The 46,108-nt window shown below is 63.5% G+C and carries 38 protein-coding genes (1 of these 38 running past the window's edge); 22 read left to right on the top strand and 16 right to left on the bottom strand.

From position 1 onward, the window contains the following. Positions 1-10 precede the first annotated feature (10 nt). The gene (ahcY, locus tag ACQRA4_RS03835) at positions 11-1,432 is read right to left on the bottom strand and encodes an adenosylhomocysteinase (protein WP_427821761.1); all 1,422 of its coding nucleotides are present in this window, start codon (positions 1,430-1,432) and stop codon (positions 11-13) included. Positions 1,433-1,478: 46 nt separating this feature from the next. After that, positions 1,479-2,402: an ArsR/SmtB family transcription factor gene (locus ACQRA4_RS03830; RefSeq protein WP_427821760.1), complete on the bottom strand. Its 924-nt coding sequence runs from the start codon at positions 2,400-2,402 to the stop codon at positions 1,479-1,481. 509 nt (positions 2,403-2,911) lie between these two features. Between ACQRA4_RS03830 and ACQRA4_RS03825 the strand changes: the two genes are divergently transcribed. Both ACQRA4_RS03825 and ACQRA4_RS03820 read left to right on the top strand, forming a co-directional pair. Continuing rightward, entirely contained in the window at positions 2,912-3,517 is a 606-nt protein-coding gene (locus ACQRA4_RS03825) for a DUF721 domain-containing protein (protein WP_427821759.1), read from the top strand. A 406-nt stretch (positions 3,518-3,923) separates the two neighbouring features. After that, on the top strand, positions 3,924-4,295 hold the full coding sequence (locus tag ACQRA4_RS03820) for a hypothetical protein (protein ID WP_427821758.1): 372 nt from the start codon (positions 3,924-3,926) through the stop codon (positions 4,293-4,295). Positions 4,296-4,438: 143 nt separating this feature from the next. Here ACQRA4_RS03820 and ACQRA4_RS03815 read toward each other — a convergent pair whose 3' ends face one another. Next, entirely contained in the window at positions 4,439-5,311 is an 873-nt protein-coding gene (locus ACQRA4_RS03815; RefSeq protein WP_427821757.1) for a hypothetical protein, read from the bottom strand. Positions 5,312-5,532: 221 nt separating this feature from the next. Between ACQRA4_RS03815 and ACQRA4_RS03810 the strand changes: the two genes are divergently transcribed. The 9 genes from ACQRA4_RS03810 (at position 5,533) to ACQRA4_RS03770 (ending at position 17,245) form a co-directional block, all read left to right on the top strand. Beyond that, complete coding sequence (locus tag ACQRA4_RS03810) at positions 5,533-9,081, top strand: FAD-binding and (Fe-S)-binding domain-containing protein (protein ID WP_427821756.1); 3,549 nt, start codon at positions 5,533-5,535, stop codon at positions 9,079-9,081. A 5-nt stretch (positions 9,082-9,086) separates the two neighbouring features. Next, positions 9,087-11,126, top strand: coding sequence for a hypothetical protein (locus tag ACQRA4_RS03805; protein WP_427821755.1), 2,040 nt, complete (start codon positions 9,087-9,089; stop codon positions 11,124-11,126). A gap of 74 nt (positions 11,127-11,200) precedes the next feature. Further along, positions 11,201-11,875: a site-2 protease family protein gene (locus ACQRA4_RS03800; protein WP_427821754.1), complete on the top strand. Its 675-nt coding sequence runs from the start codon at positions 11,201-11,203 to the stop codon at positions 11,873-11,875. A 16-nt stretch (positions 11,876-11,891) separates the two neighbouring features. Further along, on the top strand, positions 11,892-12,878 hold the full coding sequence (gene trpS / locus ACQRA4_RS03795) for a tryptophan--tRNA ligase (protein ID WP_427821753.1): 987 nt from the start codon (positions 11,892-11,894) through the stop codon (positions 12,876-12,878). A gap of 4 nt (positions 12,879-12,882) precedes the next feature. Continuing rightward, positions 12,883-13,320 carry a Holliday junction resolvase RuvX gene (gene ruvX, locus ACQRA4_RS03790; protein ID WP_427821752.1) on the top strand — a complete coding sequence of 146 codons (438 nt, stop codon included), beginning with the start codon at positions 12,883-12,885 and terminating at the stop codon, positions 13,318-13,320. Then, on the top strand, positions 13,317-14,369 hold the full coding sequence (mltG, locus tag ACQRA4_RS03785) for an endolytic transglycosylase MltG (protein ID WP_427821751.1): 1,053 nt from the start codon (positions 13,317-13,319) through the stop codon (positions 14,367-14,369). The genes ruvX and mltG overlap by 4 nt, the downstream gene beginning before the upstream one ends. A gap of 46 nt (positions 14,370-14,415) precedes the next feature. Continuing rightward, complete coding sequence (locus tag ACQRA4_RS03780) at positions 14,416-14,652, top strand: hypothetical protein (protein WP_427821750.1); 237 nt, start codon at positions 14,416-14,418, stop codon at positions 14,650-14,652. Between the two features lie 53 nt (positions 14,653-14,705). Then, positions 14,706-16,241 (top strand): cobyrinate a,c-diamide synthase, encoded by a 1,536-nt coding sequence (locus ACQRA4_RS03775; protein ID WP_427821749.1) that lies wholly within the window; start codon positions 14,706-14,708, stop codon positions 16,239-16,241. Positions 16,242-16,594: 353 nt separating this feature from the next. Next, the gene (locus ACQRA4_RS03770) at positions 16,595-17,245 is read left to right on the top strand and encodes a precorrin-8X methylmutase (RefSeq protein ID WP_427821748.1); all 651 of its coding nucleotides are present in this window, start codon (positions 16,595-16,597) and stop codon (positions 17,243-17,245) included. Here the strand turns inward: ACQRA4_RS03770 and ACQRA4_RS03765 are convergent. After that, a complete protein-coding gene (locus ACQRA4_RS03765) occupies positions 17,208-18,083 on the bottom strand; it encodes a hypothetical protein (protein WP_427821747.1) in 876 nt (291 codons plus the stop codon). The two genes, ACQRA4_RS03770 and ACQRA4_RS03765, sit on opposite strands and share 38 nt — an antisense overlap. A 125-nt stretch (positions 18,084-18,208) precedes the next feature. Here ACQRA4_RS03765 and ACQRA4_RS03760 point away from each other — a divergent pair, with 125 nt between their 5' ends. From ACQRA4_RS03760 to ACQRA4_RS03745, 4 genes are read left to right on the top strand one after another with little or no spacing between them, the layout of a single operon-like run. Continuing rightward, positions 18,209-19,228, top strand: a complete 1,020-nt coding sequence (locus ACQRA4_RS03760) for an NAD-dependent epimerase (protein WP_427821746.1) — start codon at positions 18,209-18,211, stop codon at positions 19,226-19,228. After that, a complete protein-coding gene (locus ACQRA4_RS03755; protein ID WP_427821745.1) occupies positions 19,225-21,405 on the top strand; it encodes a peptidase U32 family protein in 2,181 nt (726 codons plus the stop codon). Before ACQRA4_RS03760 ends, ACQRA4_RS03755 begins: the two co-directional genes overlap by 4 nt. Before the next feature lie 52 nt (positions 21,406-21,457). Further along, on the top strand, positions 21,458-22,282 hold the full coding sequence (locus ACQRA4_RS03750) for a tRNA1(Val) (adenine(37)-N6)-methyltransferase (protein ID WP_427821744.1): 825 nt from the start codon (positions 21,458-21,460) through the stop codon (positions 22,280-22,282). An 8-nt stretch (positions 22,283-22,290) separates the two neighbouring features. Then, complete coding sequence (locus tag ACQRA4_RS03745; RefSeq protein ID WP_427821743.1) at positions 22,291-25,581, top strand: UvrD-helicase domain-containing protein; 3,291 nt, start codon at positions 22,291-22,293, stop codon at positions 25,579-25,581. Positions 25,582-25,691: 110 nt separating this feature from the next. Here ACQRA4_RS03745 and ACQRA4_RS03740 read toward each other — a convergent pair whose 3' ends face one another. The 3 genes from ACQRA4_RS03740 to ACQRA4_RS03730 all read right to left on the bottom strand — a co-directional run bounded on the left by ACQRA4_RS03740 (position 25,692) and on the right by ACQRA4_RS03730 (position 29,862). Next, positions 25,692-25,943 (bottom strand): hypothetical protein, encoded by a 252-nt coding sequence (locus ACQRA4_RS03740; protein ID WP_427821742.1) that lies wholly within the window; start codon positions 25,941-25,943, stop codon positions 25,692-25,694. A 137-nt stretch (positions 25,944-26,080) separates the two neighbouring features. Then, positions 26,081-27,514: a sigma-54-dependent transcriptional regulator gene (locus ACQRA4_RS03735; RefSeq protein WP_427821741.1), complete on the bottom strand. Its 1,434-nt coding sequence runs from the start codon at positions 27,512-27,514 to the stop codon at positions 26,081-26,083. Further along, positions 27,514-29,862: an ATP-binding protein gene (locus ACQRA4_RS03730; RefSeq protein WP_427821740.1), complete on the bottom strand. Its 2,349-nt coding sequence runs from the start codon at positions 29,860-29,862 to the stop codon at positions 27,514-27,516. The genes ACQRA4_RS03735 and ACQRA4_RS03730 overlap by 1 nt, the downstream gene beginning before the upstream one ends. A gap of 233 nt (positions 29,863-30,095) precedes the next feature. Between ACQRA4_RS03730 and ACQRA4_RS03725 the strand changes: the two genes are divergently transcribed. From ACQRA4_RS03725 to ACQRA4_RS03710, 4 genes are all read left to right on the top strand, one after another. Beyond that, positions 30,096-30,563, top strand: coding sequence for a NapC/NirT family cytochrome c (locus tag ACQRA4_RS03725; RefSeq protein WP_427821739.1), 468 nt, complete (start codon positions 30,096-30,098; stop codon positions 30,561-30,563). Beyond that, the gene (locus tag ACQRA4_RS03720; RefSeq protein WP_427821738.1) at positions 30,556-32,121 is read left to right on the top strand and encodes an ammonia-forming cytochrome c nitrite reductase subunit c552; all 1,566 of its coding nucleotides are present in this window, start codon (positions 30,556-30,558) and stop codon (positions 32,119-32,121) included. The genes ACQRA4_RS03725 and ACQRA4_RS03720 overlap by 8 nt, the downstream gene beginning before the upstream one ends. Before the next feature lie 391 nt (positions 32,122-32,512). After that, complete coding sequence (locus ACQRA4_RS03715) at positions 32,513-33,010, top strand: C40 family peptidase (RefSeq protein ID WP_427821737.1); 498 nt, start codon at positions 32,513-32,515, stop codon at positions 33,008-33,010. Between the two features lie 413 nt (positions 33,011-33,423). Continuing rightward, on the top strand, positions 33,424-34,014 hold the full coding sequence (locus tag ACQRA4_RS03710; RefSeq protein WP_427821736.1) for a MerR family transcriptional regulator: 591 nt from the start codon (positions 33,424-33,426) through the stop codon (positions 34,012-34,014). A gap of 227 nt (positions 34,015-34,241) precedes the next feature. On the opposite strand, the gene ACQRA4_RS03705 is transcribed toward ACQRA4_RS03710, so the two are convergent. Then, positions 34,242-35,051 carry a DsbA family protein gene (locus tag ACQRA4_RS03705; protein ID WP_427821735.1) on the bottom strand — a complete coding sequence of 270 codons (810 nt, stop codon included), beginning with the start codon at positions 35,049-35,051 and terminating at the stop codon, positions 34,242-34,244. Positions 35,052-35,092: 41 nt separating this feature from the next. Further along, positions 35,093-35,494, bottom strand: coding sequence for a response regulator (locus tag ACQRA4_RS03700; protein ID WP_427821734.1), 402 nt, complete (start codon positions 35,492-35,494; stop codon positions 35,093-35,095). 867 nt (positions 35,495-36,361) lie between these two features. Between ACQRA4_RS03700 and ACQRA4_RS03695 the strand changes: the two genes are divergently transcribed. Continuing rightward, positions 36,362-37,150, top strand: coding sequence for a ParA family protein (locus ACQRA4_RS03695; protein WP_427821733.1), 789 nt, complete (start codon positions 36,362-36,364; stop codon positions 37,148-37,150). Positions 37,151-37,160: 10 nt separating this feature from the next. On the opposite strand, the gene ACQRA4_RS03690 is transcribed toward ACQRA4_RS03695, so the two are convergent. Then, a complete protein-coding gene (locus ACQRA4_RS03690) occupies positions 37,161-37,562 on the bottom strand; it encodes a hypothetical protein (protein WP_427821732.1) in 402 nt (133 codons plus the stop codon). Between the two features lie 37 nt (positions 37,563-37,599). Between ACQRA4_RS03690 and ACQRA4_RS03685 the strand changes: the two genes are divergently transcribed. Continuing rightward, positions 37,600-38,064 carry a hypothetical protein gene (locus tag ACQRA4_RS03685; protein WP_427821731.1) on the top strand — a complete coding sequence of 155 codons (465 nt, stop codon included), beginning with the start codon at positions 37,600-37,602 and terminating at the stop codon, positions 38,062-38,064. A gap of 72 nt (positions 38,065-38,136) precedes the next feature. Continuing rightward, positions 38,137-39,066 carry a ParB/RepB/Spo0J family partition protein gene (locus ACQRA4_RS03680; RefSeq protein ID WP_427821730.1) on the top strand — a complete coding sequence of 310 codons (930 nt, stop codon included), beginning with the start codon at positions 38,137-38,139 and terminating at the stop codon, positions 39,064-39,066. 254 nt (positions 39,067-39,320) lie between these two features. Here the strand turns inward: ACQRA4_RS03680 and ACQRA4_RS03675 are convergent, their stop codons facing one another. The 6 genes from ACQRA4_RS03675 to hisS all read right to left on the bottom strand — a co-directional run. Then, the gene (locus ACQRA4_RS03675) at positions 39,321-40,739 is read right to left on the bottom strand and encodes a transcription antitermination factor NusB (protein WP_427821729.1); all 1,419 of its coding nucleotides are present in this window, start codon (positions 40,737-40,739) and stop codon (positions 39,321-39,323) included. After that, positions 40,736-41,569 carry a DUF116 domain-containing protein gene (locus ACQRA4_RS03670; protein ID WP_427821728.1) on the bottom strand — a complete coding sequence of 278 codons (834 nt, stop codon included), beginning with the start codon at positions 41,567-41,569 and terminating at the stop codon, positions 40,736-40,738. Before ACQRA4_RS03670 ends, ACQRA4_RS03675 begins: the two co-directional genes overlap by 4 nt. 153 nt (positions 41,570-41,722) lie before the next feature. After that, positions 41,723-42,715 carry a methionyl-tRNA formyltransferase gene (fmt, locus tag ACQRA4_RS03665; RefSeq protein WP_427821727.1) on the bottom strand — a complete coding sequence of 331 codons (993 nt, stop codon included), beginning with the start codon at positions 42,713-42,715 and terminating at the stop codon, positions 41,723-41,725. After that, complete coding sequence (def, locus tag ACQRA4_RS03660; protein ID WP_427821726.1) at positions 42,688-43,206, bottom strand: peptide deformylase; 519 nt, start codon at positions 43,204-43,206, stop codon at positions 42,688-42,690. Before def ends, fmt begins: the two co-directional genes overlap by 28 nt. Positions 43,207-43,220: 14 nt before the next feature. Beyond that, positions 43,221-45,077: an aspartate--tRNA ligase gene (gene aspS / locus ACQRA4_RS03655; RefSeq protein WP_427821725.1), complete on the bottom strand. Its 1,857-nt coding sequence runs from the start codon at positions 45,075-45,077 to the stop codon at positions 43,221-43,223. After that, on the bottom strand, positions 45,070-46,108 hold the 3' portion of the coding sequence (hisS, locus tag ACQRA4_RS03650) for a histidine--tRNA ligase (protein WP_427821724.1). It continues 218 nt past the right edge of the window; 1,039 of the gene's 1,257 nt are visible here — the last part of the coding sequence; its start codon lies beyond the right edge, outside the window; its stop codon occupies positions 45,070-45,072. Before hisS ends, aspS begins: the two co-directional genes overlap by 8 nt.

Raw genomic sequence — 46,108 nt, 5'->3', positions numbered from 1 at the left:
CAGAGAAAAATCAATACCGGTACATTTCGGGCTTGTACGGCCCGTCCACATTCACGCCAATATAGTCGGCCTGTTCCCGCGTGAGCCTGGTCAGTCTGGCGCCCAGGCGGCCCAGGTGCAGGCGGGCCACTTCTTCATCCAGCTCCTTGGGCAGGGTATAGACCCTGTTTTCCAGCTTTTCGGAGGCCAGCTTGATCTGGGCCAGGGTCTGGTTGGTAAAGCTGTTGGACATGACAAAGCTGGCATGGCCCGTGGCGCAGCCCAGGTTGACCAGGCGGCCTTCGGCCAGCACCAGAATGCTGCGGCCGGATTTGAGGGTCCATTTGTCCACCTGGGGCTTGATGTTCAGCTTGCTGACGCCGGGCGTGCTCTCCAGGTAGTTCATGTCGATTTCATTATCGAAGTGGCCGATATTGCAGACAATGGCCTCATCCTTCATGCCTTCCATATGCGCGCCGGTGATCACATGGTAATTGCCGGTGCACGTCACATAGATGTCGCCCAGGGGCAGCGCGTCCTCCACGGTGGTCACTTCATAGCCTTCCATCGCGGCCTGAAGCGCGCAGATGGGGTCAATCTCAGTCACCAGCACGCGCGCGCCGAAGCCCCGCATGGACTGGGCGCAGCCCTTGCCCACATCGCCGTAACCGCAGACCACAACCACCTTGCCCGCCACCATGATATCCGTGGCGCGCTTGATGCCGTCGGCCAGCGACTCGCGGCAGCCGTAAAGATTGTCAAACTTGGATTTGGTTACCGAATCGTTGACGTTGATGGCCGGGAAAAGCAGCTTGCCTTCCTTCTCCAGCTGATAGAGGCGGTGCACTCCGGTGGTGGTTTCTTCAGAAACGCCCTTCATGCCGGCCGCCACCCTGCGCCAGTGCCGCGGGTCTTCCTTGAGGCGCAGGGCCAGACGATCCAGCACACACTGAAATTCCTTGTTATCGGTCTTTTGCGCCAGGATGGAGGGATCGTTTTCAGCCTCCGCCCCCTTGTGGATGAGCAGGGTGGCGTCGCCGCCATCGTCCACGATAAGATCGGGGCCGGAGCCGTCGGGCCAGGTCAGGGCCATTTCCGTGCACCACCAGTAGTCTTCAAGGGTTTCGCCCTTCCAGGCGAAAACCCTGGCCAGACCCTGCTCGGCCACGGCCGCCGCCGCGTGATCCTGGGTGGAAAAAATGTTGCACGAGGCCCAGCGGATGTCCGCGCCCAGGGCGTGCAGGGTTTTGATCAGCATGGCCGTCTGGATGGTCATGTGCAGAGAGCCCATGATTTTGAGCCCCTTGAGGGGTTTTCGCGGGCCGTACTTTCTGATGCATTCCATAAGGCCGGGCATTTCCCGTTCGGAAAGCTGCATTTCCTTCCCGCCGAAATCGGCCAGGTTCATGTCCGCCACTTTATGTGGCAGGCTCAAATCCAGTGCTTTGGTCATCTTGATTTTCTCCTTGGGAGTTTTGGCAAATGGTCAATGCGGGGCGTCAGCGGGCGGCGGCCTCCATCAGCAGCAGCTCAAGCCCACGGCCCACGGGCCGCCGCGCGCCGCGCGCAAGGGCAAAGCCGGCCCGCTCCAGAGCGGCGGCCAGTTCGCTTTCTTCAAAGCCCAGCCAGCGGTCGCCGTAACGGCTGCGCATGGTTTCGTCGTTGTGGCGCAGAAAATCCGCCACGAACAAACGCCCGCCGGGGGCCATGATCCGGCGGATTTCGCGCAGACCTTCCTCCGGCGCGGACAAATGGTGCAGCACAAGGTTGATGCAGGCGAAGTCCGCCTCATGATCACGCAAGGGCAAATGGCTGAGCTCGCCGATGCGCAGGGAAACCCGGCCGCCGCCCAGATCTTCCTGACTGAAGCGGCGGCGGCAGAGCTCCAGCATGCGGGCCGAACCGTCCACGCCAATAACCCCGCGCGCCAGCGGCAACAGGCGGCCAAGCACAGCGCCCGTGCCGCAGCCCAGGTCCACAGCCGTGCCGCAGCCGTCAGGCACGGCGGCGCAAACCGCCTCCGGCAGGTCAAACGCGCCAAGCACCTCGCGGTTGAGCTCGTCCCAATCTTCGGCGATGGCGTTGAAAAACTGGCGGGTTTTGCGGGCGCGCTCTTCCAGAATCTGCGCGGCCATGCCCAGATCAGCGCGCATGAGCGCGTCGGCGGGCGCAAAGGGCATGACCGCCCGCAGAAAATCGCGCTCCTTCCCGGCACGCGGCGCGGCGTAAAACACCCACAGCCCGTCGCGGCGCGAGGTCAGCAGCCCGGCCTCGGTAAGAATTTTCAGATGTCGGGAAACCCGCGACTGGCCCATGCCCAAGATGCGCACCAGCTCGTTGACCGACAGCTCATAATGCAGCAAAATATGCACAAGCCGCAGCCGGGTTTCATCAGAAAGAGCCTTGAAATACAACAATGCCATGAAGTTTTCCACATATAAATCAACTTAATTTGATGTTAATATCAGCCTATCCAGATATAGTCAAGCAGGCTGATGCGGCCTACCGAAGCGGGCATGTTCAAAACCTTGCTTTTCACGGGCAGCAAGGCAATGACAGGTAAAAGGAAGTGGGGCCGTCTTCATCCGCCCCCGTCTGTCCCCAAGTGTCTTATTGCAAAAATTCCACGAAGAATTTTTGCAGGATCGTTGGCGAAAAAACGTGGTTTTCGCAAATGAACCCGGCCACGCCGCCGCAAAACTTTACGGGTTTTGCAGTGTCCACTTTTGCAAGTAGACACTAGCTATCCCTTGCCGGGCCCCGTTTCGACCCTGCCCCGCTCTTGTCCCGCCGGGGACGCACGCGCCGGCGGACGCCCGACGGAAAAGCCGGGAGAAGACAGGGGAGGCTCTGAAAACGCGTATTCCGGCAAGGGGCGCGCGGCGGCGCAAAACCGGCACAACCGCATTGAAAGGCTTTGGGTCACACCGGCATGAAACAGCAAGCCCCGCCCCATGCCGCCCCCATGCGCAAGCTGACGCGACGGGCGCGTCAACAGCGCAAAGACGGCGGCCCCGCGCTGGCCGGCGATCTGCTCGCCGCGCTGCTGGCCGCCCTGGGCGGCGGGCCGGAACGCGCCCGCCTGAGCCTGCTCTGGCGGAACTGGGAAAAGGTCATGGGGCCGGAGCTGGCCCCTCTGGCTCTGCCCCTGGGACATCACAAGGAGATGCTGCTGCTCGGCGCCGAAGACGCCATGCTTATGCAGGAATTGCACCTGATGAGCGGGGAAATTCTGGAACGCGTCAACGCGTTCATGGAAAAACCCTTTTTCAGCAGCATAAAGGTTACGCTGGTGCTGGGCAAAAACATCCTGAACGCGGGCGCGCCCCCCTCCCCCGCGGGAACGCCCGACCGGAAGACGCGGCCCGACATCCGGCCCCCCGCCCGGCCCGCGCGCCCCAGCGGCTCTTTTTTGGCGGGCATGGACCCGGCCTCGCCCGTGGCCCGCTGCTATGCGCGTTTTGCCGGCAGGCGGGGCGGCACGCCCAAAAAAATGCCGGCAGAAACGCAACAGGCTGAAAAAGCGCGCCGGCACTGACTTTTCTGACAATTAAAGCACGACTTCAAAGGCAATGCTTTAAAACCGCAATGCGAAAGAACGGGAGCGCGCCCACGAAGCGGGGATCGTTTTTCGGCGCAACAGGGCCAGCGACGCGGGCGCGACCCTGTCTGGCCTTTTTGGCGCGACATGCGGCCATAACGCGGAACCCGGGCTGTTTCACGAATTTTTCAGGCGAACCGCAAGACTATTTCTAGACAGGGACCAATATTTTAACAATATATTTCAATGCATTGAAAAACACTCCCGCCCGCCGCATGCGATTTTGCTGTTTGGTTGCTGCGATTATTGACAAGGCTTCGCCTGCAATGCTAGCTTGCTTCCAGCGATACCCGCCAGTGTCCCGGTCTCCGTCCGGCAAGAGCACGCGGAGGAAGGAGTGAACGTGCAGAAGAATATGGAAGACATCTGTCTGAAACATGACAACGGCAGCGATTTTCAGTTTCGCGGCCGCCTTTTTTCAGAGTGCTCCTGGTATGACGAGGAGCGCGGCATGCTCACCCGCCAGAAGCTCTATGTGACGGACAACAACGAGCAGGTGTATTACATTGTGCGTTCCAGCGGTCAGGAACGCAGCCGCCATGCCTACCGGCTGTCGGTGCGCGGCGACAACTGCGTCATTGACAACGGCGTAACCGAAATGGCCCTTCAGTTCGACATGCTTATGCTGGCCGTGCGCGGCCTCTGCGGCCTGGAAGCCGGGGCCACCCCCACCCTGTCCATGGTGGAGGAAATGCTCAAGGCCGCCAACGCCTAGGGCCGCATTTTTTCGCGATGTCGCAGCTCCCCGCCGCTTCCCGGTCGGGGAGCTTTTTGTTGCAAGACAAAGCCCCTCCGGCGAAAGGCGGAGGGGCTTTGCGCTGTCGCCGGCATGCGGCGCGCGGCGGGGCGTGTTCGCGTTCAACCGCCGTTTTTTTCTTCCGGCTTCAGATAGGGGCTGAAAAGATTGGTGCCCCAGGTCAGCGCCAGAACGAAAAGGGCGGCGAACAGCCCGATGACCGGGCTCCAGAGCGGCGGGGCCGACAATGAAAGCCGCATGAGCAACGTGCCGATGACAAAGCCCGAATTGCGGAACACCGCGTGATAGCAGGGCATGTAGCGCTGGGCAATGAGCACCATGGCGATATCCGCGAAAATCAGCACTGTGTAGATGGTTTCAAAAAAGTGCTGCTCCCTGCCGGAGTGCAGATGAAGCGCCAGATCATACACGCCGAAGCTGAAAAAGATCACGAACAGGCCCAGGGCCAGCAGCTTTTTGCTCATGACATAGCGCATGCGCATGTCCGGGCTTGGGATGAAGCGCTGCCGCCGCGCGATGCGCCGGTACAGGCCCAGACAGAGAAAGACGCACAAGGCTCCGGCCCCGGACACGCCTATTTCCACCACGGCCTGAATATTGTCGAAGCCGATATGCACCGGCTCCCGCAGGGCCGCCAGCTCCTTGAAGGCGTTGCGCAGCAGAATCAGGGTGAGAATCTCGAACTGCTTGCCCATGGATTGGGACAGGGATGAGGGAATCACAAAAATCAGGCTCATGACCTCCATGCCCAGAATCAGCGTGAACGCCATGTGAATGGCGTAAAAATGGCTGTCCGGGGGTTGCGGCAGCCAGAGCGGATACAGGCCCATGCGTTTCAGCTCCACCCCCGCCAGGACAAGCAGATAAAACCACAGCAAAAACAGGGCGAGACGCCGCTGCGTGGACGGGCGTTCCCAGCAGTGATGCAGCCAGTCGAGCACATCGGTGAGCGGCTGGAGTTTGTAAATCAGCATAAAACCTCTTGTTGCGCGCCATGCGGGCGCTGTTCAGGCTGGTTGCGGGCAGGCACGAAGATAGCCGGACGGGCGCAAATGTCAAAGGCAAACGCGTGAGCTTGCGGCGGCCGCCTTCCGGCCGCGCTTGCCATCCGCGCCCGGACAACGTAGAAAAGAAGCTTTCTCCATGAGCCCGCGTGCCTTGCGCCAGCCATTCACTGTCATTGAGGTAGATGATCATGCCCCATAAGGGTCCGCATATTTCCATTTCGCCCGACTATGTGGTGAACCGCATCCTGAAGATCAATATCGACGATTTTGCGGAATGGCCCGAATCCGTGCGCAATCTGGCCATTGCCATCGCCGAGGAACTTTTTCTGGTGGCCTACAATCCCTTTATCGACGCCGACACCGTGCGCGGCAGCGTGCGCGAGGGCTTTGAGCGGGAATCCGTGGCTCTGGCCCACTATTACGCCACGGCCATCGGCGAGGGCATCACCATGTTCTGGTCCGCCCATGAGGCGGAGGCTGAGTTCAGGGGCAGGCTCATCGACGCCCTGCGCCGCATCCTGCCCGACGAGTGCATTCTCACCGAACCTTCGGCCCTGGTGGAAACGGCCACCGACGCCACCGACCTGCGCATGGAGCTGCCTCTGCTGGTGGTGGAGCCGGATACCACCGAGCAGGTGGCCGCGCTGGTCAGACTGGCCAATGACATGAAATTTGCGCTGATACCGCGCGGCGGCGGTTCCGGCATGACCGGCGGGGCCGTGCCCGCGCGCAAGCGCACGCTCATCGTCAGCCTCACCCGCCTGACCCGCATCGGCCCCATTGACCCGAAAGAAATGACCGTCACCTGCCAGGCCGGGGCCATCACCCAGGAGGTGATCAACGCGGTGGACGCGGCGGGCGCTTTTTTTACCGTGGACCCGGCCTCCAAACAGGCGTCGTCCATTGGCGGCAACGTCTCGGAAAACGCGGGCGGGCCCAGCGCCTTCGAGTACGGCACCACCCTGGACAACCTGCTCTGGTGGCGCATGGTCACGCCCACCGGCGAAATTATCACCGTGGAGCGCGAAAACCACCCCCGGCACAAAATTCTGCCTGATGAAACCGCCGTCTTTGTGGTCAAGGATGTCAGCGGCGGCGTGCGCAATGTGGTGCACCTGCGCGGCGACGAAATTCGCCTGCCCGGTCTGGGCAAGGACGTGACCAACAAGGCCCTGGGCGGCCTGCCCGGCATGCAGAAGGAAGGCGTGGACGGCATCATCACCGAGGCCGGCTTCATCATTCACAAAAAGCCGCAGCACAAGCGGGTCATGGTGCTGGAATTTTTCGGCCGCTCCATGCACCCCGCGGCCGTGGTGGTGCGCGAGCTGGTGGCCCTGCGCAACCGCATCCGGCAGGAGGGCGACTACGCCCATCTTTCGGCCCTGGAAGAGTTCAACGCCAAGTACGTCCAGGCCATTGAATACAAACGCAAGTCCGAAAAATACGAGGGTCTGCCCATTTCCGTCATCATCCTTCAGGCCGACGGCGACGACCCCTATCTGCTGGACAAGTGCGTGGGCGACATTGTGAGCCTGGTGGAACGGCAGGACAATGTGGACATCATTGTGGCCGCGGACGACAAGGAGGCCGAACGCTTCTGGGAGGACCGCCACCGCCTGTCGGCCATCGCCAGGCGCACGTCGGGCTTCAAGCTCAATGAGGATGTGGTCATTCCCATGGAGCGCATCCCGGATTTCGCGCTCTTTCTGGAACAGCTCAATCTGGAATGCACGGCGGCGGCCTATCGCTTCGCCCTGCAGGAGGTGGGCCGCCTGCCCGGCTTCCCCCTGGAGGACAAGGACTTCAACCGCGAGTTCTCCCAGGCTTCCAGGGCCGCGTCCGGCGACGTGCCGGCCACGGACGTTTCGGACAGCGAAATGGGCGCGCGCGCCGAGAGCTTTCTCGGGCAACTGGCGGAAAAATATCCTCATCTGACCAAAAAAATCGGCAAAATACGCGACTACATGGAGGCCAGCCGCATTGTGGTGGCCAGCCATATGCACGCTGGCGACGGCAACTGCCATGTGAACATCCCGGTGAACTCCAATGACGCCCACATGCTGGAGGAAGCCGAGGAAACCGCCGCCAGGGTCATGGCCGAATGCCAGGAAATGGGCGGCGAAGTGTCGGGCGAGCACGGCATCGGCATCACAAAGATCGCCTTTTTCGGCAAAGACAAAATGGATGCCCTGCGCGCCTTCAAAGAACGCGTGGACCCCCGCGACGTCATGAACCCCGCCAAGCTGGTGCACCGCGAGCTGCCGGTGCGGCCCTTCACCTTTTCCTTCAACCGCCTGATCGGCGACATTCGTGAAAGCGGCCTGCCGGACAAGGAAAAGCTCATCAGCCTGCTCACGGCCATTCAGGTCTGCACCCGCTGCGGCAAATGCAAGCAGGTCTGCGCCATGTGCTATCCCGAACGCTCCATGCAATACCACCCGCGCAATAAAAACATGGTGCTGGGCATGCTGCTGGAAGCGGTTTACTATTCCCAGGTCAACAAGGGCCGCATCGACGAGCGTCTGCTCAAATGGCTGCGTGATGTGGTGGAGCACTGCACGGCCTGCGGTCGCTGCATGGCCAACTGCCCGGTAAAGATTCCCTCCGGCGAGGTGGCCCTGACCCTGCGCGCCCTGCTGGAGCACGAGGGCGCGGGCGGCCACCCCGTCAAGGAACGCGCTCTGGAGTGGCTGGCGCGCGACATCCCCCACCGCGCGCCCAAGGCCGCCAAGATGGCCTCGCTGGGCCAGAAGATGCAGAACAAGTTTCTGGGCTTTGTGCCGGAAATCTGGAAAAGGCGCATGCAAAGCCCGCTCTTTTCCGGGCGCGGGCCCAAGATGGGCTACACCAATCTGTATGAAGCCCTCAGACTGCACCGTGGTTCGGTTTTCGCCCCGGCCGAGCCCACGCCGGGCATGCCCTGCGTGGTGTACTTTCCGGGTTGCGGCGGCGCGCTTTTTTACGACCGCATCGGCATTTCCTCCATCATGCTGCTGCTCAGGGCCGGTTTTGTCGTGGCCGTGCCGCCCAGACACCTTTGCTGCGGCTACCCCTTGCTGGCCGCGGGCATGGATACGGCCTTTGAGGACAATCTGGCCCAGAACCGCCAGTACCTGGCCTCCATGCTGCGCAATCTGGCCAAACAGGGTTTTGATTGCCAATATCTGGTTTCGGCCTGCGGCTCCTGCCGGGACGGGCTGGAACGCCTGCATCTGGAAGAGCAGTTCCCCGCCCTGCAGCGCAGGGACGTGAGCCAGCTGACCCTGCCGCTGCTGGACAAGACGGCCATTTTGCCCACGGAAGGCCGGGGCCGGGAGTTGCTCTACCACGGGGCCTGCCACTGCGAATGGGCCGATGTGCATAAAATCAAGGGCCAGCAACAGCTTGTCAGGGCCCTGGGCGATTTCAGCGGTCTCAGGGTCAGCCTCAGCCCCGGCTGCTGCGGCGAGTCGGGCATGGGGGCCATGACCTCGCCGCAAATTTACAACCTGCTGCGCTCGCGCAAGCGGGCGCGGCTGGGCAAAGCCTTTGAAAAGGGCTACGGCGGCCCGGTGGTGGTGGGCTGCCCCTCCTGCAAGATCGGCATCGCCCGCAGCCTGATCGCCATGCGCGACAAACGGCCTGTGCTGCATGTGGCCGAGTGGCTGGCCGGCCTGCTGGATGGTGAGGATCGGCGGCAGTCTTTCCGCAAAAAGGTCAATGAAACGCGCGGAGATATCCGCGTCATCGAGGTTTAGCAGGGGTGGGCCGGCCCATCCCGCCGGCGTCCGGGGCCGGACGCCGCTTCAACCCGCTCCGCTGGCTGCTGCTTGCGCCGCTGCTTCCCTTTGTTTATGCCTTCGGCTTTCTCTTTCCGCGCGGGGATGATTTTGACGAAGTCACCCGCGCCATGTTTCTCTTTGATCTGCCCGGCGGCCTGTATGAAATCGGCCGCGAATGGCTGACCTGGAGCGGCCGCTACACCTATCACTTTCTGGCCGTGTTTCTGGGCAAGGCCGGAGAACTGCGCCCGGCATACGGCCTGGTCTGCGCGGCGGTGGCGGCCCTGTATGGTCTGGCGGTCTACGGCCTGGCCCGCGAGTCCGGCGGCGGCCTCATGGCCCGCCGCGACGCGGCCTTGTGCGCCTGCCTTGCCGTTCTTGCCCTGTTCTGCTGCCATCAGAACCTGCAAACATTCTACATGCTCACCGACGCCCTGACCATGGGCCTGCAACCGGCCCTGGCCTTCTGTTTTCTCTGGGCGCTCTGCCGGCTCTGGCGCGTGCGGGCCATTGCGCGGCCCGCCGCCGCAAGACGCGCGCGGCGCGCGGCCATTGCCGCCGGCGTGCTGGCCGTGGGCGTGTACGAGCATTCCGCCGCGGCGGTGGTTCTCTGCGCGGGCGCGGCCTGCCTCCTGGCCTGGCGCGCGGATCGCGAGCCAGAGAACGGCAAGCTAAGCCCCGGCACGGGGCGACGCCTGCCGGATTTTCTGAAGGTGGGGGCATGGTGTCTGGGCGCGCTGCTTTTTTCTTTTCTGGCTCCGGGCAATTTTTACCGCAAGGCGGTGCGCCACGTCAGCCCGGATGTACAATGGCGGCAGCTTTGCGCGGCCTGGGATGAATGGCTGCGCAGCGCCTTCTGGTTTTTTGACGGCCTTTGGCCGTGGGCCGTGCTGACGCTGGTCTTTCTTCTGTGGCGCGCCCGGCCGTCCCGCCCGCCGGACGAGCCTGAAAACACCGCTTGCGACCGCAAAAAGGCGCTGTGGCTGGCCATTACGGCCATAGCGGCCTATCTGCTGCTTTCCGGCGGGCTCACCATACTGCACGCGCTCAGCGACGTGACCATCAGCTCCTCAAACAAGCTCCCCGCCGGCCTGAGCCTGTACGCCGCCTGCGCTTTCGGCTTCGCCCTCCACGCCCTGCCCGAGGCGTCGGGCACGGCGCGGCGTCTGATCCGCCGTCTGCCCGTCTGGCTGCCGCTTCTGGCGCTGGCAACGGCATTTTGTCTGGGCGGCAACCTGGGCCAGACCCTCGTCAATGCCGTCAACGGCAATATGGCGATTCTGGCCGAAACCCTGAGCCAGCGTTACGGCTATCTCACGGCGCTGGGCGCGGCCGCGGACGGCGAAACCGATGCCCCGCCCAGGTTCGGCCTGCTGGGCGAAATCCACCGCCCCGACGCCCGCAAACGCCGAGTTGACCCCGCGTTGCCGCAAGCTGTAGTGCAAGAACTGCCGCCGGCCCCCGTCTTTCCCATTCATATGGGCGAAGCGCTGCCCGGCGAAGCAGAAGTCTGGCCCAATCTCTGGGCGGCCTGGATGTACGGCGTGGGGAGCGTGCGCAGCGCCCGGCCAGAGCCGGCGGCGGCTGTCCGCAATGTGCGGGACGCCGCCATGCGCACAGCGCTGACCGTCCCCCCGGCCCTGCGGAAGAGCGGCGTCAGCGCGGCCTGGCGCGTCCGGGCCCGGAGCGGGCCCAACATCACCTTTGACGACGCCTGGCTTGTGCTGCGCGCGGACGCCCCCCTGCCCGAAAACATTGAAATTTTGCGGCTCAATCCGCCGGACTGGCGGCGTCTTGCGCCTCTGCCCGTCCAGGAGTGGCTGCTGACGCGCCTTCTGAAAAGGGAGCATCTGCAAGACGAGCCTGGCGCGCGTCTGGCGGGCGAGGCGCTGTTCTTTCAGAGCGCGCCCTGGCGGGTGGCCGATTTTTACGCCTTTCCTCTGGGCCCGGCCGCAAAGAGCTGGCCTGGCCTGTTCCTGAGCCTGGATCGCGCAACATTTTTTCGCCTGCCGGACGCCTGAGCATGCGCGCCTCATAGCTTGCGCAAATGCGCCGCCATATCGACATTCCGGCCCGAACATGATACCCGCCAGACATGTTTGATCTTGATTTTTCCCAGGCTCTCCACGCGCTGTCCATCGCCCTGGCGCCCGCCCTGCTGGGCATCATCCTGCACGAAGTGGCTCACGGCTGGGCCGCCGAACGACAGGGCGACCCCACTGCCCGCGCCATGGGCCGTCTGACCATAAACCCTCTGCCGCACATCGACCCTGTGGGCCTGCTGGTCTTCGGCCTGACCAGCCTGTCCGGCGCGTTCGTCTTCGGCTGGGCCAGGCCGGTGCCCGTAAACCCGCGCTATTTCCGCAACCCCGCCAGAGGCATGATGCTGGTGGCCCTGGCCGGCCCGCTGACCAACTTTCTGCTGGCCGTCGTCTTTGGCGTGGCCCTGGGCCTCACTCTGAAAATTTTTCCCTTTGAGCTCTGGCGGCAGCATACGCTCTACATCTTTGCCCTGTCCTCGCTTCAGGCCGGCGTGGTGATCAATTTCGGCCTGGGCTGGCTCAATTTGATGCCTATTCCGCCGCTGGACGGCAGCAGGGTTGTGGCCTATTTTCTGCCGGGCAACACGGCCTGGCGCTATCTGAGCATGGAGCGCTACGGCTTCATCATTCTTTTGGCGCTGCTGTTCACCGGGGCTCTGGGCTATGTGCTGGGGCCGCTGGTCAGCGGAAGCGCCAGGGGCCTGCTGTTGCTTCTGGGCATATTGTAAGACAACAAGGGTAGTTATGAGCAAAGAACCGCGCACTGTCTCCGGCATGCGGCCCACCGGGCCGCTGCATCTCGGTCATTATTTCGGGGTGCTCAAAAACTGGGTGGATCTGCAGAACAGTGAAGAGGCCTACTTCTTCGTGGCCGACTGGCACGCCCTGACCAGCGATTACGCTGACCCCTCGCGTATCCGCCACAATATCGCCGAAATGGTCAAAGACTGGGTGGGCGCGGGTTTGGCCCCTGAGAAATGCGTCATTTTTCGCCAGTCCGCGGTCAAGGAGCACAGCGAACTTTCGCTGCTGCTCTCCATGGTTACGCCGGTCTCCTGGCTGGAGCGCAACCCCACCTACAAGGAACAGCAACAGCAGATCAGCAACAAGGATCTGGGCAACGCGGGTTTTCTCTGTTACCCGGTGCTGATGGCCGCCGACATTCTCATGTACCGGCCGCACGGCGTGCCCGTGGGCGAAGACCAGTTGCCGCACATGGAACTGACCCGCGAAATCGCGCGGCGCTTCAACTATTTTTACGGCGACCTTTTCCCCGAACCGCGGGCCATGCTCACCCCGGCGGCCAAATGTCCGGGCCTGGACGGCCGCAAGATGTCCAAAAGCTACAGCAATGGCATCTTCCTTTCCGACGACCTGGCCAGCATTCAGGAAAAGGTGCGCGGCATGTTCACCGACAAGGCCCGGCTGCGCAAATCAGACCCCGGCAATCCCGACATCTGCAACCTCTTCCCCTACCATGTGCTGCTGAGCAGCCCGGAGGAACAGGCCGAAATCCGTCAGGGCTGCGCCTCGGCCCAACTGGGCTGCGTGGACTGCAAAAAGATTTTTCTCAAGAATCTTGAAGCCTTTCTGACCCCTCTGCAGGAGCGGCGCGCCGCTCTGGACGCCCGCCCGGGCGCGGTGGAGGAGATTCTTGCGGCCGGCAACGAGAAGGCGCGCGCCTTTGCCGCGGGCACCATGGCTCTGGTGCGGGAAAAAATGGGGCTGTAAAGCCTTGAAGTATGTGGGCGTCGATTACGGTCTGGCCCGCACGGGCCTAGCCGTGTCCGACCCGGAAGGGCGGCTGGTCTTTCCCCTGCTTACCCTGCGCCTTGAGGAGCACGCGAACCGTAAGGACTTTCTGGCGGCTCTGGCGGCCAGAATCGCGGCGGAAGGGGCCGGGGCCGTGGTCATGGGCCTGCCCGTGCTGGATGACGGCACGGACAGCCTGACCACCAGGCAGGTGCGCAACATCACCGGGCGTCTCAAGAGGCGGCTGAACCTGCCCTTCTTTTACATGCCCGAGCTGCTGAGTTCCGAAGAGGCCTGGGCCGATTTGCGCGAAGCCGGGCTCAAGGCGCGCAAGCGCAAGGCCATTCTGGATCAGCAGGCGGCGGTGCGCATCCTCGCTTCCTTCCTGGCGTTGCCGCCCGCTCAACGGAGAGCGGCTTGAAAAACCTGTTGCGCATTGTTGGCCCGCTGCTTGTGCTGGCGCTGGCGGCCTGCGGCTGGTTATGGCGCGAGGCCCGTATCTTTCTGGACAGCGCCCCGGAAAGTCCGGGCCGCGAAATCTATTTTGACGTGACGCCCGGCGCCCGTCTGGGGCAGGTCTCCGCCACGCTGGCCGAAAAGGGCCTGATTACCGATGCCCGCAAGTTCAGCCTGCTGGCCCGCTACAGACAGTGGGAGAACCGCCTCCAGGCCGGGCGTTTCGCCCTGAACACCGGCTGGACGCCAGACCGGGTGCTGGATGTTCTGGTCAACGGCAGGCCGGCGCTCTTTCGCGTCACCGTGCCCGAAGGGCTGACCTGGTGGCAGACCGGACGCCTGCTGGAAGAAGCCGGGCTGCTCCGCTTCGCGGATTTTCGGGATGTGGTGAACGATCCCGACTTCCTGCGCCATTACGGCATCCCCTTTGCCACGGCCGAAGGCTTTCTGATGCCCGACACCTATCTGCTCAAAAAGGACGACGCGCCGGACGAGGCCCGGCTCAAGGCCCAGGCCCGCGCCGTGGCGGGGCGCATGGTGGACAATTTCTGGCGCAGAACAGCCGCCGTCTGGCCAAGCGGGGTCAAACCCAGGGCCGACGAGCTCAAAAAATGGGTGATTCTGGCCTCAGTGGTGGAAAAAGAAACCGCCATTGATACGGAACGGCCCCGCGTGGCCGGGGTGTACCAAAATCGCCTGGCCCGGCAGATGCTGCTTCAGGCCGATCCCACGGTAATTTACGGCCTGGGCCCGGCCTTTGACGGCAATCTGCGCCGCAAGCATCTGGATGATCCGGCCAATCTTTATAACACCTACCAGCGGCCCGGTCTGCCGCCGGGGCCTATCTGCTCTTTCGGCACAGCGGCTCTGGCCGCCGCCGTCACGCCGGAAAAACACGATTTCATCTACTTTGTGGCCAAAACCGACGGCGGCGAACACGTTTTTTCCACCACGCTCACGGAACACAATCGCGCCGTGCGCCAGTATTTGCGGAACCGGCGCGGCGGGCGTTAGAGTGCCGCGACGGGCCGGCCACACCCGCAAAACGTCAGGAGGCCGTATGAACTATCTGATTGTGGAGGACTTTTCCGGTCGGGCGGCGCCCTTCATCTTCCCGCGCCGGGTGGATCACGGCGACATGCGCGAGCAACTGCCCTACGGCCAGGTTCTTTCCGGCGGCGTGCTTGAGCTGGGGCCGGAGGGCTTTCGCTGCTCCGGCGGCAACAGCGAGCTGGGCGTCAAGGCCCGGCCGGAAGAGGATGCGGCCATCATTGCCGAGGCTCTCCGCCACCGTTAGGACAGGGAAAGCTCCGCCACGGCTTGCCGCCGTTGTGGCATCCGCATTTTCGCATGGCACAAAAAACGCCGCACCGCATTCCCGGTCTTGTTGTGGCCGGCACCGGCAGCAACACCGGAAAAACCGTCACCACTCTGGCCCTGCTCTGCGCCCTGCGCGCCAGAGGTCTGCGGGTTCATGCCGCCAAAAGCGGGCCGGATTTCATTGACGCCGCCTTTCACGCCGCGCTGACCGGCGCGCCCGCCGCCAATCTGGATGTCTGGATGTGCCGCGAAGCGCGGGCATGCGGGGGGGAAGCGCCGTTACGCCGCATGCCCGGGGGGCTGGCGCGAATCTTTGCCCGCATGCGCCGGCCGGACGCGGATGGTCGCCCTGCGGATATGCTGCTGGTGGAAGGGGCTATGGGCCTTTACGATGGCGGGGCCGGGGGCGCGGGCTGCACAGCCCAACTGGCCGCCCTGCTGGGCCTGCCCGTGCTGCTGACGCTCAATACCCACGGCCTGGGGCAGTCCGTGGCGGCGCTGGCCGAAGGCTTTCTCCGCCATCGTCCGGCCTGGGCCGTCCATGCGGGCCAGCCGGCCTTTGCCGGCATGATCTGCACCCATGTGGGCGGCAAAAAGCACGGGGAAATACTGCGACAGGCTCTGGCCCCGCTGACGGCGGAAACGGGCGTGCCCCTGCTGGGCCTTTTGCCGCGAGAGGGCGCGCCGCAACTGAAATCACGCCACCTGGGCCTGGTGGAGGCGCGAGAAAGCCTGCCTGGCCTGAACCGCGAGGCCCTGAGCGCCTGGCTGGAAGCCCACTGCCAGGTGACGGCGCTGCTGCGCGCGCTGAACGCGCCCTTGGGCGTCGTTCCGGCGCAAGCGGCCCCTGCGTCTGTCACGGACGCGCCGCCGGCGCGCTTTTTCACGCCCCGCGTCCGCAGGCTGAAGGCGGCGCGGCGGCCAAGGCTGGGCGTGGCCTGGGACGCGGCCTTCAGCTTTTGCTATGCGGACCTGCCCGCCCTCCTGCGGGAGCTGGGGGCGGAACTGCATTTTTTTTCGCCGCTCAGGGACGCCGCGCCGCCCGCATGCGACGGTCTGTACTTTCCCGGCGGTTATCCGGAACTGCACGCCCAGGCCCTGGCCGCCAATACGGGCATGCGCGCGACCCTGCGCGCCCTGGCGAAACAGGGTCTGCCCATCTACGGCGAATGCGGGGGCTATATCTATCTGATGCGCGCGCTGCGGCTGAACGGTCGGCATTATCCCATGAGCGGCCTGCTGCCCCTGACCTGCCTGATGGACGGGCAAAGGGCGGCTCTGGGCTACCGCGCCGCCCGCGCCCTGCCTGGCTGGCCTGCCGTTTGCGCGCCAGGGCTCTCCGGTTCGGCGCGCCCCTTGCGGGCGCGCGGTCACGAATTTCATTACGGCCGCCTGGAGGAAGCAACGCTGCCGAACGGCTGCGCGCCGCTCTGGCAACTGAGCGACAGCCAGGGCGCGATTCTGGGGCCGGAAGGCTGCCGTCTGGGAGCCGCGGCCGGCTCATGGCTGCACCTTTACCCGGAAGGCGCGCGCCGCTTCTGGCGGGCCTGGCTGGCGGGCCTTTGAATGTTGACTTGCGGGAAAGCCAGAGCGAATTGCCTTTGAAAAAGGCATGATTTTCCGGCGGCCGCGAGAGCGGACGCCCGCGCCAACGCGTCTGAAAAGCGCGTTTTTCAGGCGCTTGCCCCGCCCTGCGGGGAAGTGCGGCGTCGCTTTTGAAGCGCAAATTTCAAAAGCAAAATACTCTAGTGTCTGATTGCAAAAATTCCGCGAAGAATTTTTGCGGGATCGTTCGTGAAAAAACGTGGTTTTTCGCTCAGTCACGGCGGCTACGCCGCCGCAAAACCCCTGCTAGTTTTGTAATGTGTCTACTTTTGCAAGTAGAGACTGGAATGCGCTCATTGCAACACGAGGCAAGCATGTCCCGGAATATTGTGCTGGACCCGGCCGCCACGCCGCAGGCCATCGAAAACCGTTCCTTTGCGATTATTGACGCGGAAATTCCGGAACCGCGCCCCTTTCGGGGGGCGCTCTGGCAGGTGGCCCGGCGTTGCGTGCACACCCTGGGCGATACGGAAATCATTGCGGATTTGCGCCTGAGCGAAAAGGGTCTCGCAGCGGGCGTGGAGGCCCTGCGCCACGGCTGCGCGGTCTTTACAGACACGCGCATGGCCGCCGCCGGTCTGCCCACGCGCCGCATGGCCCCCCTGGGCGTCACGGTGACGCCGCTCATGGCCCTGCCGGGCCTGGAAGAAACGGCGCGGCGGCTGGGCGTCACCCGTTCCCGCGCGGGCGTGGCGGCCGTGGCGGACAGGCTGGCGGGACAGATCATGCTCATCGGCAACGCGCCCACGGCCCTGCTGGCCCTGCTGGAGGCGCTGGAGCGCGGCGCGCCCGCGCCCGCCCTGATTGTGGGCATGCCGGTGGGCTTTGTGAACGCGGCCCAGTCCAAGCAGTTGCTCCACCAGAGCCCCTGGCCGCACTTCACCCTGCTGGGCCGCAAGGGCGGTTCAGCCGTGGCCGCCGCCTGCGTCAACGCTCTGGCGGAACTGGCCCTGACCCGGAAATAGCCGTTTCTTCGTCCGCGCCCGCGCTCTCCGCGAGCGCGGCGCGCTCCTGGGCATCCGGCGTCGCGCCGTCCACATCCAGCACCGGCGGCAGTGCCTTCGCGCTTTCCGCCGACACCAGCATGGCGCGCTGCCGCTCATTCGACGGCAAGGGCACGCAGCCTTTGTCCACAAGCACAATGCCGGTGCGCTCAAGCACTTCCCGCCGAAAGGCGTATTCCTGCTCCATGCGGCGCTGGCGGTAGGCGAACCAGCGCTGGATCAGAAAGCAGACAGCCAGAAGACCCGTCGCGCTGCCCGCTATCCAGGGAATATACGGCATCAGCGCGCCGCCCAGACTGGCCAGGGCGGAAAAAGCCCCGTCCACGAAAAAAAGCCCCGCGCCCAGCAGCAGGATGCCCAGCAGCAAAACCACGGTGGGCGCGCTACGCACCATAGCGTAGAAATGCCGTAAACGCTCGGGCACAGCCTCACTTTCCAGGTTGCCCGCCTCGCCCTCCCGTTCCCCGTCCAGCGTATGGGAAAGCCAGCGGCCCGTCAGATGCACCACCAGCAGAAGCGCCACGGGCGCAAGCACCGAGGCAAGCGCCCAGACCAGCCAGGGAAAGCGCGCCACGGGCGGCCCGCCCGGCGTCTGCGGCGCGGCGTGCATCAGCCCGTAAAAAAAGCACACGCCGCCCACGATCATTTCCACAAAAAGCACGGCAACCAGCAGATAAAACAGCGTGTCCCTGCGCTCCCCGGCATACCAGGGCTGGGCGCGGCCACGCGTGGCCTCGCGGGCATTCGGCCGGGCACGGTCGGGGGAAGTTTGCGATGAATGCTCAGGCGACGCTTTCATATGCACCTCAATGCCATATGCCACAGCATACGTGTCCGCCCGCCATCCGGCAAGTGCCGCCATAGCCTGCCCTTGCCCCCGGGGGCCATCTGGCTTACCTTGTGGCGACACGCAAAGGGGGCGACATGCATGTTCTGGTAACCGGCGTAGCGGGCTTCATCGGCTATCATCTGGCCCGGCGGCTGCTGGCCGACGGGCATACGGTGGTGGGCATGGACAATTGCAACGACTATTATGACGTGCAATTGAAAAAAGACCGGCTGTCCAGCCTGGAGGCCATGCCCGAAGCGCGCGGGCGCTTTCGCTTTGAACTTCTCGATCTGGCTGACGCGGACGGCATGGCCGGGCTGTTCCGGCGCGAGCGCTTCAGCCATGTGGTCAATCTGGCGGCCCAGGCCGGCGTGCGCTACAGCCTGAAAAATCCCGCCTCCTACGTCAACGCCAATCTGGTCGGTTTCGGCAATCTGCTGGAGGGCTGCCGCCACGGCGGCGTGGAACACCTGCTCTTCGCCTCATCCTCCTCGGTCTATGGCCTTAACGCCGCCCGGCCCTACTCCGTGCGCCACAATGTGGACCATCCGGCAAGTCTCTATGCGGCCACCAAGAAGAGCAACGAACTCATGGCCCATGCGTACAGCCATCTCTACCGCCTGCCCTGCACGGGACTGCGCTTCTTCACCGTCTACGGCCCCTGGGGCCGCCCGGACATGGCTTTGCACCTTTTCACCACGGCCATTGTGCGCGGCGAGCCCATCAAGGTTTTCAACGAAGGGCGCATGCGCCGCGACTTCACCTATATCGACGATATTGTGGAAGGCGTGGCGCGCCTGCTGCCCCTGACCGCGACGCCAAACCCGGCCTTTGACGCCGCCTCGCCGGATCCGGCCTCCAGCTCCGCGCCCTGGCGCGTCTACAATATCGGCAACAACCAGGCTGTGGAGCTGAACGAATTCATCGCCGTGCTGGAAGAGGCCCTGGGCAAGACCGCCCTCAAGGAAATGCTGCCCATGCAGCCCGGAGACGTGGAAGCCACCTGGGCCGACATCGACGCCCTGACCGCGGTCACCGGCTTTGCGCCGGTGACGCCCCTGCGCGAAGGCATAGCCCGCTTTGTGGACTGGTATAAAGAGTATTACAAAATATGAGCACACAGGACATCTTACCCGCCGCCATGCCGCGTAAACCGGAAATTCTGGCTCCGGCCGGCGACGCGCCCTCTTTTCTGGCGGCTCTGGCCGCCGGGGCCGATGCCGTTTATCTGGGGCTGAAGCATTTTTCCGCCCGCATGCAGGCGGAGAATTTTGGCCTTGCCGAGCTGTCCCGCCTTACAGACCTGGCCCACGCCGAAAACGCGCGCGTGTATGTGGCCATGAATACCCTGATCAAACCCGGCGAAAGCGCCGCCGCCTACCGCCTGGTCGCGCGCCTGGCTCGCCAGGTGCGCCCGGACGGACTGATCATTCAGGATCTGGCCATGCTGGATCTGGCGCGGCAGGCCGGTTTCGAGGGGGGGCTGTTTTTGTCCACTCTGGCTAACCTGACCCATCCCGAAGCCTTGCTTCAGGCGAAAGCCCTGGGCGCTGACCGGGCGATTCTGCCGCGTGAACTGTCCATTGACGAGATTCGGCGCATGGGCGAAGCCTGCCCGGACGGCCTTGATCTGGAATGCTTCATCCACGGGGCGCTGTGCTATTGCGTATCCGGGCGTTGCTACTGGTCCAGCTATATGGGCGGCAAAAGCGGCCTGCGCGGCCGTTGCGTGCAGCCCTGCCGCCGTGTTTACCGTCAGGGCGGCGCGGCCTTGCAGGCCCTTTTCCGCAATGCGGAAAATGACGGGCGGGACGCCGCCCGCCAGGACGGGAAAAAAACGCGGGAGAACCGCAACGGGCGCTCCGCCCGCGAAATCCGCCCCTTTGAGAGTGATGGCGCCGCGCGCCGTTCCCCCCGGCCGCCGCGCGGCAAGGAGCGCAGCGGCCGCTTTTTCTCCTGTCTGGATCTTTCGCTGGATGTGCTGGCCAAAACCCTTCTGGGCATTCCCCATCTGGCCTCCTGGAAAATCGAGGGCCGCAAAAAAGGCCCGCATTACGTCTACCATGTGGTCACGGCCTACCGTATGCTGCGCGACCATGCGGGCGACCCCAAGGCGCGCAGAACCGCCGAGGAAATTCTGGGCATGGCGCTGGGTCGGCCCGGCAGCCGGGCGCGCTTTCTGCCACAGAAAAACAGCGTGCCCACCACGCCCGACGGACAGACCAGTTCGGGTTTGCTGGCGGGCAAAATTCGTGTGGAGCCAGACGGTCGCCTGCTGCTCAAACCGCATTTTGAACTCCTGCCGCAGGACTACCTGCGCATAGGCGTGGAGGATGAGCGCTGGCACGCCACCCTGCCGGTGACCCGCCGCGTTCCCAAGGCCGGGAGCCTGGTCTTGCGTCTGCCCAGGCACAAAACGCCCAGGGCCGGCACGCCGGTTTTCCTCATTGACCGGCGCGAGCCGGAACTGATGCAGGCGCTCAAACCCTGGCTGGCCCGACTGGAGGCCCTGCCCGGTCGTTCCAGCGAAGCTGTGGACAGCGCCCCCCGCCTGCCCGCGCCCGTCAAATCCCGCCCCAGGGCGGACATGCTCTTGCGCGCCGCCCTGCCGCAGGGGCGCGAAACGCGCGGCGGCCGCAATCAATTGCTGGCGCTCTGGCTTTCGCCGCGCAGCGCGGAAATTTCGCGCACGGTGGCCCCGCGTGTGGCCTGGTGGCTGCCGCCTGTGCTCTGGCCGGAAGAAGAGGACGGCCTGCGCCGGATGATCACCCGGCTCTGGCGCGAAGGGGCGCGCCATTTTGTCTGCAACGCGCCCTGGCAGCGCGGCTTTTTTCCGGCGCAACTGCCCGATGACGCGGATCTGCTGGCCGGGCCCTTCTGTAATGCGGCCAACGCTCCGGCGCTGGGCGTGCTGGCGGGCATGGGCTTTGCCGGGGCCTTTGTCAGCCCGGAGCTGGCCCGCGAAGACCTGCTGGCCCTGCCAGGGCAAAGCCCCCTGCCGCTGGGCATGGTGCTCAGCGGTTTCTGGCCCGTGGGCCTCAGCCGCTTCGGCCTGCTGGGCGTCAAGGCCAACGAACCGTTTATGAGCCCCAAGGGCGAGGTGTTCTGGGCCCGGCAGTACGGCGGCAATATCTGGCTCTACCCCGGCTGGCCCTTGGACCTCATGACCAAGCGGCAAGAGCTGACGGCCGCTGGTTACGGCTTTTTTGTCCATATTCAGGAAAACCCGCCCGCCGGGCTGCCGGAAGCGCGACGCCAGGGCCTGTTTAACTGGGACGGCGCGTTGCTGTAAGGCATGGCATGCGGGGCGACGGCATGACGCACGACGCTGTAAGAATCAGACTTTGCTAGAACGGGAAGCACATACGCCAGAAAGCGTCAGCGCGGCCCGCGCCGCTTTCCCGCGAGGTCTGGCGCAGCCCGGCGGGGCATTGCGCTTCGGCCTGGACGCCTTGTTGCTGGCGGCCTTCGCGGCCCGGCATTGCGAGGAACGCCGCGCCCGCCTCTTCAGGGCGGGGCCCCGGGCCCTGGCGCTCTCTGTTGCGGAACTGGGTTGCGGTTGCGGCGCGGCCCTGCTGGGCCTGGCCCTGCGCTGCCCCGAAACGCGCGGGCTGGGCCTGGAGCGTGAGCCGGCCTTGCTGGAGGCGGCCAGCCGCAATGCCCGCGCACTGGGGCTGGAGCGCAGGCTGCTCTTCCGGGCGGCGGACCTCGCGGCCCCTCTGCCGGAAGAAGACGGAACGCGCGACCTGGTGCTGGCCAACCCGCCCTACGGCCTGCCGGGCCAGGGCAGGGCGTCGCCCTCGGCGCTGCGGGAGCGCGCCCTGCGCGACGCCGGGGCCCTGCATGTTTTCTGCCGCGCCGCCGCCAGACTGCTGCGCCACCATGGGCATTTTTTCTGCATTTTCGAGGCGCGCTCCCTGCCCCGGCTTTGCGCGGCCCTTGAAGAGGCGCATCTGGGCCTGCGCCGGATTATTCCCGTGCGGCCCCACAGGCGCGGCCCGGCCACGCGCCTGCTGGCTGAAGCCCGTAAAAACGCGGCCCCGGAACTGCGCCTGGAAGCTCCGCTGACCCTGCACCGCCAGCAGCCTGGGGCAACGGCGCGCACATTCCCCCTCTGGACGGCGCGGGCGCTGACCTTCTGCCCCTGGCTGGCCGCCGCCACAACATGAGGTGAGACATGCATTTTATTGCTGATCTGCACATCCACTCGCGTTTTTCCCGCGCCACCAGCAAGGCGCTCACCCCCCGCCATCTGGCGGCCTGGGCGCGCTGCAAGGGCATCGACGTGCTGGGCTCCGGCGACTTCACCCATCCGCAATGGCGGGCGGAATTGCGCGAACATCTGGCCTTTGACGAGGCCAGCGGCCTCTATCGCCTGAAAGGCGAGCCGGAACGGCTGGAAATTCTGGCCGGCGCGCAGCCCCGCCCCCATGCGGACAGTCAGGGGCCGCTGTTCTGCCTTCAGACGGAGATCAGCTCCATTTACAAACGCCACGGCAAAGTGCGCAAGGTGCACAACCTGGTTTTTGCGCCGGATATGGACGCCGCGGACCGTCTTTCCGAACGTCTGGCCCAGATCGGCAATCTCAATTCCGACGGGCGGCCCATTCTGGGTCTGGACTCGCGGGACTTGCTGGAAATCGTGCTGGAAACCTCGCCCCAGGCCGTGCTGGTTCCCGCCCATGTCTGGACTCCCTGGTTTGCCCTGTTCGGCTCCAAGTCCGGTTTTGACCGGCTGGAAGACTGCTTCGCCGACCTTTCGGAACATATTTTCGCCCTGGAAACCGGCCTTTCTTCGGACCCAGCCATGAACCGCCTCATCAGCCGCCTGGACGGCTACGCCCTGATTTCCAATTCCGACGCCCATTCCGGGGCCAACCTGGGGCGCGAGGCCAATCTTTTCGCCGGGCCGCCCTCCTATGCGGGCATGTTCGAGGCCCTGCGCGCCACAGCCCAGCGCGAGCCGCAGGACGGCCTGACCTGCCGTTTTCTGGGCACCATGGAGTTTTACCCCGAAGAAGGCAAATACCATCTGGACGGACACCGCGCCTGCAATGTGGCGCTGGAACCGCGCGAGGCCCTGGCCCTGAACAATATCTGCCCGGTCTGCGGCAAACCGCTGACCGTGGGCGTGCTGCACCGCGTGCTGGAACTGGCCGACCGCGAGACGCCCGCGCAGTTGCCGCTGGAGCCGGAAGCCCGCCCCCTGATTCCCCTGCCGGAAATAGTGGGCGAAATTCTGGGCGCGGGCCCCTCTTCGCGCAAGGTGCAGGATCGCTACAGCCGCCTGCTGCGCGAACTGGGGCCGGAGCTGGACATCCTCTGCCGCCTGCCGGAAGCGGATATCCGCGCCCACTGGGAACCTCTGGGCGAAGCTGTGGCCCGCATGCGGCGCGGCCAGGTGATCCGCCGGGGCGGCTTTGACGGCCAATACGGCGTGGCGCGCGTGTTCGCGCCCGAGGAATTGCGCGACGCGCGCGGCGGTCAAAGCCTGCCCGGGCTGCGCCCCGGACATCCGCGCAAGAACGCGCGCCCCGCGCAGGGCGACGGCAATGCCCTTTCGCTCCTGAGCCTGGCAAGGCCCGCGCCTGTACAACAAAACGCCGTAACGCCGGACGCTCCCTCCACGGCGGCGTTTTCCAAGGAGCAGGAGGCGGCCCTGCGCGCCGGGCCGGGCCCGGTTCTGATTCTGGCCGGGCCCGGCGCGGGCAAGACGCGCGTGCTCGTCGGCCGCCTGCAACGCCTGCTTGAAGAAGGCTTGCCGCCCCAGGAGCTGCTGGCCGTTACCTTTACCCGCCGCGCCGCCGGAGAATTGCGGGAACGTCTGGGCGCGGCCCCGCCCCGCCGCGACGCCCTGCCGCAGTGCGACACGCTGCACGGCCTGGCCTGGGGCCTGTTGCGCGCGGCCGAGCCGCAAAGCCTGCTGCTGGCCGAGGACGCGGCTTTTCGCCTGTTCAGCGCGGCCAATGCGGATATGCCCGCGCGGCGCTTGCGCGCGCTCTGGGACGCCCTGAGCCTGGCCCGCGAAACGCGGCAAACGCCGCCCCCTGGCAGCGAACTGGCCAAAGCCGCCGCCCGCTACAGCCAGCGCAAGAATGCCCGGCATGATATGCGTTATGTGGACTATGCCGACCTGCTGGACTGGCTGCTGGCGCATGCCGCCGGACTGAACGGCCGCTGGCGGCATGTGCTGGTGGACGAGGCGCAGGACCTTTCCCCCGTGCAGCTGGCCGTGATACGCGCCCTGCTGCCGCCCGACGGCCAGGGCTTTTTCGGCATCGGCGACCCGGATCAGGCCATCTACGGCTTTCGCGGAGCCACGGGCCAGAGCGAGGCCTCCCTGCGCGCCTGCTGGCCGGGGCTTGCGGTCTACAGGCTGGGGCGCAGCTACCGCGCCAGCCAGGATGTACTGGACATGGCCCAGAATCTTTTGCAGGGCCGGGGTCAGTGCGGCCCCCTGCGCGCGGCCCGGTCGCTGCAAGCCCAGCTTCAGCTTTTCGCCGCTCCGGACGAGCGGGCCGAAGCCCGCTGGCTGGCCGGGCGCGTGCAGCGTCTTATAGGGGCCACAGCCCACACCCTGTTGGATCAGGCCCAGCAACGCCCCGGCCTCACTGAGCTGGACAACTGCCTGTCGCCGGGCGACGTGGCTGTACTGGTGCGGCTCAAAGCCCAGATTCCGCCTCTGCGCGCGGCCCTGGAACAGGCTGGCGTGCCGTGCGCGGCCCCGGCGCAGGAGGCATTCTGGCAGGAGCCGGCCTGCGCCCGCCTGCTGACCCTGGCCGCAGAGCATTGCGGTTTTGCGGAGATTGCGCCGGCCCCGCCGGAAAGAACGGAACACGCCAACCTGCCGGCGGGAGAGGCCGCCCCGCCCTGGCCCGCCGGCTCTCTGCCCCGCCCGCAAGACATGGCCGCCTGGCTGAATGCGCAGCCCTGGGCCGGTGAACTTTTTTGCCAGAGCCCCCAATGGCGTTCGCTTTGCCGTCTCTGGCGGGAATGCGGCGACTGGCGGGCCCTGTTCCAGCGGCTGGCCTGGCTGCATGAGGCGGAACTGGCGCGCGCCAAGGCCGAGCAGGTTCAGCTGCTCACCCTGCACGCTTCCAAGGGGCTGGAGTTTCAGGCGGTCTTTTTGCCTGGTCTGGAAAGCGGCCTGCTGCCGCTGCGGCGGGAACTGCTGTTTGAAAAAGAGGCCGCGGAGGCGGAAAATCAGGACAGTCAGGAGGCCCGCGACGCGCGGCTGATGGGGGAGCTGGCCGAGGAGCGCCGCCTGCTCTATGTGGGGCTGACCCGCGCCGCGCGCGCGCTGTTTGTGAGCTATTGCGCCCGCCGCACGCTGTACGGCAAAAGGCTGCGCCTCGCGCCTTCGCCCTTTCTGGCCCGGATTCGCGACTTTTGCCGCCAGAGCACCCTGACGCCGCACACGCGCAAATCAGAAGAGCATCTTTCGCTCCTGCCCGGGCTGAAGAGCTGACGCGCGCGCTTCCGGCAACGGCGCAACACGCGGCAGGCCCCGCCCGGGGCGGAACATGGCGGGCGCAGGGGGAACACGCCTTCCCCGCCTGTCTTCGGCGTTCCCGCCCGCTATTCCTCAAGCCAGGAATCGTCTTCCAGAATCTTGTAACCGCGCGCCGTGAGGTAGAAAACGCCGTCCACCTCTTCCACCAGACCGGTGACCTCCACAGCCACGCTGACCTCATCGGCCAGGTCCACGCCGGCCCCGCGCGGCATTACGCGGTATTCCACGTCATCCTGCACCACAGCCACCCTGGCCTGGCGCTCATCCTGCGGCACAGCCGCCACATAGCCTTTTACAGTAACAGGACTCTTGTTCATGCGCTGACGTTGCCTCTGCAAGGTTTTTTCGGGCTATAGCGTCTTTTATGGCATGAGGCAAGAGACGCGGGGAGGCCCGCCGGCTTGCGCCGCCGGCCGCGACCGTTTTCAGCCGACGCGCGGCGCGCTTTTTGGGTTCAGATGTGGTATTTCCTGATCAGCTCGTACCAGTGCCCGCGCGAAATGCCCGCCAGAGCGGCGGCCCGGCGCGCATCGCCCGCGCTTACGGCCATGACCCGGCGCACATATTCCTCTTCCGCGCGGGCCTTCCAGTCGCGCAGGCTGGGCAATGCCGCAGCCGCGCCTTGCTCCGGGCCCAGGCTGTCGCCCGCGTAAGCCGGGGCCGCGTCCCGCGCCTGGGGGGGCGCTGCCTCCGCGGCCCGCTCCCGTCCCCTGCTTACCCGGCTTCTGGTCACGGCCACCCGCATCTGGGTAGGCAGATGGCCGGGCAAAATCAGTTCGCCCTGCCCGGCGGCCAGGCAGGAGCGTTCCAGCGCGTGAATCAGTTCGCGCACATTGCCGGGCCAGTGATATTCCATCAGCATGTCCAGCGCGGGCTCGGCCAAAAGCTTTTCGGGCAGATCGTTTCGCAGGCAGAAGGCGGTGACGGCCTGGCGGGCCAGTGAAGGGATTTCATCGCGGCGTTCGCGCAGAGGCGGAATCACAATGCTAATGCCCTGAAGCCGGTAGAGCAGATCACCGCGAAACTGGCCGCCGCGCGCCATGCCCTCCAGATCGCGGTTGGTGGCGGCCACCAGCCGGAAGTCGCTGTCCACCTCGCGCACCTCGCCCACCGGGCGGAAACGGCGCAGCTCAAGAGCGCGCAGAAAAGCGCCCTGCATGGCCAGAGGCAGATCGCCCACCTCATCCAGAAAGAGCGTGCCCCTGTGCGCGGCCAGCAAAAGCCCCTCGCGAGCGCGCTCCGCGCCGGTAAAAGCCCCCCGGCTGTGGCCGAAGAGATGGCTTTCCACCAGCGTTTCCGGCAAGGAGGCGCAATCAACGGTCACAAAGGGCCGGGCCGCGCGGTTGCTGTTGCGAAAAAGCGCCCTGGCGAACAGCTCTTTGCCCACGCCGGTTTCACCCGTAATCAGAACGTTGACTTCACTCTGGGCGGCCTGGGCCAGCAGTTTGAGGGCCCGCGTCATGCCAGGGCCGGAACCCAGAATATGCCCGCTGTCCACCTTCAGTTCCGCCGGGCACGGCTTGCGCCCCTGGCGGAAAGCCAGAACATGCCGCAGGCATTGCTCAATATCGCGGATTTTCAGAGGCTTGCTCAGAAACTCCCAGGCCCCGGAGCGCAAGGCGGCTTCCGCCGCGTCGCCGTCGCCGTGCCCGGTAATGACGACAATATCCGGCTTGTGGGGCAGGTGGGCAAATTCGCTTTGAAATTCCAGGCCATTGCCGTCCGGCAGCCAGGCGTCCAGCAGCACCACGTCCACGCCCCGGCGGCCCAGACTGAGACCGTCCTTGAGCGTCGCGGCGCAGACGGCTTCATGCCCCAGACGCGTGCAGACCACCTCCACCATGGTGCGCATCAAAGCCTCATCGTCCACCACCAGTATGCGCGCCATTATGCTTTCCCCCGCTCATTGCCGCTTGCGCCTTTCCGTTCGCTTTTGTTCGCGCAGGCGGCGTCCAGCGCTTCCAGGGCCTCCCGCATGGCATGGGCCAGTTCGCTCGCGACGACAAAAAGATGCGCGTCTTCCGCTTGTTCCGCCCGCGAGGCGGCGGCGCGCAGACGCATCAGCCGCATGACGCCCGCCGAACTTTTGCAGGTGTGGGCCAGCCGGCGCAGTTCGCGCGCGTTTCGAACCGATATGGCTTTCTTCACCCGCGCCAGCGTGTTACGCAAGTCTTCACGCGACACCGCAAGCAAACGGCAAAATATTTCCATATCTCCATCCATGTCCGCCAGGGCGGCCTCACGCTCCCAGAGCCGCGTTTCAGCCGCGCATTTGTCAGCCCGCCGCCCAACGGACGCTTTTTCTTCACCTTCTTTTGCGCCGTCATGCCCTTCAAGCAGGGCGGAAAGCCCCTGGCGCAACGCCGCGAAAGAAAGCGGTTTGAGCAGAATGACGTCAGGGCGCAGCTCACGGCAGCTTTCTTCAGCCTCGCTGTCCAGCGCGGCCGTATACAAAGCCACACGCTGCTTTGGAGAAACAGCGGTCTGCCCCCGGCGAATGCGCCGCAGCACCTCCAGCCCGTCCGGCGCGGGCATGCGCGCGTCCAGCAGCACCACATCCCAGGTCTGACCGACGGCCCCGGCATCGCCGTCATTCAGCGCGTTCAGGGTCGCCCGGCCATCCGCCGTCATGCGCACCAGCGCGCCTTCCCGGCGCAGGGCCTGTTTCAGAAAATACCGGGCGGCGGCATTGTCTTCGGCGACCAGAATACGGCGTCCGGCCAGCGAGCCGGAGAGCGAAGCCCGGCTGTCTGCCCGCTGGCTGGCGCGTTCCGCCGCCTTGGCGTCGGCCCTTGCATTTTGCCCTTTTACGCGCAGCGCCACCTCCAGCGTGAAGCGCGAACCGCGCCCGGCTTCGGAAGCGACCCGCACATCCCCGCCCATACGCCGGGCAATGGTGCGGGCGATGTTCAGGCCCAACCCCGTACCCGGCTTGCCGTCCGCATGCGAGCCTCGCTGAAAGCTTTCAAAAATCCGCTTCAGTTCATCCGGCTGAAGGCCCGGTCCGCTGTCCCTCACATGCAGGCGCAGACGCAGACGGTTTACTGGCGCATTTGCCGCTTCCGCCTCCAGCCGCACATGCCCCCGCTCAGTAAACTTGACCGCATTGCTGATAAGGTTGCCCAGGGCCTGACGCAGCCGGAACGCGTCGCCCCACAGGCAGTCCGGCACGGATGCGGGCATGTCCAGTTCCAGCCGCAGCCCTTTGGCCTCGGCGGCGGGCTGATACAGCTCAAGACATTGCGAAAGCGCGGCCCGCAGACTGAACGGCTTTTCGCGCAGGGGCAGCGCCCCCTGTTCCAGGGCCGCGTAATCCGTAATATCGCTGACCATTTCCAGCAGGGCGTCTCCGGCCTGCGCCAGATACCGCAGAGCGCGCCTTTTTTCCGGCTCGGCGGCGTCATTGCGCCGCAACAGTTCGCTCATCCCCAGAATGGCGGTGAGCGGCGTGCGCATGTCATGACTCAGCCGGGCCATGAAGGCGCTTTTCATCCGGCTTGTTTCCTCGGCCTGCCAACGGCGTCGGGCCAGGTTAAGGGTAAGCCCGCCGATGGCCAGCATGCCCGTGAGGGCCAGCAGGGCATAGACAAGCCGCATATCCGCCTTCTGCCGGGCGGCGTTGCGCAAATACTCTGTGGCGTCCTGGCTGACGCTGATGCCGCCGAGCACCTCGCCCAGGCGGCTTTGCACATGACAGCGCAGACAGCTCTGCTGCGCCGTCAGCACGGCGAGCAGGCGCAGGCGGCCCTGCCCGCGTTCATCCGGCGGACTGAAAATCTCCTGACGGCCTTCGACGCACTGGCTGAGGGCCTCGCCCTCCCAGATGTCGGACTGGTTTTCCGGGCGCAGGGGCTTATGCCCGATAACCGCGATTCTGATGCCCGGCCAGGTGCTGCGTTCGGCAAGCTGCCGGCTCATATAGGCGGGGTTCATCAGCACAAGGGTGCGGCCATCGGCGGTTTTGAGCGCGCGCTCATGGGGCGGCAGCCAAGGGTTGGGCCTGCCGTACTCGCTTTCAGGCACATAGACCCCGCCGTGCGCCGCGTTCCAGTTGCGCGCATCCAGCAGTTGCCGGGCCACGGTGGAAAGCCGGGTGCGCTCCAGTTCCAGTCGGTGGTTTTCGCCCACATGCGCGGCGTGTCGGTACAGGCCCAGCGTCAGACCCAGCCAGAGCAGGCTGGCCAGCACGGGCAGCCAGAACAGGCGAAAAAGTCTCCCGGCTGTGTGATGCGCCATGTTTCCTCCGGGGAGCATATGGGGCACGACCGTCATCTTTTTCTGACTTTTTGTCTTTTTTTTCTGAATAGCGCAAGATTGCTATTGGTTATCATTAACTTTATATATAACTGGCCATTTTTGCAGAGTTTATTTCTCCTCTTTTTCTTTTTTTCTGGCATGTTTTTTGATTTGCAGCCAGAAAGAGCGCCGTCACAGGGACGGCAATGTCGGAGCGAGTGAAGGAGGTTTCTATGGGAACACCCCGCAATGGACCCTGGCTCAAATGGCTGTTGGGCGGCGTTGCGGCGGGCGCGGCGCTTTTTGGCGTGCTGGCCTATGCCATGACGGCAACGGATCAGCGCCCGTTCTGCGCCAGTTGTCATATCATGCAGGAAGCGGCCGTGACCCACAAGCTGGGCATGCACGCCGACCGTTCCTGTAATGAGTGCCACGCCCCGCACAATCTGCTGGCCAAGCTGCCGTTGAAGGCGCAAGCGGGCCTGAGTGACTTCATGGGCAATCTGGCGGGCAAGGATGTGTCGTATCCGGCCAGCGTGACCACCCGTGATGTGGTCAATGAAAATTGCAAGGCCTGTCACGCTCAGACCAACGTCAACGTGGCCAGCATGAGCGCAAAACCGTATTGCGTCGATTGCCACCGCAATGTGGCCCATATGCGCCACAAGCCCATCAGCACAAGGACGGTAGCGTATGAATAAGCATATCTGCAGTATGGCTCTGGCCGTGTCGGTTTTGCTGGGAGCGGCGCTGCTCAGCGGCTGCGAGGATGTTTCGACCGAACTGAAAGCTCCCGTATACAAGACCGGCATCAGCGCGGACGAAACCCGCATTTCCGCATTCAAGGCCGAATTTCCCGATCAGTGCGCCTCATATCAGAAAAATAACGAATCCGAGGTGATGACCGAGTACAAGGGTTCCATCCCCTACCACAAAAACGACAACGTAAATCCTCTGCCCAGGGGCTTCAAGCATGCCCAGCCGTATCTCAAGAATCTCTGGCTGGGCTACCCCTTCATGTACGAGTACAACGAAGCCCGCGGCCATACATACGCCGTGGAAGATTTTGTCAATATTGACCGCATCAACCGCTATGGCGAAAAGGGCATTTTGCCCGCCACCTGCTGGAACTGCAAGACGCCCAAGATGATGACCTGGGTCAAGCAGTACGGCGACGCCTTCTGGTCCAAGGATGTCAATGAATTTCGCGGCAAGGACAAGATTGACGCGATGGATGAGACCATCGGTTGCGCCAACTGCCATAATCCGCAGAACATGGAACTGCGTCTCTATTCCGAGCCGCTCAAGGATTGGCTGAAGCGCAGCAATCAGGATTGGGACAAGCTCTCGCGCAATGAAAAGCGCAGCCTGGTCTGCGCCCAGTGCCATGTGGAATACTATTTCACGCACAAGGACAACGGCCCGGCGGGCAAGCCCGTTTTCCCCTGGGACAAGGGCATGAACCCCGAAGACATGTACCAGTATTACAAGGAACACGGCGCCAAGGGGCCTGACGGCAGGCCCGGCCCCTTCGTTGATTGGGTGCATGCCGCTTCCAAGGTTCCCATGATCAAAATGCAGCATCCTGAATACGAAACATTTCAGGATGGCCCGCATGGCGCGGCCGGCGTTTCCTGCGCGGACTGCCACATGCAGTACCAGCGCATTGACGGCAAAAAGATATCCAGCCACTGGATGACCTCGCCCATGAAGGACAAGGAAATGCGCGCCTGCCGTCAGTGCCATGCCGACAAGACGCCGGAATACCTGCGTGAGCGCGTGCTGTATACACAGCGCAAGACCTTCGACCAACTGCTGAAGGCCGAAGCGCTTTCGGTCAAGGCTCACGAGGCGGTGCGCCTGGCCAACGGCTATGAGGGCCAGCGCGCCGACAATTATGACGCCCTGATGGCCGAGGCGCGGGATATGGTTCGCAAGGGCCAGCTCTTCTGGGATTATGTTTCCGCCGAGAACAGCGTGGGCTTCCATAACCCGGCCAAGGCCCTGGATACGCTGATGGTCTCCATGGAATCCAGCCAGAAGGCCGTTGACCTTGCCGAACAGGCCGCCAATTACGGCATCTCCGCGGCGCTGGCCGGCAATATTGAAACCATAGTGCCGCCGATTCTTGAGATGAGCCGCAAGTTGCAGCAGGATCCCGAATTTCTGCAGAAGAATCCCTGGACGAAGCTGCTTCCCGTGCTGCCCAAGGCTGATCAGGTCTGGAACGGCCAGGAGCGTCTGACCTCCGGCAAATAGCATTCGGGCGCTGAATGACGAGTATTGAGAAAGGGCCCCCGCAGCGCGGGGGCCCTTATTGGTGACAAAGCCCGTTTTGTGGCGTTTGCGTCGTCCAGGCCGCTTGCGAGGCTTGAAAGACATGAAAATCAATCGCCTGTGCGGCGCGGCGAAGCTGCGGCGCGCTTCCGATTTTCGGGCCTGCCGGCAAAAGTCAGCAGCCTCAGGTGACTCCGCGGCGCGGGCTTTTTTTTGCGCTTGTTCTTTCACAACTTATTTTTTGATGCCGCTTTTGTTTGCATTGTTCTTGACTTAAGTTTTCAGCTGAACTGCCGAAAGAATCTGCAGTAGCCTTCTGCAAAGCGCCCTTACCAGAATGTTAAAAAGTTTCTATAGATTATCGAGACTATACATGAAAAGAGAGCGCCACATATTCACGCCTTTCTGGCGCGCCTGCCTGATCGCCCCGCTGCTGGCGGCGCTGTTGACGGGCTGTGGCCTGTTCAGGCCGACGGATAACGGGCCGACGCCTGCCGCGGCGCAGAAAGTGGTGCGCACCGCCTACAGTCAGATGGGCAAAAAATATCGGCTGGGCGGCGCTTCACCGCAAAAGGGCTTTGACTGTTCGGGCCTGATCTGGTGGGCCTACCGGCAGAACGGGCTGAATGTGCCAAGAATCACGGTGGATCAGGCCAAGACCGGCCAGGCCGTGCCAAAAAACCGGGCCCGCCCCGGTGATATTGTGGTCTTTCGCACCAGTCAAAGCCCGCGTGGCCTGCATACCGGCATTTACGCCGGCGGCGACGCCTTTATTCACAGCCCGCGCCGGGGCGAACGCGTGCGCATGGAGAGCATGAACATTCCCTACTGGCGCAGCAAGCTGATTGCCGTGCGCCGCGTTGTGCGCTGAACCGCCTTGCGCTTGCTGACGTAACGTCCCGTGCACTGGGCGCGGGACGTTTTTTGCGCTTGCGTTCCCGCCCAGCCCTTTTCGCAAGTGCGCAGCTTGCTATCATGGATTGTTTGACGTATGTCTGAAAAACAGGGCAAGAGATGTCGCGTTTGCCGCAATTACGCTTAGCGCGCATGGTTTTGGCGCTTTCTTTTGGGCGCGTTTTGCATGCGCAAGGGCAATGTGCATGCGGTCATGGGCACGGGCCAGCAACGATGCGCCGCCCACAGGCGAAGCGCGGGCCACAACAGATACGGGGCACAAACGCATACGGGCGGCTTGAGCGCTGAAAATGCTTTGTTTTCAGCGGGAAATCGCTTTATGACATTTCCTCTCGACAGCACTGCTGCGATACGCTTGGAGGAGGCGGCATGGCGCACACGGCATCCCGAACTGAGGGCCTTCTGAGCCTTGCGGATATTTCCCGTCATTTTTCCCTGCCTGAATCCACAACCCGCTATTACTGCAAACGCTTCGCGGCTTTTATTCCCAGCGTGGGGGAAGGCCGCCGCCGGCGCTACCGGCCGGAAACGCTGGATGTGATCGCCGCCATTCTGGAACAGATGCAGATATCGCGCACGGCGGCCGCTGTGGAAAACACCCTGCAAGCGCGCTTTCCCCGCAACGCGCTTGCCGTTCCCGAACCCGAAACCTGTCTGGCCCGCCAGCTGGATACCCCTGTTGCGGATCTGCTGCCAGCGGCGGCACTGCAGTTTCTGGAGCGCCAAACCCAGGCGCTGGAAAGCATTGCCCAGCTTATGCGCGTGGTAATTGAGCGTCTGCCGCAAGCCGAGGCGGCGACGGGCGCGACCGCTGAAAACCAGCAATTGCGTAATGATGTGGAAAAGCTGCGCGTTCTGCTGCACGCTTCGGAAAAAACGCAACAGGCTGATCTGGATCAGTTGCGCGCCTGGATGACCAGAGTAATCCAGAGGCGGGACAAAACCGCGCCGGCGGACTGACCGCGCTTCTGCCGGCGTATTGCCGTACCGCTATTTTCCGCCATGGCGGAGGGGCGCGGCCTCAAGGCCGGCCCCTCGCGCAAGGTTCATGGCCCCGCAAGATCAGACGCAGCCTGATCTTCTTTTGAGAGGGCGGCAATCCGCAATTTGCGAAAAACCTCAGCCACGCCGGCTACGCCGCCGCAAAAACCTTACGGCTTTGCGACGTCTGCCTGCAAAAGCGAACGCTACCTGTCGCCCTGCTTGAGAGACATGTCCACCGCGCTCCTGAACAAATCCAGAGGCAACGCGCCGCGCACCACCAAATTGTTGACCAGAAAGTACGGCGTGCCTTCCACGCCCAGTTTTTGCGCGTCCTGCTGATCCTCCGCCAGAATATCGCTGACCTTCTTGCCGCGCACGTCACGCGCCAGACGCTTCATATCCACATCCAGATCGCGCGCGGTCTTTTTCAGAAATTCCTCGCCTTCGCTCACCAGCCGGTCCCGGTCGGCAAACAGGATTTTGTAAAACTTCCAGGCCTTTTCCTCACTCTGCTGCGAAACAGCCGCAAAGTAGGCCGCCGCCTGCCCGCCCTGCCCCTTGTCGTCAAGGGGCAGATGCTTGAATACCAGGCTGATGTCCTTGCCGTATTCCTTCAAAAGCGCATCCACGGTTCTGGAGGCCTGCTGGCAGAAGTGACAGGTAAAATCAGAAAAGGCCACAATGCGCACCCTGGCCTTGGCCGGGCCCAGGATCGGGCGGCCCTCCAGACGCACGTTTTTGGGCGTTTTCATATCTTCACGCCACTGCGCTTCCAAATTGCGTTTACGACGCATATTGGACCCCTGCTGGGCGATGTCAAGCACGGCCTCGCTATTGCGGCGCAATACGTCCAGCACAATATCGGGATGTTCACGCAGGGCTTTTTCCAGCAGCCTCGGCAGGGCCTCTTCCGTAACCTGGGCCGCCGCGCGGGGCGCGCCGCCCGGCAGGCAAAGCCCTCCCAACAGCGCCAGCGCGCTCAGCACAAAAAGCCTTTTAGCGAAAGTATTCATATGTTCCTCATGACTGTTGCAAAAGTTCATGGGCCGCTTTTTCAGCGGTCTGTGCTTTCATTGCCGTATTCCAGACTGCTTTGCATGGCGGCATCTTCAATCTTGAAGAGCAGTTCCTCAAAATCCACTGGCTTCATCAGATAACCGAACGCCCCCTGCGTCATGGCCTGAACCGCCAGTTGCATATCGGCATGACCAGAGAGCAGTATGGTCTGCGTCTTCGGCCAGCGCTCGGCAATCCGCAGCAAAGCGCTCATGCCGTCCAGCACCGGCATTTTGACGTCCATCACCACAATGGGAAAAAACTCTCTCTCCATTGCCTCCACGGCTTCCTGGCCATTGGCGGCCCTGCCGCAGGAATATCCCCGACGCTCCAGGCGTTTTGCCAATATCCGGGTGACGTCTTCCTCATCATCCACAAGCAGGATGCGTGTCCCACACATAGTCTCTCCCGATCAAGTGCTGCATTGCATACGACGCTTTGCATTTTTATCCAGATTTCAGTCATCCGACAAGACGCCTCGGCCATCTTCGGACGGCATGCTGGCATCTTTTTCTTGAAAATGCGAGTTTGCCAATGCGCGCCCGCGCGCAACCTGTCGGCCATGCAACCGCGCGACGACTGCGTGGCGGCTGTCAGCCCGCGCTGCCGACAGGCCATTGTCAGCAATGAACAAGTTCCGGGTTAAGCCCCATTAGGCTCAGACCTTATAAAAAAGATGTCATGTGTTTTTGTTTGTCGGTAAGAAAGGCTATTTTTCCGCCTGTCGTCCGAAACGCAGCGAAGGGCGGGCGACTGTCGCCACAAAAATTCCCGAAAGTAAGAATTTTCACGCTGGCAAGGAAAGGGACGGTTTTGGGAGGGAGTGTGCTCATGCGCATGACCGGCAAAAATAGCGCAGTAACGCGGACAGCGTGGAAAAGGCGTTTTTGACGGAGAATCGTGGCCCCCCCTAACCAACAACGCTAGTAGGGCCTGACTCTGAAAATATTGCGTTATTTTTTCTGCTGATACGAAAAATCTTTCCACCGCCCGCCGCAGCAAGGCGGGGCGACTGTCGCCGCGGCAACTTTGAAAATTCGCTGACCGTTGCCGCGCCAGCGGCTTGCCTGAGCCTTTCACGGCGAAGCCGTATTGGGAAAGAGCGCTTGCATCTTGACGCTTCTGCCCGCCTCTTTTACAACCAACACTACATGACGGCACGGCGCTTTCACGCAAATTGTTTCATGTGAAACACTCAAAAACGCCGCTCATTTTCACAGCGCACACATCAGCCGTTCAGCTACGCAGAAGGAAGCGGAGGTCACTCATGGCGCGCATTATTTCCATTGCCAACCAAAAAGGCGGCGTCGGCAAGACAACCACGGCCATCAATCTTTCCGCGGCGCTGGCCGTCATGGAAAAAAAAGTGCTGCTGGTTGATTGCGACCCGCAGGCCAACAGCACCAGCGGCCTTGGCCTGAATCAGGAAGCACTGAACGGCGATCTGTACAGCACCTTTTACTCTCCAGACAATGTACAGCAAAGCATTGCCAAAAGTCGCACTCCTTTTCTGGATATTCTGCCGGCCAGCACCAGCCTTGTCGCCGTGGAGCTTGAGCTTGTGGACAAGATGGCGCGCGAGTTTTATCTGGCGGAATGCCTCAAACGGGTCAGCAACGATTATGAATACATTATTCTGGACTGCCCCCCCTCTCTGGGTCTGCTGACGCTCAACGCTCTTTGCGCGGCCACGGAACTGCTCATTCCCCTGCAGTGCGAATTTTTTGCTCTGGAAGGCATCGTCAAACTGCTCCAGACCTATGAACAGATAAAAAAACGGCTTAATCCCGATCTCGCGCTGCTTGGCGTGGTGCTCACCATGTACGACATCCGCAACAGACTTACACGCGAAGTAAAAAATGAAGTGCGCCGCTGCTTCCCGGATCACCTGTTTGAAACGGTCATACCCCGCAATGTGCGCCTTTCGGAAGCGCCCAGCCACGGAAAATCCATCATCCATTACGACATAAAATCCAAGGGCGCGGAAGCATATCTGGGCCTCGCCAAGGAGGTGGTGCTGCGGCGGCCTTCCAAAAAGGGCGCCGTGCTGCGCTGATGCCCGGCGCTCAGGGCCTGGGCGCGGTATGTTCCACCGTCACATGGTCATGAAAATGCTTTTGCCGGATTGTGGCGCCGCAGGCGCGACAATGAAAAACCAGCAAGCCGCCCAGATTGGCGTTAGACAGGCGGAAAGGATGCGCGGGGTCCTCACGCCAGTCTTGCGTGGCCGCTCCGCAATGCGGGCAATGCACAGCCGGACTGTAGAAATAACGAAAATCCCAGTAGCGCAGAAACTCTTCAAACGCCGCAAGTGGTTCAGCCGGCTCTTCAGAAACCCCCTCCATGAGGGCATCCAGCGCCGGGCGGGCCAGAGGCTCGATTTTTCGCCAGATATCCCAGGGTATCTGCACAGCCAGAACATGGTTGCGGGCATCGGTAAGATACAACAGTTGCGACGAATCTGACATAAACTTTCCTTCAGTTGAAAACCATGATGAAAGCAAGGTGGCGCTCGCGGTGGGCGGCTCAGTTTTGGGAATGCCGGGGCATTCCGCGGTTGAAACAGTCCGCGCCTTATCCGCTATCCGCGCGCTGCCTTTGTCACGCGGAAAACGCGTTTTTCGCTTGCCGGCGCTTCAGACAAGCGCGAACGCGCGGGCGAATGCCGCGCGAAAAGGGCGCGGCAAGCACAATCGGCAATACTGCGTCAACTTTCGCCAAGACATGCGCCCGGCGCTTTTCGCGCCGTACCGACCGCGCCTCTTGCGAGGAATGGAGATCACCAAAGCGCATGCAATGCGTCACGCGACATTTTGCCCGCGAAGTTTCAATCTGCGCAGGCAAACAAGCCGCCCGGAGCGCAAGGCGCAAACAAATTGCGCTCGCGCGCCGCTCGTGTTGTTACAGGCCAATGAACACCTTCAAGGCGTACATGCCCTGAACAGCGCTTCCAAACAAGAGCGCCGCTGAAACTCAGCCTGGAGCAGCGTGCCGCGCGACAGGGGCAGTTGTCAAGGCGCGGGCCACACACAAGGAGAAGACATGAACAACGCAAACAAGGGGCTGGGACGGGGCCTGGATGCGCTCTTCGGCGGGTCTGAACCGCAACGCGAAATCAATGGCGACATCAGCCTGCTGCCGCTTACGGCATTGCGGCCCAACCCAGACCAGCCACGCAGGCATTTTGACCCTGAAAGGCTGCGGGAACTGGCCGACTCCATCAAAGCCCAGGGCATTATTCAGCCGCTGCTGGTACGCCCCCAGAGCGACGGCAGCACCTACCAGATTGTGGCGGGCGAGCGCCGCTGGCGCGCCGCGCGCCTGGCCGGCCTGGCTCAGGTGCCGGTTTTTGTGCGCCAGTTGAGCGACAAGGAGGTTATGGCCGCCGCCCTGATCGAAAATCTGCAACGCGAAGACCTCAACCCCATCGAAGAGGCGTTGGCCCTGCAAGCTCTGCGCGACACGCTGGAGCTGACCCAGGAGGAACTGGCCGCGCGCCTGGGCAAAAGCCGTCCGGCCATCGCCAATGCCCTGCGCCTGCTGCAACTGAGCCAGGCCGCGCGCGACGACCTGCGCGCCGGCAACATCAGCCCCGGCCATGCGCGCTGCCTGCTGGGCGTGGCCGACGCCGCCGCCGCCGAGAGCCTGCGCCAGCGCATTATCAGCCACGCGCTGACCGTGCGCGAGGCCGAAGAAGCCGCAAGCTTCTGGCGCGAAAGCCGCCTCCTGCCCTGGCAGGCTAAAAATGCCCCGGCGGACGAAGCCCGCGCCGAAAACACGCCGCGTGCCCGCGCGGGGCGTAAAAAAAGCCCGCGGATACTCAGTTTGCAGGAAAATCTCAGCCAGACTCTGACCTGCAAGGCGCTGGTCAGCGGCAATGAGCAAAAGGGAAAAATTACCCTGAGCTACGCCAGCGCCGAGGAATTGCGAACGCTGCTGACGCGTTTGGGCGTGAGCCTGCCCCAAGCCTGAGCGGCGCAAGCTTCAGGGGCGAGCCCATAAAAGGCCGGTGGATGAACAACGCGTTTCACGACAGCGCGTTAGAGCATTTCGCTCATGGAATGCCCTGCGGGGTCGAATGGAGGCGCGAAACCTGCGGGTCAGAACATGGGATTCTGGCCGGCAGATATTTTCAAAGGCAGATTTTTCGCTCGCCCCCGAAGCGCGGCGAAGGGCGGGGCAACACAAGCAGCCCCTGACAAACAGCGCAGTAAGAGGGTCTGACTCTACATCCGGCGCAACAAGGCCCCGTACATGCCTTCCAGCCAGGGATGGGCGTGGGGGGTCTGCCACTGGCGCAACAAGGCCAGTTCTGGCCGCGAGCGCAAAAGGCGGGCCACGGCCTGTTCATTTTCCGCGGGGTTCAGGGTGCAGGTGATATAGGCCAGCTCGCGTCCCGGCCGCAACAGGCCGCCAAGCCTGTTCAGCAGGCGACTCTGCAAGTCCGCAAGCTGCTCCGCATCAGCCGGAGCCCGTCTGGACGCTCTGCGGATGTCAGGCCGTCTGGAGAGCACGCCCAGGCCGCTGCAAGGCGCATCCAGAAGAATATGGCCGCTCCAGCCGCGCAGGGGCGGTGCGCACGCATCCGCCAGACAGACCGCCGGAACCGGCAGCCCAAGACTCCGGCACATATCAGGAAGATGGCGCAAGCGCGGCCAGGCGCGGTCTGTGCTCAGGGCCACATCCGCGCCCTGTTCCAGCAGGGCCGCGCTCTTGCCGCCAAAACCGGCGCAAGCGTCCCAGATTCGCCCCTGCCAGCGGCTCAGACCCAGCTCTTCGAGCACCAGTTGCGATCCCGCGGACTGAAAGGAAAGCGCCCCGCTCCGCCGCCAGTGATCCACGCTGACGCCCAGCGCTTCGGCGGGCAGCGCCCCGGGCGCGAAGGCGATACCCCACGAACCGACAGGCTGAGCGCGTTCATTTTGCGCAAGGGCGCACAGGGCGGCGCGCAAGTCAGCGGCAAGCGGATGACGGGCATTGACCCGCAAGGCGATCCAGGGCCGGGCGGAAGAGCGCCGCATCAGCAGGCGCGTATTCTCCTCGCCATAAGCCGCAAGCCAGATGTCCACAAACCACCGGGGCAGACTGTAATAGCGGCAAAGCCCCTCCCATGCGTCGCAAGGCTTTTGCCCCGCTTCGGCATAAAATTCGGGGCTGTCCACAGCGGAGCCGAAACGCTGGATGGAGCGCAACGCGCCGTTGGCCACCCGCGCCAGAGAACGGCCAAACAGGCGTTGCGCCTGCTCCACCGCGCCGTGCACGGCCGCATGATCGGGCACCCGCTCCTGAAACAGCAGGGCATATGCCCCCAGTTCAAGAATATGCAGAAGGAGGATCGGCAGCCGCTCCGGCCGGGGCAGCACCCGACCCAAAAGACAGCCGATGCGGATTTCAGCGCGTAAAACGCCGTAGACCAGTTCGGAACAAAGATGACGCTCCCGCGGGGTCAGTTCCGCCTCCCTCACCGGCCCGTCCGCACGCCCGCCATCCAGCGCGGCGGTCAAGGCCTCCTGCGCGCTCAAACCCGCGTCTGTCAGCAAAAGGGCGTGCAGAGCGGCCGTGCGGCCGTCGCGCGGCAGTTTTTTCAGAAGCCGCGGGAAGTGGGCCCCACTCCGTTCTGTCAAAACGGGCCTGCCTCCGCTCACGCCCGTCCCCCGCGTTCCGCTTTCGCAGCCGGTTCCGCAAGGCCGAGGAAAAGGCGAATGCCCTCTTCCAGAGCCGGCAGGGGAGCAATAGTATCCAGACAAGGCCCGCAAGGGCGCTGGTTAAGCACACCGAAAACCGGCAGGGGATAACTGTCCTGAATGCCGGAAGTCAGATCACGCTCACAGGCCACGGCCAAAATGCAGCGCGGACGGGTCTGAATCACAATGCGATGGGCAATGGTGCCGCCCGTGGCAATGGCGAACTGGATGCCGTAACGGTCGCGCAGATTCAGAAGCTCGCCCACCTGACATTTTCCGCAACGCGCGCAAGAATCCGCCCCATGCCGCAGGCGGCGAGGGCAGCCGCTGTTCTGCACGCAATGCGGCAAGAGCAGCAGCACGTCGCGCGGCGCCACAGGCCGGCGCGCCGCCAGCACAAGCTCGTTATTCACCTTGATGAAAGAGCGCCGCACCTTGTCGCGATCAATGCCCACGGCCTTGGCCAGCAACTCCATCAGCGGAAAGAACAGACGGATGATCACATGCCGCACGCCGCCCATGCCAGGCAGCAATATGCCCGTATAGATGTGAAAGACCAGGCTGAGGCAAAGCCAGGCCAGAACCGCAATGCCCAATCCGCCCATTGCCATGCTGAGCGGCGGCAGCCAGCGCAGTCCGCCCCTCAAATCAGACCAGGGCAGAATGAGAAAAAAGCAGAGCCCCAGGCACAGCAGAGCGCAAGAAGCCAGCATCAGACCGATGAATATCCGCTTGCGACCGCCGCCGTATTGCTCTGGCGGCAAAGAGTAGGGAGATTTGCGCAGGAACATGCCGCCTCGGTAAAAAAAGCCCTGACGCTTTCAGCTCTGAAACTGCGCAAAAAAGGGCTTCTGACGGTTTCAGGCGCGCCAGCCGAAGCACGACCCGGAAAATGGAAAAAAGTCTTATATCGCCCGCTGTCACAGCCCCGCGCGGAAGCCGGATCAGCATAGCGGCGCAACGCGTCCGCAAATGCCCTCAGCCAGGCCGCGCAAGCGCCCGTTAATGAAATCCCGCACAGGCATATCCCTGCGGCCTTGCGGTCGCACAAAAGAAAGCCTGTACCAGCGGTCGGCGCAAGCCACGCTCAGACCGCCGGCGTCGTGCCGCACATCGCCGGGCTTCGCGCATTCAACGCGCTCCCCCAGTTCTCCGGGAGCAAGCAGAAGAGGTAGCGCCTGCGCCTCGCCTGTCAGGGCAAAGACCGCGCGCGCGCCGGGCCAGGGCGTCACGCCGCGAATGCGGGCATGCACCTCGGCAGCCGGACGCTCCCAATCAATGCAGCCATCTTCCCTGGTGATCTTGGGCGCGTAGCTTGCGCGCCCTTCATCCTGCGGCCGCGCCACAGCCCGACCGTCCAGCAGATCGTCCAGCACGCGCGGCAGCAGGTCAGCGCCCAGACAGGCCAGGGCATCGTGCAGGCTGCCCGCCGTATGCTCCCCAATGGGCAAAGCCGCGTCAGCATAGACCGGCCCGGCGTCCAGCCGGCTGACCATGCGCATAATGGCGACGCCGCTTTGCGCGTCAGGCTGCCAGTTTTCCATGATGCAGCGCTGAATGGGCGCCGCGCCGCGATAGCGCGGCAAAAGCGAGGCATGCACATTGACCGGGGCCAAGCGCGGCGCTGACAGCACAGCGTCCGGCAAAATAAGGCCATACGCGGCGACAACCAGCACATCCGCCCGCAAGGCGGCCAATTCAGCCTGGGCCTCGGCACTTTTCAGGCTTTGCGGCTGCAAGACCGGCAGGCCCGATTCACGCGCCAGCCGCTTGACCGGGGAAGGCGTCAGCTTGTGCCCGCGCCCAGCGGGGCGGTCCGGCTGCGTGTACACCGCAACAATTTCACCGCGCGGCCATTGCGCAAGCGCCCTGAGGATCACCGCCGCGAAATCCGGCGTGCCCATGAAAACTAGGCGGCATTTTTGCGCTTGAGCCATTTTTTTACCTTGCTGTCATACAGCGTGCGCCGCAGGCGGCTGATCCTGTCAATGAACAGCACGCCGTCCAGATGGTCGGCTTCATGCTGAATCACAATGGCCGGAAAACCCTCCAGCTCTTCCTCAACGCTGTTGCCCTCAATATCTGTGGCCCTGAGCAGGACACGGCTTTTGCGGGTCACGTCCGCCCGGTAGTTCAGAGGCACGGACAGACAGCCCTCCAGCTCACTGAGCACGTCCTCGCCGGAAAGCTCCAGCACGGGGTTGATCAGCACGCGGGGTTGCCTTTTCTCGTCCTTGCCGGCCGGGTCCATGACCAGCATGCGGATATTGCGCCCCACCTGCGGCGCGGCCAGGCCAACACCGGGCGCGTTATACATGGTTTCCAGCATGTCGGCGGCCAGACGGCGAATCTCGTCCGTCACCTCCGCCACGGGCTCGCACGTACGCTTCAGGCGCGGATCAGGATAGGTCACAATATCAAGAAGCATGCCTGAAATTCTCCTTAAACCTGAGCCGCGCCGCCCTGTTTGGCCCCGCCATCGCCGGCGGGCCGCTCGCGCAGGCGCAGGCCCAGTTCGCGCAGTTGCCTGGCCGCCACCGGGGCCGGAGCATCGGTCAGCAGGCAGGTGGCCTTCTGGGTTTTGGGGAAGGCAATGACATCGCGAATGCTGGAGGCCCCGGCCAGCAGCATAACCAGGCGATCCAGGCCGAAAGCCAGACCGCCGTGCGGCGGCGCGCCCTGCTCCAGAGCCTGAATCAGAAAGCCGAACTGGCTTTGCGCCTGTTCAGGGGCAAAGCCCAGCGCCTCAAACATGCGGCGCTGCACATCGCCCGAATGAATGCGAATGGAACCGCCGCCCACTTCATTGCCGTTGAGCACCATGTCATAGGCGCGGGCGCGGGCGCGGGCCGGATCGTCGCGCATCAGTTCCAGATGGCCGGGCGCGGGTGAGGTAAAGGGGTGGTGGCAGGCCACATAGCGTTTTTCCTCCTGGTCATACTCGTAGAGCGGAAAATCCGTGACCCAGAGAAAATTGAAGCTGTTTTGCGGAATAAGCCCGAGTTGCCCGGCCAGATGCACGCGCAGGTTGCCCAGGGCCGCATTGACCATCTCCGGCTCGCCCGCCTGAAAAAACACAATATCGCCCACCTGAAGGTCAAGGGCTTCCGCAATGCCTTTGCGTTCCGTATCGGACAAAAACTTGGCAATGGGCGACTGCCATTCCCCGGCCTTGATTTTGATCCAGGCCAGGCCCTGCGCCCCGTAAATCTTCACAAATTCGGTAAAGGCGTCGATTTCCTTACGGGTCATGGATTCGCCGCCCGGCGCCTTCATGGCCTTGACCAGCCTGGCCTGCGCAAAAAGCTTGAAACCGGAACCGCGCACAATTTCCGTAATATCCTTGAGCTCCATACCAAAGCGCGTGTCAGGCTTGTCCACGCCATAACGCTCCATCGCTTCATCCCAGCGCATGCGCGGGAAGGGCAGGCTGAGTTCCCTGCCCATGACATCCCTGAAGACGCGGGCCATGAGGCCCTCGGCCATGGACATGACCTTTTGCTCATCCACAAAACTCATTTCAATATCCACCTGAGTGAACTCAGGCTGGCGGTCGGCGCGCAAATCCTCATCGCGAAAGCAGCGTACAATCTGAAAATAGCGGTCAAGACCGGAAACCATCAGCAATTGCTTGAAAAGCTGCGGCGACTGCGGCAGGGCATAAAATTCGCCGGGGTTCAGGCGGCTGGGCACCAGAAAATCGCGGGCGCCCTCGGGGGTGGATTTGGTCAGCACCGGCGTTTCCACTTCCACAAAACCGCCCTCGTCCAGATAACGGCGGATGGTCTGGGCGACTTTGTGGCGCAGGCGCAGATTTTCCTGCATGCGCGGCCGGCGCAGATCCAGATAGCGCCAGGCCAGGCGAAGGTTTTCACCCGCTTCGCAACGGTCTTCAATGGGGAAGGGCGGCGTTTTTGAGGTGTTGAGCAGCTTCCATTCATGGACTACCACCTCAATTTCGCCGGTAATCATGGCGCTGTTGACCATGCCTTCAGGCCGGGGGCGCACCTTGCCCCTGACAGCCAGCACATATTCAGAACGCAGAATATGCGCGTTTTCATGAGCCGCCGGGGCGATATCAGGGCTGAAAACCACCTGGGTCAAGCCGTCGCGGTCGCGCAGGTCAACAAATATCAGACCGCCGTGGTCGCGTCGGTACTGCACCCAGCCCATCAGGCAGACATCGGCCTCATCATCGGCCAGAGTCAGCTGCCCGCAGGAGTGACTGCGCCGCCAGTCGCCCAGCTCTTCAACAAATTTCTGATGTTCCTGCTGTATGTCCTGCGTTTGCTCAGTCATTGGCTGTTCCCGTTTGCAGATAAAGGATTGCGTCGGCCTGCGGCAGGCTGCGCTGCTCGCCGCTGTCCAGATGTTTGATGCTCACCTCGCCCCTGGCCGCCTCGTCCGGCCCGATAATCAGACAGCAGCGCGCGCCGGATTTGCCCGCCTGGCGCATCAGGCTTTTGAAGCCCCCCCCGCTGAAATTCATTTCTCCGCGCAGGCCGGCGGCGCGAAGCTTCTGGGCCAGGCCAAAGGCCTGCATGCGGCCGGCCTCTTCCATGCCCAGCAGATAAAAATCAGGCCGTCGCGTCCCGCCATCGCCCAGAAGCAGAGCCAGACGCTCCATGCCGCAGGCAAAGCCCACGCCGGGCACGTCCGGCCCCCCCAGGCTCCGTATCAGACCGTCATACCGGCCGCCGCCGGCCACGGCGGATTGCGCGCCGATGCTTCCGCTTACCACCTCAAAGGTGGTCCGGCAATAATAGTCCAGCCCGCGCACCAGACGGTGATCCAGCTCCAGCGGCAGTTCCTCGGCGCGCAGCATGGTCAGCACGGTTTCAAAATGGGCCTTGCATTCCGGACAGTTGTAATCCGCCAGCCGGGGCGCGCTGTCGGTCAGGGCGCGGCAGCCGGGCTGCTTGCAGTCCAGCACGCGCAGCGGATTGCTCTCCGCACGGCGGGCGCAGTCCGGGCAGAGAGCATGGCGATCCACCCCCCGCAGATAGTCCAGCAATGCTTCCCTGAAGCGCGGGCGGCATTGCGCGCAGCCCAGGGAGTTAAGCTTGAGCGTCAGTTCTCCAAGGCCCAGGGCGCGCAAAAAGCGCATCAGCATGATGATCAGTTCCGCATCGGCCAGAGGGCTCTGCGAGCCCAGACATTCGCAGTTGATCTGGTGGAACTGGCGCATGCGGCCTTTCTGGGGCCGTTCATAGCGGAACATGGGGCCGGTGGTGAACAGACGGCTGACCGCCTCGCGCCTGGCCAGACCCGCCTCGATATAGGCGCGCATGACCCCGGCCGTGGCTTCGGGGCGCAAGGTCAGGGAGCGG

The sequence above is a fragment of the Desulfovibrio sp. SGI.169 genome, assembly GCF_050313595.1.
Lineage (GTDB): Bacteria > Desulfobacterota > Desulfovibrionia > Desulfovibrionales > Desulfovibrionaceae > Desulfovibrio.
The sequence above is the reverse complement of the archived record's forward strand: the minus strand, read 5'-3'. Positions and strand labels throughout refer to the sequence as shown.

Coding starts and splice junctions, on each gene's coding strand:
- ACQRA4_RS03690 (WP_427821732.1), bottom strand. CDS start 37,562: ATGTCAGATTCGTCGCAACTGTTGTATCTTACCGATGCCCGCAACCAT.
- ACQRA4_RS03800 (WP_427821754.1), top strand. CDS start 11,201: ATGTTTGATCTTGATTTTTCCCAGGCTCTCCACGCGCTGTCCATCGCC.
- ACQRA4_RS03760 (WP_427821746.1), top strand. CDS start 18,209: ATGCATGTTCTGGTAACCGGCGTAGCGGGCTTCATCGGCTATCATCTG.
- ACQRA4_RS03755 (WP_427821745.1), top strand. CDS start 19,225: ATGAGCACACAGGACATCTTACCCGCCGCCATGCCGCGTAAACCGGAA.
- fmt (WP_427821727.1), bottom strand. CDS start 42,715: ATGGCTCAAGCGCAAAAATGCCGCCTAGTTTTCATGGGCACGCCGGAT.
- ACQRA4_RS03720 (WP_427821738.1), top strand. CDS start 30,556: ATGAATAAGCATATCTGCAGTATGGCTCTGGCCGTGTCGGTTTTGCTG.
- ACQRA4_RS03710 (WP_427821736.1), top strand. CDS start 33,424: ATGGCGCACACGGCATCCCGAACTGAGGGCCTTCTGAGCCTTGCGGAT.
- ACQRA4_RS03825 (WP_427821759.1), top strand. CDS start 2,912: ATGAAACAGCAAGCCCCGCCCCATGCCGCCCCCATGCGCAAGCTGACG.
- ACQRA4_RS03780 (WP_427821750.1), top strand. CDS start 14,416: ATGAACTATCTGATTGTGGAGGACTTTTCCGGTCGGGCGGCGCCCTTC.
- ACQRA4_RS03775 (WP_427821749.1), top strand. CDS start 14,706: ATGGCACAAAAAACGCCGCACCGCATTCCCGGTCTTGTTGTGGCCGGC.
- ACQRA4_RS03810 (WP_427821756.1), top strand. CDS start 5,533: ATGCCCCATAAGGGTCCGCATATTTCCATTTCGCCCGACTATGTGGTG.
- ACQRA4_RS03770 (WP_427821748.1), top strand. CDS start 16,595: ATGTCCCGGAATATTGTGCTGGACCCGGCCGCCACGCCGCAGGCCATC.
- ACQRA4_RS03765 (WP_427821747.1), bottom strand. CDS start 18,083: ATGAAAGCGTCGCCTGAGCATTCATCGCAAACTTCCCCCGACCGTGCC.
- trpS (WP_427821753.1), top strand. CDS start 11,892: ATGAGCAAAGAACCGCGCACTGTCTCCGGCATGCGGCCCACCGGGCCG.
- ACQRA4_RS03815 (WP_427821757.1), bottom strand. CDS start 5,311: ATGCTGATTTACAAACTCCAGCCGCTCACCGATGTGCTCGACTGGCTG.
- ACQRA4_RS03700 (WP_427821734.1), bottom strand. CDS start 35,494: ATGTGTGGGACACGCATCCTGCTTGTGGATGATGAGGAAGACGTCACC.
- aspS (WP_427821725.1), bottom strand. CDS start 45,077: ATGACTGAGCAAACGCAGGACATACAGCAGGAACATCAGAAATTTGTT.
- ACQRA4_RS03695 (WP_427821733.1), top strand. CDS start 36,362: ATGGCGCGCATTATTTCCATTGCCAACCAAAAAGGCGGCGTCGGCAAG.
- ACQRA4_RS03740 (WP_427821742.1), bottom strand. CDS start 25,943: ATGAACAAGAGTCCTGTTACTGTAAAAGGCTATGTGGCGGCTGTGCCG.
- ACQRA4_RS03735 (WP_427821741.1), bottom strand. CDS start 27,514: ATGGCGCGCATACTGGTGGTGGACGATGAGGCTTTGATGCGCACCATG.
- ACQRA4_RS03725 (WP_427821739.1), top strand. CDS start 30,096: ATGGGAACACCCCGCAATGGACCCTGGCTCAAATGGCTGTTGGGCGGC.
- ACQRA4_RS03730 (WP_427821740.1), bottom strand. CDS start 29,862: ATGGCGCATCACACAGCCGGGAGACTTTTTCGCCTGTTCTGGCTGCCC.
- ACQRA4_RS03830 (WP_427821760.1), bottom strand. CDS start 2,402: ATGGCATTGTTGTATTTCAAGGCTCTTTCTGATGAAACCCGGCTGCGG.
- ACQRA4_RS03680 (WP_427821730.1), top strand. CDS start 38,137: ATGAACAACGCAAACAAGGGGCTGGGACGGGGCCTGGATGCGCTCTTC.
- def (WP_427821726.1), bottom strand. CDS start 43,206: ATGCTTCTTGATATTGTGACCTATCCTGATCCGCGCCTGAAGCGTACG.
- ahcY (WP_427821761.1), bottom strand. CDS start 1,432: ATGACCAAAGCACTGGATTTGAGCCTGCCACATAAAGTGGCGGACATG.
- ACQRA4_RS03705 (WP_427821735.1), bottom strand. CDS start 35,051: ATGAATACTTTCGCTAAAAGGCTTTTTGTGCTGAGCGCGCTGGCGCTG.
- ACQRA4_RS03745 (WP_427821743.1), top strand. CDS start 22,291: ATGCATTTTATTGCTGATCTGCACATCCACTCGCGTTTTTCCCGCGCC.
- ACQRA4_RS03670 (WP_427821728.1), bottom strand. CDS start 41,569: ATGTTCCTGCGCAAATCTCCCTACTCTTTGCCGCCAGAGCAATACGGC.
- ACQRA4_RS03715 (WP_427821737.1), top strand. CDS start 32,513: ATGAAAAGAGAGCGCCACATATTCACGCCTTTCTGGCGCGCCTGCCTG.